Below are 55,003 nucleotides of genomic sequence, written 5' to 3' on the forward strand. Positions count from 1 at the left end.
GTGAGCCGGCTGGCTCGCAAAGAGGGTGGGTCAATATTCGATGGAAATCGCGGGTCAGGATTCCATGGAAATCAACAAAGAAGCCATCATCCTGTTCCCCAGCCTGGGCACGCCGTTGCTGCTGGCCCCTGGCCAGGTCAAGGCCAGCATCTTCATCGCCGCACCTTCGAGCATGCGTGGCAAGGCCAAGGCAGCCGTCCCGACCGGCGAGGCCGTCGAGATGTACAGGCTGGTCGACCAGCATCTGCGGGTGGTCGACCTCGCAAGCAAACAGGAGGCTGAGCAAGCCGACGGATCGACACAAACCGGCACCCTTTTCGAGGATGGCACGGCATGTGCTGCCGCCAAGCCTTGCATCAAGGCCTGGCTCGTCGGCTCTTTCGGACCTGGGGCACTCGTCAGCGATCGGCACGGCCGCCCCTTCGCCACCATCGCCCCCGCAGCGGCCCGGATCTACACCAAGGTGCAGGACGTCTACGAGATCGAGATCGATTTGTCGGCCCCGCCCTTCGCCGATCTGCAGAAGCCCGGTGCCATGAAAAGCCTTGCCTGGATGACCCGGCTGAGCACCGAAGACAGGAAGCTCGAAGCCTTCAAGGGCGTCAAGTACGCCGAGGCCCAAGACCTTGCCATCACACGCTTCCTGCAACAGCAGGCCGCACGCGATCCCTGGCACTTCGACAAGCTCCACGAATTCGCCATGCCGCCACCCGATGTCCCGTTCAGCTGGAGCAAGCCCGGCCAGAAACCCGAGCTGGACACCCTCCTCAAGAGCTGGCACCCCGTCAAGCGCATGACCAAGCCGCGCCTCAAGCTGGGGCATCTCTCCGACGTTCATATCAACGTGCGTCAGAACGCCATGGGCCGCAGCGATGCCAAAGTGCTCGAGGAGGCCGACGCGGCTTGGAACCGGCCCGTCGGCAGCAAAGTCTGCAACAGCTTCGAGGCTCTCAAGAAGCTGTTCGAGACGATGGCCACGGGCAGCGACCAGGTCGATGCCGTGCTGCTCACGGGAGACCTGATCGACTACAACCGCAACTTCAATCCCATGGCGGAACCCGGCGGCCCGGGCAGGATTGGTGAGCAGTGGAAAGCCTTCAACCTGCTGGGCAACGTTTTCGACAAGGAAAAAGGCCGCCACCTCTATCCGAGGGGCCTGGACGACATGATGGTCTTCAGCCTGGTGCACGAGATGTACCGCAATCCCAAGTACCAGTTGCCCATCATCATGACCAGCGGCAACCACGAGGCTTACCAGGTGCCCTACGGCATCAGCGCACGCGTGGAGGCTGGCGACCAGCACAACTGGGCGTTCATGCTCGGCGTGCTCGAGACCACGACGCCTAACAGCCGCGATGCACGCAAACGCATGGAAGAGAACGCCCGCACGTCCTGGCCCGACGGCAAAGTCCCGGCCGAGGCGTGGCGGGCGCAGCGAGCCCTCGCGCAGCCCGATGCCGTGGAGCGCCATCGCGCCCAGTTCGAGGCCGCCAGTGCGTGGACGCGCGGCAAAGCCAATGAAGGCATGAGCCGCGACCACAACATGACCATCTACGAGGCGTGCCTCGCCTATGGTCCCACCTACGGCCATGCATTGACGGGCTACAACTTCGACGGCGGCCAGTTCGACTGGTTCTATGCGTTGTTCACGCCGCTCGCGGACGTGGTGTATGCCTACGGCGCGGACAGCACCGACAAGCCGGGCGCCAAAGCCGGACAGGTGATTGCCGCGCTGGGCTGGGGCATCGACGAGAACTTCAAGAACTTGCTGGGCGTTGCAGAGGCGGGGGTAGACCGCCAAGGGTCGGGAATACTTCCACGTGCCACCGAGTCCTTCAGCCATGACCAGCTGAAGCTTCTGACACAGGCCCGAAACTACAAGGCCGCGAGCAAGAGCACCCTCACCGTTGCCACGCACTTCACCATCGTGAGCTTCGACGAGCCCGAGCCCTACAGCAACGTGGCCAAGAAGAAGGAGCGGGTCTTCTTCCACCCACTCGACGGCGCCACCGGCATTTGGGGCATGAAGGCTGCGCTGAACCACGTCAACGTGGGCACCTGCGAAAAAAACCAGGCCACCTACCTGGCCCAATACGTTCAGCCGATGGATCAGGCAAAGACCAGCCCCAGCCGCCCCAAGGTGGATTGGCATCTGTCGGGCCATAGCCATCGCTCGGGCGTCTACAAGCTCGGTTGGGACTCCCGTGACATCTATGCGTCGGATGGCTGGCGCGTCGAGGTGCGAGAAGCCAAGGACCCGGGCATCCACAACACGCAAACAGTCAAGCCGAACACCGTGACGGCGCTGATCGTCTCCAGTTGCGGTGGGCCCATCGGCTACCAAAACCTGGACGGCGAACTCAGCGCCTGGACCGGCCGCCCGCCCGCAGGGACCACGCTCGATCCCGTGACGGGTGAAATCCGGCAGGTGATGACTGACAGGTGTCATGTCAAAGGCGATTTCCAGGGCAAGGGCTTCAATGAAAAGCCCCGGCTGGCAGTGGCACTCGACTACCTCCACGCGATGAGTGGCTTGCCCAAGAAAGGCAACATCCGTGTGCCATTGCGCTTCAAGCCTGGGTACTTCGGCAAGAGCGGTCAGCTGGAACTGGTCTTGAGCGAGCAAGTGCGCAAGCTGGGGTGTGTGACAGAAGTGAAGTTGTGGGTGTTCGAGAAGAACAATCCAAAGCGTCCCGATGGTTCGCGCGGCGAAACCAAGACCTGGCATCCCATCGCGCCCACCTTGAACGGCACCACACTGAGCTTCAAGGATGAAGACACGGCAATGCTGTTGTCGATGATGAGCTCCAAGACTGTGAGTTCCAACGGTGCCCTGGCAATGGCGTGGAGTCCCCGATCAGTGGTCGAGAACTACCCCAACACCGAGTACGTGACGCTCCGTCAGCGACTGGTTCAGGCCTTCTGTGAAGTGACGTTGAAAGAACCCAGCCTGACCGACGCAGGCGAAAACTGGGGCAAAGACGTGCTCCATGCAGACCCGTGGGTGTTTCCTCTGGACATCGCACTCATCGACGGCAATGTGAACATGGGCGGGTTCAGCCTGGACAAGTCGGACCCGGCGCGTCCGAAGAACGCGGTGTGGCATTTCGGACGACCGATGGGAGAGCGTGGGGAAGTGCCGGATTGGGAATTCCTGTCTAACAACTTTGGAAGCAAGGGGTACATCCCTGCCACCAGTGCCATCAGGCTCAATCGTCGATGACCGACTGTCCGACCCGTCGAACCACCCTTTGCACATTGGCGCTTTTCGCCGCTTCCGCCTTGACCGGATGCAACATGACCTCCAAACGAAACATCAGAACCTTCGGTAGGATCTTTGCCCAACTCAAGGACCCGGCACTTCGCACCGGGGAGAAGGGCGATTCTCTGCTTGTCGTCGACGGCGCTGAGTTCAGCGGCGAGAGGTTTGAAGGGATGGATTGGCACAACGTCCTCTTCAAGAACTGCGATTTCGTCGGCGCCTATGAGATCAACCCAAAGACAACAACTAGTGTCCGCTACGAGGACTGCCGATTTTCCGGAATCCTGAGCTACGGCGTGACAACGAACGTGCATTTTCTGCGCTGCGCCTGGGTCGGGAACTCCGTGATGTTTGCAGAGAAGGGAAGCAAGTCCACGGTTTTTGAGGAATGCGATTTCGTAGGAACAACAGCAAACCGCAATCATCAGGGCGCCGTGGGATCAGACGGCGAAGCGGAATTCGTGCGATGCAGATCGAAATGGTTCGCATGGACCGGGAACGAAAAACTCTCGATCACGGACTGCACGTGCGAAGACGTCACCATACTGACCGACAGCATCGGCAACAGCGGCGAAGACTTCCTGTATGCCACCACTCGTATCGAAGGCTCCAAGCTTCGCGGCACTTTGAATCTGGTGGCGGCCAATCTTCGATCTCTCACCATCCGCGATACCGTCATCGATTTTCTCGACTTGTCCAGCTCCACCGTCAAGGACGACCTTCTGATAGAGCGAGTGCGCGGCGGCAGCGTTGACGCCATCATCAAAGGCGCCAAACGCCTCACCGTGCGAGATAGCCAGTTCACGCCTCCCGCATCAGGCGAAAAGTTCGCTTTCAGCCTCGCCAGCAACGACGCCCAGGAGGTGCTGATCGAGAACACCTCCATCCTTGGCGACAACATCCTCGTGGACATTGGCGGCGGCCCACATACCGAGTCGCTTTTTTTTCGAAAGAGCAAGTTCACCCGGCTTGACCTGCAGTACACCCATGCGGCGCATCTGCTTCTGGAGGAATTCGAAGCGAACTCCGTGCGCTTGAACGATGCCCGCATCGGCAAGCTGGAACTGAGCTCGGCCGTCTTTGCCTTGACCCTGGACCTGTCCAACGCCCAGGTCCACGAATTCAAAAAAACCGGTGGCACCGACCTGAAGAAGCTGAGCGGTCTCAAGCTCGACGGCTCCAACATCAAGCTGCCGCAATGAACCGCCCCCACGCCAAAAGAATAGGCATGTGCAAGCTCGACGGCTGCCACATTGAACCGACATGACTACCTGCTTTGCAGATCCATTTTTCCTTCTTCTATGTGGCATCCCATGGCTTCTTCTTGGGTTGCTAGTGGGTGGCATCGTGCTCGGGTTCAAGATGGCACGAGACAAGGCAGGATTTGCGAGCTTCGCAGGCGCTCTGATCTTTATCATCTGCCTGCTTTGCGCCTCTTTTCTTCTGTGGGGCACCCTCCTGATCTTCAGCAAGGACCTGTCGCTCGGCAGCAACTGGATGGGCACTCGATAGCCGGTGCTCTTGGCCGCGCCCACGGCAGGGTCTCCCCACTGTGAACCGCAAAACGCCCAAATTGCCTTCGCAGCACGCCGCGCGTACCCTTGGTCATTTGCCGCACGCATCTTCACCATGACGCGCATTGCCGAACGCCTCCACGCCCTGGGCCTCGTCCTTCCTCCCCCCGTGACGCCACCTCCCGGCGTCATCCTCCCCTTCCAGTTCGTCCGCCTCGTCGGCCGGCGCGCCATCGTCTCGGGCCATGGTCCGCTGGATGCCGATGGCCGCATCGCTGCGCCGCTGGGCAAGCTCGGCGCAGAGCTGACAGTCGACCAAGGCTACGCCGCTGCGCGCCTCACCGGCATCGCGATGCTCGGCAGCCTGCAGCGCGCGCTCGGCGACCTGGACCGCATCACCGCATGGACGCGCGTGTTCGGCATGGTGGCCTCGGCGCCCGGCTTTCAACAGCAGCCGGCGGTCATCAACGGGTTTTCCGATCTGATCCTCGAGCTCTTCGGTCCCGAGGTCGGCGCCCATGCGCGCAGCGCCGTGGGCATGGCGGAGCTGCCTTTCGGCATCCCGGTGGAGATCGAGGGCGAGGTCGAGTTCGACGCGTGAGCGACAACGCTGCATCCTGGCACCTGCGCCGCGCCACCGCCGACGACGTGGCGGCCGATGACGCGCGACTACGCGCAGGCCATCGCGCACCTGCAGGTGTGGGTGGCCGAGCGCAAGGGTTCGCAGGTCGGCGCGGCGCTGTTGCTCGACGTGACCGACGAAGGCTTCCTCATCGACGTGATCGCGGTGCACCCCGACCACCAGGGCAGCGGCGCGGGCCGCGCGCTGCTTGAAATGGCCGAGCGCGAGGCACTGCGCCAGGGCCACGCATCGATCTACCTGTTCACGAACGAGAAGATGACCGAGAACCTCGCGCTCTACCAGCGCATCGGCTATGTCGAGTTCCGGCGCGAATCCCTCGACGGGCGCACACGCGTCTATCTGCGCAAGCCACTGACACGCGCGTGAACTGTCAGGCGTCGTCCCCGAAGGTCACGCTCACGCGCAGGCCCGTAGGCTCCGCGGCGTCGAGCCGCAACTCGGCGCCCAGCAGCTCGGCATAGCGCGCCACGATCGACAGCCCCAGCCCTGCGCCCTGCCCCAGCTTCTGGCCCGCGGGCCCTTGCGCCCAGCGTTGCATGAGGTCGCGCTGCGCCTCGAGCGGAATGCCGGGTCCGTCGTCGATCACGCTCAGCGTGCGGCCCGCGAGTTCGACGGTGATCGTGCGTCCGCCGTAGCGCAACGCGTTGTCGATCAGGTTGTCGAGGATGCCCTCCACCAGCGCTTCGTTCGCAAGCACCGTCACGCCGTCGTCGAGGCCGCGCGCACCCAGGTCGACGCCACGCGCATCGGCGCGCGCGAGATGGCGCAGCACGGTCTGCTCGGCCAGCATGTCGAGCGACACGGGCGTGCGCTGCAGGTCGGTGCGCGCCTCGTCGGCCAATGCCAGCGCCAGCAGCTGGTCGATCAGGTGGCTCGCACGCGCCTGCCGTTCGGACACGCGCGTGAGCTGTTCGCGCCACACCTCGGTGTCGTGCTGCGCGAGCCCGTACTCGGCCAAGGCGCGAATGCCGGCGAGGGGTGTGCGCAGTTCGTGCGCCACGTTGCCCACGAACTCGCGTTGCGCGCGCACGCTGTGGCGCAGCCGGTCGAACAGCGCGTTGACGGCATCGCCCAGGCGCTGCAACTCTTTCGAGGTCTGCGCCACGGTCACCGGCGAGAGGTCGCGCACGTCGCGCGTGTCGAGTGCACGCTGCAGCTCGCCGAGCGGTCGCAGGTCGCGTCGGATGCCATGCCAGAGCCACACCGCCAGCAGCACCAGCAGCAGCACCTGCGGCGCCATGGCATAGAACAGCAGCCGCTGCACCAGTGCGGCGCGGCTCAGCGTGGTCTGGGCCACGATCACGCGGTAGGGCATGTGCAGGCCGGGCTCGGCGTCGTGGTCGAGCACCACAGCGCGCAGCACATTGCCGTCGTAGTCGATGTCGGAAAAACGGTAGCGCGAACCTTCGTCGGGCAACGGCGCCTTCAGGTCGCCCCTGCCCGAGATGAGCGTGCCGTCGAGCCGCTGCACCGAGAAGTAGACCTTGTCGGTCTGATCGAACAGCACGGTCGCCACCTCGCGCGGCGTGAGCAGCAGCTCGATGCCGCGCTCGCCGGCCTGCACGTTGGCCGACAGCGCATAGGCGTCGTCGAGCATGCCGCGGTCGAAGGCCTGCTCGGAGAAGTAGTTGGCGATGACCAGCGCGATCACCGCACCGGCCATCCAGGTGAGCGCCAGCGGCACCAGCACGTTGCGCAGCACGCGCCGCGTGAGCGAAGGTGCAGTGCGCGTGACCGGTGGGGTGGTGGCCTCGCTCACGGGTCGCTTCTCACACCTCGGCTTCGAGCAGGTAGCCGATGCCGCGCAGCGTGCGGATGCCCGCGCCCGAGCCGAGCAGCTTCTTGCGCAGGCGCGAGATGAAGGCCTCGAGCGCGTTGTCGCCCAGCGATTCGTCAAAACCCGAGAGCTTGTCCGACAACGCCCGCTTGCTCACCGTGCGCCCCGGCGGGCTCATGAGTTCCCACAGCACCTCGAACTCGCGCGCCGGCAGGTCCAGCGGTGCGTTCGCGACCGCGAAGCGCCGCGCCTTGCGGTCGAGCTTGAGCTGGCCGAGCACCACGATGTCCTCGGTGCCCTTGGCGCGCCGCACCAGGGCGCGCAGCCGCGCCTCCACCTCGGCGAGGTCGAAGGGCTTGCCCAGGTAGTCGTCGGCGCCGGCGTCGAGCCCGGCGATGCGTTCTTCGGTGCGCCCGCGCGCCGTGAGCACGAGCACCGGCGTGCGGTCGCCGCGCGCACGCGCCTGTCGCAAGGCCGTGAGGCCGCTCGCCAGGCCGCTGGTGGGGCTGGCGGTGGCGGGCAGGTTGAGGTCGAGCAGCACGGCATCGAAGGGCTGCACGCGCCACAGGTGGTCGGCATCCTCGACGTTGGTCGACACGTCGACCCGGTGGCCCGCGTCGGCGAGGCTGCGCAGCATCACGTCGCGCAGCACGGTGTCATCTTCCACAAGCAGGATTCGCATGGTGAGTGAATGAGTGGTGGGTGATTTGTGGGTCTGCCCTGGCGATGGACGCGTCAGCGGCCGGTCAGTCGCTCACCGCGATAAACGCGACATGAGCATACGACACACCTTCCGATGAGTGCACGCGATCCCTCCGATCCCTTGAGCCTGGTGTCCCCCGCCGTGCAGCGCACCGCGGTGGTTCTGCTGCATGGTTTATGCAGCACGCCTGACGAGCTGCTGACCGTGCAATCGACCCTTCAGCGCCACGGGTATGCGGTGCAGCCGCTCTGCATCGCCGGCTACTCGTTCGACGCCGCCGCGCCGCTGCAGCAGGCCGTGCCCTTCGAGCGCTGGCTCGACACCCTCGAGGCGCACGTGAAGTCGCTGCGCCGCACGCACGACCGCGTGATGCTGGTCGGCATCTCCGCCGGCGCCTCGCTGGCCCTGGGCGGCGCCATCCGCTGCGGGCGCGAGGTGGACGCGCTGGTGCTCATGTCGACCACGCTGCGCTTCGACGGCTGGGCCGTGCCGCGCACGCGCTTCCTGCTGCCGCTGGCTTTCTACACGCCACTGGGCCGCTTCTGGCAGTACCGCGAGCGCCCGCCCTACGGCGTGAAGAACGAGCGCGTGCGCACCTGGATCGAGCGCGAGCTGCGGCATCGCCAGGTCTCGCGCGCCGGCAGCGCGGTGATCGGCGTGAGCCATCTGCGCGAGCACGACCGGCTGATCCGCCACGTGCGGCGACGCCTGAACGACGTGCAGTGCGAGCAGGTGCTGGCGCTGCATGCGCGCGAGGACGAGGTGGCCAGCCTGTCCAACCTCGACCTGCTGGTGCGCGGGCTGCGCTGCGCCTCGCTGCGCACCGTGGTGTTGAACAACAGCTACCACATGATCAGCATCGACAACGACCGCCAGCAGGTCGTGCGCGAGACCCTCGCCTTCGCCGAGACCGTGGCCCACGGCCCGGTGCCCGAACCCGTGTTCCGCGTCCGCGGACTTGCTCTTCACGCCTGAAAGAAAGGAACCCCCTCATGTCTTCCTCTCCCACCTTCAACAGCATCGCCACCATCCTCGAGACCGACTTCCGCGTCGCGCGCACGGCCATCTCGCCGGCCACCGCGCTGTCGGACCTCGGTCTCGATTCGCTGGCGCTCATGGAGTTCGTCTTCGCGGTGGAAGACGCCTTCCACCTGCGCATTCCCGAAGACCGGCTCGACCCGCGCGAAGCCGGCATCACGCTGCAGCGGCTGTGCGAAGTGATCGACGCCGAGGGCGAGGCCGCCGCCGCACGCGCCGAACCCATGGCAGCGGCCGCATGAGCAGCGGCGCCGCCCATGCCGTGCTCGCGGCCACCGCCACGGCCCACACCGCCGCCGCACCCGTGCACGTGAGCGGGCTCGGTTTCATCACGCCGCTCGGACGCAGCATCGAAGCCTTCGACGATGCACTGTTCGCCGGCCGCTCCGCGGTGCGCGCGCAGACCCTCGAGATCCCCGGCATGGACCCGATGGCGATCGCCGCCGCCACCTGCGACTTCGACGCCAGCGGCGTGCGCAGCGCCTCGCGCCTGCCGCTGGACCGTGGCACCGCGATGGCCTTGGCCGCCGCACAAGATGCCGCGGCCGATGCCGGGCTCGATCTCGACGCCATCGACCGCGACCGCCTCGGCGTCTTCTGGGGCAGCGGCCTGGCCGGCGCCGGCACTTTCGACGCCACCACGCGCGCGCTCTACGGCGAGCAGCGCCGCATGCGCCCCACCACCGTGCTCACCGTGATGCCCAACGCGGCGGTCGCCGAACTGGCGCTGCACTTCGGCGCGCGCGGCGCGGCGCTGGCCTATGCCTGCGCCTGCGCTTCATCGGCCGTGGCCATCGGCGAGGCCATGCGCGCCATCCGCGGCGGCTGGATCGACATCGCCATCGTCGGCGGCCACGACGCCATGCTCACGCCCGGCGTGATGGCCAGCTGGCACGCGATGCGCGTCATGGCGCCGCCGCCGGCCGATGCACCCGCCACCGCCTGCCGTCCGTTCTCGGGCGACCGCGCGGGCTTCGCCATCGGCGAGGGCGCGGCCGCGCTGGTGCTCGAATCGGAGGCCCATGCGCGCGCCCGTGGCGCCGGCGCCCAGCCCTTCGTGCTCAGCGGCTACGCCAGCAACTGCGACGGCACGCACATCACCCACCCCGACCCGGCCGGCCAGGTGCGCGCGATGCGCGTGGCGCTGCGCGACGCCGGGCTCGTGCCCTCGGACATCGGCCACATCAACGCCCACGGCACGGCGACGAGCGCGGGCGATGCCGCCGAGGCCGCATCGATCGGCGAGCTGTTCGGCAACGCCGCACCGGTCAGCGCGACCAAGGCGATCCATGGCCACGTGCTCGGCGGCGGCGGCGCCATCGAGCTCGTGGCCGCGCTGCGCGCATTGGCACGTGAGGCCTTGCCGCCCATTGCCCATCTGCAGACGCCGGATGCGGCGTTCGCCAACGTGGACTTCGTGCGCGGCGCGGCACGCGAGGCGCGCGGGCTGCGCCATGTGCTGTCGAATTCTTTCGCCTTCGGCGGCACCAACGCGGTGATCGTGGCGAGCCGGCGCTTCCCGGAGGGTTGAACTTCGGGGAGGAAAAAAGCGGGGCGGTTGTCAGCACCGCCTTGCCATGGCTATGCTCGGCCGCATCCATCCTTGCGGACCTCATAGAAGAAGCGCGACATGCCCCTGCACCGCCTCGCCACATCCTCGGACTTCGACGCCGTCTTCGATCTCTACATGCACGAGCGGGTCGTGCCCTACCTGGGCTACGACCCGATGCCGCGCGACGACTTTCGCCCGATCTTCCAGGGCCTGCTCGACAGCGGTGATTTCTTCATCTTCGAAGTCGATGGTCAGCTCGCCGGCTTCTACCGCGTCACGCGCTACCCGGGCCGTGCGCAGCATGTGGCGAGCCTGGGCACGCTCGCGGTCGATCCCACATTGCATGGCCGTGGCATCGCGCAGACCATGGTGACCGACGTGCTCGCGCGGCTGAAGGCCGAAGGCGTTCGCCGCGTCGAGCTGATGGCCGAGAGCGACAACGCCACGGCCCTTCGTTTCTATGCCCGGCTGGGCTTCGTGCAGGAAGGCACGCTGCGCCAGTTCTACCGCCGGGCCGGTGAGGCGGACTTCGTCGACGAGCACCTGATGGCGCTGCTGTTCGACTGATCCGCTGTCGGATCAATGTTGTTGGTGCTTCGGCTTCCAGCGCCGCAGCAACAGCGCATTCGCCATCACGCTCACGCTCGACAGCGCCATCGCCGCGCCGGCCACCACCGGGCTCAGCAAACCGAAGGCCGCGAGCGGGATGCCGGCCACGTTGTAGGCGAAGGCCCAGAACAGGTTCTGCCGGATCTTCGCCACCGTGCGGCCTGAGAGCTCGAGCGCTTCGGCCACGAGCGCGAGGTCGCCGCGCATCAGCGTGATGCCGGCCGCTTCCATCGCCACGTCGGTGCCGCCGCCCGACGGCGCCATCGCGATGCCCACATCGGCCGCGGCGAGCGCGGGCGCGTCGTTCGCACCGTCGCCGACCATCGCGACCACATGGCCGTTCTTGCGCAGCGCGCTCACCTGTTCGGCCTTGTCGGCCGGCAGCACGTCCGCACGCACGTCCTCGGCCGGAATGCCCAGGCGCGCGGCCATCGCCTGCGCCGCGCGCAGGTTGTCACCCGAGATCATCACCACGCGCAGGCCACGACCGCGCAGCGTACGGATCGCTTCGGCGGCCTGCGGCTTCGGTTCGTCGGCGAAGGCCAGCAGCGCCTGCACATGCGCGGAGCCGGCGTCGTCGAAGCGCAGCAGCGCAGACACCGTGGCGCCCTGCGACTGCAGGCGTTCGATGTCGGCCTCGGCCGGCATCGCGTCGAGTTCGCGGCACCAGCGCAGGCTGGCGATGGCCCAGGTTGCGCCGTTCACCTCACCGCGCACGCCGCGACCCGGCATCGCCTGCATCGCACCGAGCGGCGGCGCCTGTACGCCGCGTTCGGCAGCGGCAGACAACACGGCGCGTGCGAGCGGATGTTCACTGCCGCCTTGCAGGCTGGCGGCCGTGGCGAGCAGGTCGTTCTCCTTCGCCAGTGCACCCGCCGAGGGCAGCAGCGCCGTGAGCACCGGACGGCCCACCGTCAGCGTGCCGGTCTTGTCGAAAGCCACGGTGTCGACGCGGTGTGCAATTTCCAAAGCCCGTGCGTCCTTGATGAGGATGCCGTGCTTCGCGGCCACGCCCGTGCCCGCCATCACCGCCACCGGCGTCGCGAGGCCCAGCGCACAGGGACAGGCAATGACCAGCACCGCCACCGCATGGATCAGCGCGGTCTCGACGCCGGCACCCGCGACCATCCAGCCCGCGAACGTGACGAGCGCGATCAGCAACACGACCGGCACGAACACCGCCGCCACCTGGTCGACCATGCGCTGGATCGGCGCCTTCGCGGCCTGCGCGTCCTCGACCAACCGGATGATGCGTGCCAGCACGCTCTCGGCGCCGACCGCGCGCACCTCGATCACCATGCGGCCGTCGCCGTTCACCGCGCCGCCGGTCAAGTTGTCGCCGGGGTTCTTGGCCACGGGCAGCGGTTCGCCGGTGAGCATCGATTCGTCCACCTCGGACTGCCCTTCGAGCACGCGCGCATCGGCCGGCACACGCTCGCCGGGACGCACGGCGAGCCGGTCGCCGACCATCACGTCGGCCAGCGGCACGTCGCTTTCCTTGCCGCGTGCGTTGATCAGGTGCGCCACTTCGGGCCGCAGCTGCTGCAGCGCGCGGATCGCCGAGGTGGCCTGGCGCTTGGCGCGCGCCTCGAGCCACTTGCCCAGCAGCACCAGCGTGATCACCACCGCCGAGGCTTCGAAGTACAGGTGCGGCACCATGCCGTGCCCGGCATGCTCGCCGGTGGCGGCACGCCACCACAGCCACAGCGACAGGCCGAAGGCCGCGCTGGTGCCCAGCGCCACCAGCAGGTCCATGTTGCCGGTGCGGGCCTTGGCTGCATGCCAGCCCGCGCGGTAGAAACGCGCGCCGAGCCAGAACTGCACCGGCGTCGCGAGCAGCAGCTGCACCCAGGGCGGCAGCATCCAGCTCTGGCCGATCAGGTCGCCGAGCATCGGCGCCATCAGCGGGATCGACAGCGCCAGGCCGACGGCCACGGGCATGAAGCCGTGCCAGGGCGACATCGCGGCCGCTTCGTCCTGTGCGGTGCTTTCGGCACGCGGTTCGTAACCGGCGGCGCGCACGGCACGGCGCAGCAGCAAGGCCATGTCCTCGCCGCCGGTGGCCACGATGCGGGCCGACTCAGTGGCGAGGTTGACGCTCACGTTCTGCACGCCGGGCACGTTCTTGAGCGCGCGCTCCACGCGCATCACGCACGAGGCGCAGGTCATGCCGCCGACCGAGAGGTCCAGCGTGGCGGCGGCCGCGGAAGGTTGAGGCTGAATGTGTTCCATGGTCCCGAGGCTAAAGCCTGACACCATGGCAAGGTCAAGCGCGGTGGCTTCAAAGCCCTTGGCTGGACGTTGACATCGTGAGAGGGTTGAAACTGGCGTTGTCCCCGATTCGGGTGTTCAATCCTTCCACCCTTCATTCATTCCGACAAGGAGCAACGACGATGAGCCAGAAATTCCAGGTCTCCGGCATGAGCTGCAACCACTGCGTGGAGGCGGTGCAGGACGCGGTACAGACGGTCGACCCGCACGCGCAGGTCACGGTCGATCTCGAAACCGGTCATGTGGACGTGTTGAGCCAGCAGCCGCGCCAGGACATCGTGGTCGCGATCGAGAACGCCGGCTACACCGTTCAATGATGACGGCGACCTCCGCCCACGGCCGCCAGGTCGCCATCGGCGAGGCCGCGCGGCTGTCGGGCGTGTCGGCGCGCATGGTGCGCCACTACGAAGGCCTGGGCCTGCTGCCCGCGGTGGCCCGCACCGAGAGCGGCTACCGTCAGTACAACGACGCCGACATCCACACGCTGCGCTTCATCAAGCGCTCGCGCGACCTGGGGTTCTCGATGGAAGAAATCGCCGAACTGGTCGGCCTGTGGCACAACCGCCGCCGCGCCAGTTCGAGCGTGAAGCGCATCGCGCAAAAGCACCTGGGTGAACTGGAGCAGCGCATCGCCGACATGCAGTCGATGCGCAGCACGCTCGCGCACCTCGTGCATTGCTGCCATGGCGATGCGCGGCCTGACTGCCCCATCCTCGACGACCTGAGCCAGGTCTAGCCGGCGCTCCCTTCGTGGAACACCGAGGAACCGGCTTTGCCGGGCCTCAGGTGTTGCCCCCGGTAGGGGGTTGGAGAAGCGACACGAAGTGCGCGAAGCCTGGGGGCGAGCCTGTGATCAGGCGTTTTTAACCAGCGAGAGGACCTGGCTCGTGTCCAGCGTGCGCGCCCGTTCCTGGATCGCCGGCAGGTACTGCGTCTGCAGGCCCTGCCCTTCCTTCACCACGCTGGAGAACGCGTCCTTCAGCATCTGCGTGGACAGCGTGCGGCCGCCCGCGTAGTAGCGCTTGGCCACGTGGCCCAGGGCGTAGGTCGACGCGAAGCTCATGCCCGAGCTCACGGCCTGCTTGCCGAGACCGCCCAGCAAACCGCCGCCGACCTTGCCCAGCAGGCCGCCGAGCAGCTTGCGCCCGGCCTGCTCCAGGTACTGCGAGGTCAGGCCCACGCCCACGGTGGCCAGGAAATCCTTGATGTGGCCGGTGTCCAACTGGTAGCCGTGCGCCTGCCCGATGCGGTAGACCAGCTTCATCTGCAGCGGAATGATCGCCATGGTCGACAGCGTCTCGGGCAGCAGCTCGAGCGCGCCGTTGAGGATGGCGGCGTTGAGGATCGCGCGGTCGAGCTCGGTGCTGTCGGGCGCCTGCGGCGCCGCAGGGGCTGCGGCCGTCACCGCGACCGCCGCCGGCACCGCGGCGGCAATGTCTTCCGCCCGCTGCGAAAACTGCGCCGCCGAGGCGTCCAGGCCGAGCGAGCTGCGCACGTCCATCAGGAAGAGCCGCTCCGGCTCCGACTGCACGCCGTCGGCGTCGCACATGCACACCGCCATCTCGTACGCCAGCTGGCGCGACTCGGCGCTTTTCAGCTCGCCGGCCACCGAGGCCAGCGACACCCGCTTCATCAGCACGTCCTGGTAGATCGTCGGCAGGTTCACGCCGTCGGCCTGCGACAGGCCCTCGGCGATGCGCTTGATCTCGGCGCGCTCGCGTTCGTGCTTTTCGCCGTCGACGAAGGCCGCCAGCAGGCTCAGGGTGACGATCGCTTTTGTTTCAGAAGGTGTCATGTTCGAGTTTTTTCGTCATGTGAAGGAGTGGATTGGGTCAGCGTGGGGCACGAAGGTTCCGCTTCGCGTTCTCCCCACAAAACTGGGGCAACTCTGTGGATAACCCCGGCACTGCTCTGTAGGGGCGTTGCAAGTTGTTGATTTTAAAAGGAAATCCACAACCTGCTCAATTAACAGGCAATGAATTTCTCGACCCGAAAACCGCCTTTCGCAGAATTCCGGAAGGCTGTCAAAGGACAACTCTGGGGAGAGTTTTTGCACAAGCCATCGGTTATCCACAGGGCCGGCGGGTTACCCCATGTTGTCCAAGTTGCGGGTACACCACGGAAGCGCGGGTGCGCACAGTGACGCGGGCATGACAAGTCGTTGTCACGTCAAGGAAAAAGCGACCTTTCCACAGACGGGTGCGACCCTTATCTACTACTACTAATTTGAATAAGAAGAATAAGAAGACAGGAAGAGGAAAAGCCGCGCTCGAAAAAAAAGGCCGCGAAAGGCCGCGCCGGTCGCCGGCGCCTCGGGCGAAAAACCGGGCACGGGTCGTCCGTGGCCCTCGCTAACATCGCCGGATGAGCTTCAAACCCCGGATCCTGATTGCCGAAGACGAATCGGGCATCGCCGACACGCTCCAGTACGTTTTGAGCAGCGACGGTTTCCAGCCGATCTGGTGCGCCACGGCCGAAGAAGCCATCGCGCAGTTCGCGCAGGAGCGCCCCGCGCTGGCTATCCTGGACATCGGATTGCCCGACCTGAACGGCTTCGAGCTCTTCAAACGCCTCCAGGCGCTGAACCAGTCGATGGGCGGCCCGGAGGTACCGATGGTGTTTTTGACGGCCCGCAGCGACGAAATAGACCGCGTGGTGGGCCTCGAACTGGGTGCGGACGACTACATTGCCAAGCCGTTTTCACCCCGTGAGCTGGTCGCCCGCGTGCGCACCATCTTGCGGCGCAGCGCCAGAAACGGCCCAGGAAGCCCGCCAGCGGCCGCAGCGCCGATTCATGGGGTACCCCATCAAAACGCGCCGGGGCCGCCTTCAGCGGCGCCACAGACCCCCGCAACCCCCTTTGCGCTCGACAGCGAGCGCATGCAGATCCGGTATTACGGACGGCTGCTGGAACTCTCGCGCTACGAATACGGGCTGCTGAAACTCATGGTCCAGCGCCCGGGGCGCGTGTTCACGCGCGACGAACTGCTGCAACTCGTCTGGGACGACGCCAGCGACAGCTTCGACCGCACGGTCGACGCGCACATCAAGACGCTGCGCGCCAAGCTCAAGACCATCGCGCCGGAGGTGGAGCCGATCCGCACGCTGCGCGGCACCGGCTACGCGCTGCACGAAGATCTGCCTGCCAGCAGGGAATGACGCGCCGGACCCGGATCTTCATCGGCATCCTGCTGATTTACACAGCAGGCATCGCCTTCCTGCTGTACCGCGTCGTCTCCGACATCGACCCGCGCTACCGCGAGTCGGCCGAGGAATCGCTGGTCGAAACCTCGCAGCTCATGGCCAGCCTGGTCGAGCAGGACGTGATCGCCGGCGCCATCAACACGGCGCGGCTTGAGCCGCTCTTTCGCAGCGTCTACACGCGCGAGTTCTCGGCCCAGATCTACAACCTGCACAAGAGCCGGGTCGAGCTGCGCGTGTACGTCACCGACCGCACCGGCCGCGTGATGTTCGATTCGCTCGGTCGCCACCTGGGCAACGACTACTCGCAGTGGAGCGACGTGAAGCGCACGCTTGGCGGCCTGTACGGCGCGCGCACTTCGCGCGATGTCGACGGCGACCCGCGCACCTCGGTGATGTACGTCGGCGCACCGATCCGCTGGAACGACGAGATCGTTGGCGTCGTCAGCGTCGGCAAGCCGGTGCAGAGCTTCGGCCAGTTCGTCGAGGACGCGCGCGTGCGCACCATCTGGGTCGGCGTGGGTTCAGCGCTGGCGCTGCTGCTGCTCACCGTGATCGTCTCGGTCTGGCTGGTGCGGCCCTTCGGCCTGATCCGCGACTACTGGACCTGGGTGCGCGCGCAGCGCAGCCTGAGCCTGTCGCGCATGGCGCGGCGCGCAGTCGATGCGGTGCGCACCGGCTTCGGCGAAATGCGCGACGCGCTCACCGGGCGCAACTACGTGGCCGACTACGTGCAGACCTTCACGCACGAAGTGAAGAGCCCGCTCTCGGCCATCCGCGGCGCGGCCGAGCTGCTGCAGGAACCGCAGATGCCGCACGACCAGCGCGAACGGTTCCTGAAGAACATCGAACGCGAAACCCAGCGCATCCAGGAAATCGTCGACCGCATGATGGAGCTCACCGCGCTCGAGACGCGGCGCACGCTCGACCGCACCGAACCCGTGGCGCTGGGGCCGCTCATCGAAGACATCGCCGCCAGCGCGCAACCCGCTGCGTCGCGACGCAACATCCGGTTGATCGTGAATATTCGAGAGCCTGCGCGTGTCGAGGGCGATCCGTTCCTGCTGCGCCGCGCGATCAGCAACCTGCTCGACAACGCCCTCGACTTTTCACCGCCCGACAGCGAGGTGCTGCTGACGCTGGAAACCACCTCGCGCCTGGCGCGCATCAACGTGCGCGACCATGGCCCGGGCATTCCGGACTACGCGCAGGAAAAAGTCTTCGAGAAGTTCTATTCGCTCGCCCGGCCGCACAGCCAGAAGAAGAGCACGGGGCTGGGGCTGGCGTTCGTGAAGGAGATCGCGACGCTGCACCGGGGCCGCATCGACCTGGGCAACGCAACGCGCGGCGGCGCCGTGGCGACGCTCACGCTGCCGCTGCTTTCAACCCATCATTGACCCACGAGCGCGCGATACGCCTCGCGCGTCTTGGGGCTCACGGCGTCGAGCAGTTGCTCGTACGAAGTCTGGTGCCGCGCCAGCATGCGCGCCGAGGCCACGGCCTTCGATTTGCAGAACCAGTGGCAGGTGTGCTGCATCAGGAACAGCTCGGCCGACATCGTGAAGGCCTTCGATTTAGGCGAGCGGCCCGTCGCATTTTTTGCCACGCCCGCGATGCCGCGCGCATGAATGCGCAGTGCTTCGCGCAGGTCGAAGCTGGCGGAAGGGAACAGCGTGGTGGCGAACGGCAAGGCCACCGGCAGGCGGCTCACGCGCGTGTCGGCTTCGGGTTCGCGCGCCAGCTCGGCGGCGAAGGTCTCGAACTGGGCGGCGAGTTTTTCCTCGGTGGCGTCGAGCAGGTGCCAGATCTGCTGGCGGCGCTCGGCGTCGTCTTCGCCGAGGCAGCGCAGGTAGCCCTGGGTCAGGCTCTCCATCAGCTTCTCGATCTGGTAGCGGCCCAGATGGCGACCGAGCAGCGCGATGCGCTGGCGCTGTTCCTTGGACTTGAGGATGTAGAAGCCGGCGGCGATCAGGGCCACCAGGGTGAGGATTTCCATGGATGCGAGAAAAGGGGAGAAAAGAGAAGAGACAAAAAAGAAGCGGGGGCCGCGGCACCGAGTGTAGGCACCGCGCGTCCCCCGCGTCTTTGGGTGATCTCGCCGCTGGCTAGCGGAAAAAGTCCAGGATGCGGTTGCGTTCTTCAGGCGGCGGCGGGGCGCCCACCGGCGCGCCCGTCAGCACTTCCACCGGCTGGATCGGCTGCTCGGCGCTTTCCAGGCCCAGGCTCGCCACGTTGTGGCCCGGCGTGAAGTCGTCGAAGTACCACTCGCCGTCGATGCTCACCACGCCGGGCGGTTCGGCCGGCAGGGTCACGGGCACGCCGCGCAGCGCCGACTGCATGTAGCCGATCCAGATCGGCAGGCTCAGGCTGCCGCCGGTCTCGCCGCGCACGCCGAGCTGGCGCGGCGTGTCGTAGCCGACCCAGGCGATGCCCACGCGCGTGGGCTGGAAGCCCGCGAACCAGGTGTCGAAGGAGTCGTTGGTGGTGCCGGTCTTGCCGTACAGGTCGTCGCGCTTGAGCGCCTGGTAGGCCTTGAAGCCGGAGCCGCCCTTGACCACGCTCTGCAGCAGCGATTCCATGATGAAGGCGTTGCGCGCGGGAATGGCGCGGCGGCTTTCGTCGAGCACCGGGGGCTCGGTTTCCATCAGCACCTTGTCCTTGAGGTCGGTCACGCGGGTCACGAGGTACGGGTTCACGCGGTAGCCGCCGTTGGCGAACACCGAATAGCCCACGGCCATCTGCATCGGCGTGACCGAGCCGGCGCCCAGGCCCATCGGCAGGTTGGCCGGGTGCTTGTCCTTGTCGAAGCCGAACTTGGTGACCCAGTCTTGCGCGTAGGGCGCGCCGATCGACTGCAGCACGCGCAGCGTGACCAGGTTCTTCGACTTCATGAGCGCATTGCGCAGCGGCATCGGGCCTTCGAAGCCGCCGTCGAAGTTCTTCGGGTCCCAGGGCTGGCCGCCGTTGGCGGCGGCATCGAACACCAGCGGCGCGTCGTTCACCACGGTGGCGGGCGTGAAGCCCTTTTCGAGCGCGGCCGAATAGATGAAGGGCTTGAAGCTCGAGCCCGGCTGGCGCCAGGCCTGCGAGACGTGGTTGAACTTGTTCTTGCCGAAGTCGAAACCGCCGACCAGCGCCGTGATGGCGCCCGTGCGCGGGTCCATGCCGATGAAGGCGCCCTCCACTTCGGGCAGCTGCGTGATTTCCCAGGTGTTCTTCGGCGTCTTCGCGACGCGGATCACGGCGCCGCGGCGGATCTTGATGTTGGGCGGCGCCTTCGCGGCCAGGCCGGACTGCGCGGGCTTGAGGCCCTCGCCCGAGATCTCGAAGGCTTCGCCGTTGGCGCGCACCGCGGTCACTTCTTTCGCGCTGGCTTCCAGCACCACGGCCGAGATCACGTCGCCGTTGTCGGGGTGCTCGGCCAGGGCTTCGTCGACCGCCTCGTCGATCTCCTTCTGGCCGCTGGCCGGCAGGTCGACGAACTTCTCGGGGCCGCGGTACACCTGACGGCGCTCGTAATCCATGATGCCCTTGCGCAGCGACTTGTACGCCGCGGCCTGGTCGGCCGCCACCAGCGAGGTGTAGACCTTCATGCCGCTGGTGTAGATGCTGTCGCCGTACTGCGCGTACATCATCTGGCGCACCGTCTCGGCCACGTACTCGGCGTGCAGGCGGTTCGGGTCGGCGGCGTCGCGCAGGTGCAGCTCTTCCTTCTTGGCTTCGGCCGCCTGTTCGGCGGTGATGAAGCCGGTCTCGTGCATGCGGTCGATCACGTAGAGCTGGCGCGCCCGGGCGCGGCGCGGGTTGGCCACCGGGTTGTTGGCGCCGGGCGCCTTCGGCAGGCCGGCCAGCATCGCGGCCTCGGCGATGGTCACCTGCTGCAGCGGCTTGCCGAAGTAGGCCTCGGAGGCGGCGGCGAAACCGTAGGCGCGGTTGCCCAGGTAGATCTGGTTCAGGTAGATCTCCAGGATCTGGTCCTTGCTCAGCTGCTGCTCGAGCCGGAAGGCCAGCACGATTTCCGAGGCCTTGCGGCTGAGCGTGCGCTCCGAGCTCAGGTAGACGTTGCGCGCCACCTGCATCGTGATGGTCGAGGCGCCCTGCTTGCGCCCGCCCTTGAAGCTGGCCACGGCCGCGCGCGCGAAGCCCTTGTAGTCCACGCCGCCGTGGTCGTAGAAGCGCGCGTCTTCCACGGCCAGCACGGCATCTTTCATGACCTTCGGAATGTTCGCGAAGGGCGTGAGGTTGCGGCGCTCCTCGCCGAACTCGCCGATCAGCGAACCCTCGGCCGTGTACACCCGCAGCGGCAGCTTGGGCCGGTAGTCGGCCAGCTCGGAAATGTCGGGCAGCTTCGGGTAGATGGCGACCACCCCCACGATGGCGGCGCCCAGCAGCGCGACGGCGCCGGCACCGGCCGCGATGGCGCTCCAGCCGGCGATGCGTTTCCACGGGAGCTGGCGCAGCGCACCGGCGGGTTGGGAAGGGCGAGGTTCTTGGGACATGGGATGGGGGCTAGCGAAGAGGTTGGAGCCGTGGCGCGCGCGGGCGTTCCGTCACCCGGGGATCGAGCGCGCCGCGCCGCACGCCTTCCAGCGCGCAGTGCATGGCATCGAAATACTTGTCGTGGTCGTAGGCGATGAGCAGCAGGTCCACCCCGGCGTCGAGTGCGCCCAGCGTGGCGTTGCAAAGACCTCGGTTGTAGGCCCCGCCCATCGTGAGGTCGTCGGTGACGAGCAGGCCCTGAAAGCCCCATTCGCCTCGAATCACCTGCCGCACGATTTTGCGTGAGAAAGAGACCGGCGCGTCCGCGTCGAGTTCCCGAAGGATGACATGGCCCAGCATGATCGCGGCATCCGAATGTTTCGACACGTCTTGAAACGGCTTCCAGTCGTGCGCGGCCAGCCGGGCCACGGGCGTGCGCAGTTCGGCACCCATGTGGTGCGTATCCTCGGTCACGCCGGCCAGGCCGGGAAAGTGCTTGAGCGTGCCGCGCACGCCAGCCGATTCAAGGCCCTGCTCGTAAGCGAGCGCCACCTGCGCGGTGACGTCGGGGTCGCTGGAAATGGCGCGTTCCTCGATGCGGGTGTGCAGGTCCCAGCGGCCCGGGGCGCGGCCGGGGCGCAGGTCGACCACCGGGCTGAAGTTCAGCGTGATGCCCAGCGCGGCGAGCGCCCCGCCCTGCTGCGCGCCGTAGGCGCGGGCACGTTGCAACAGTTCGTGTGCGAGCACGTCGGCCTCCAGCAGGCTGGCGAGTGCCGGCTGGCGGGGCACCATCGGCGACAGGCGCGAGACGCCGCCGCCCTCCTGGTCGGTCGCGACCACCAGCGGCGGCAGGCCGGCCGCGAGCCGCAGCGCCTGCAGGCTGGCGATTTCCGCGCGCAGGGTGTCGGCGCTGCGGCCCTTCACGTTGCGGCCGGTGACGAAGATGCCGCCGATCAGGCCCCGGCGGGCCAGCTCGCGCAGGTCGTTCGCGTCGTCGTAGCCGACGATGAAGCGCGCGCCCAGTGCCTGCGCCACCGGGCCCGAGGCCGCATTCACTTCCAGCCGGTGCTGGCGCGAGGCCAGTTCGTGGCCCAGCGCCGTCAACATCGCGCCCACCGTCAGGGCCAGCGCCACGACACGGCGCGCACCGCGCGCGCTGCGCCAGGCGATCGCGGCGGCGGCGCACAGCGCGGCGAGGAGCAGCGGCAGCTCTTCCTCGCGCAGGAAGCGCAGGTGCGGGTCCTTCAGGTGCCAGGCCCAGGCGCACAGCACGGCCAGCAGCAGCCAGCCGAGCACGCCGGGGATGGCGCGCAGCAGTCTCATGCGTCCACCGTGGCCACCGTGGCCACCGGGGTGGCCGGGGCGGGTTCGCTGCGGCGCGACAGCGCATACCAGTCGACCTTGCGCGTCACGAGCATCAGCGCGGCCAGCATGCCGAAGATCAGCAGCGCGCCCAGCAGCAGCGAGTTGCTTTCCGAGGCCAGCAGGCCGTAGAGCGCGCCGTACAGCAGCGCCACGAAGGCGGCGAACGACAGGCCGCGGCGCCAGCCTTCGAGCACCGCGCTGAAGTACACGGCCAGCAGCGCCACGCTGGCACCGGCCGCGCCCGCGTAGGCCATCCAGAAGGCGAACTTCTCCGACAGCGCGAGCAGCAGCAAGAAGAACAGCGCGATCGACAGGCCCACCAGCCCGTACTGCACCGGGTGCAGGCGCAGCTTGCGGAACAGCTCGAACATGAAGGCCGCCATCAGCACCAGGCCGATGAAGAGCGCGCCGTACTTGCCGGCCCGCGTGCTCATCGAATACACGTTGACGGGCTGCGCGAGCGACACGTCGAAGGTCTGCAGCGGGCCCGAGGCATGGCGCGACATGGACGCCGAGGGCGCGGTGCGCACGACGGCCGCCGCGGCGTTCTGCGCGGCATCGCCTTCGCCGCCCCACAGGCCGGCGCGCACCTGCTCGCGCGCCGTGGTCACGAGCGAGGACACGCGCCAGTGCGCGTCGAAGCCCTGCGGCGTCACCTCGCGCTGCGTGGCCAGGAAGCGCCCGCCGAAGCTGGGGTGCGCCCACGGCGAACGCAGGTGCGCGGTGGTTTCTTCGGCGATCGGCACCATCGAGAGCGTGTCCTGGCCCACCAGCGAGAGCTTCATGTCGAAGGCCAGCGGCTTGCCCGTCTGCCAGGCGGCGAGCGCGGCGCCCGTGAGCGGCGCGTGGATGCCGTCGGCGTACGTGGCGTTGTCGGGCAGGCCGGGCACGCGCTGGCGAAAGCGCAGCGCCTCGCCGTTGACGGTGAGCGCGGGCGAGCCGTCGAGGCCGCGCAGGTCGCTCACGTGGAAGGCGACGAACGGCGGGCGGAACTCGATCGACGAGCCGCTTTCGCTGTGCGGCACGGCCTGCGGGTCGAAGCCCGCGAAGCCGCCGCCGAGCGCGGCCGTGAGCGTGTAGAACGGAATGCGGAAGATGCCGCGGTAGCGCTCCTGCGGCGCCATGTCGCCCTCGATGTGCAGCTTGTCGGGGAACACGGCGTGCACCATCTCCTTGCTCTGCGGGGCCTGCCCGATCACCTTGCCCTGCGCGTCGCGCAGCGGCTCCATCCAGCGCTCCACGTACGGCACCAGCAGCAGCGGGCCGACCATGGCCTGCGGCCCGGCATAAGACTCGGCGAGCTCGCGCGCGGCCTCCTGCTGGCTCTCGCCGCGGGCGCGGTTCAGGTCGTCGATGCGCGCCAGCGGAATGCACAGCACCAGCAGCAGGAAGAACAGGCCGGCCACCTTGACCAGCACCGAAGCCTGCAGGGCCTTCAACAGTTGAAGCATGGGTTTCTCCCCTCTTTTCCGGGTTTTTTCGTGATGAGGCGCCGATGCTCTCCGCCCGATCCGAAGGCCGTATGAAGCCGCCGCGCCGCGCACTTCACACAGACTTCACACAGCGGCGCCTGCGGGGGTTGCGACTTCAACGCGCCTTCCAACTGCCTTCTCGCACGCTCACGACAGTGAGGGCCGTGCAAGTTCGCACGCAGAAGGACACCCGCCATGGACACCCCCACCACCCCACGCCCCGGCCGTTGGCTCTGGCTCGCCACCGTGAGCCTGGCCACCGTGGGTTTCATCGCCATGGGCGCCCGCCCGGTCCACGCGCAGGAAGCGCCCGCCGGTCCGCGCCTGAAGACCGAGAGCCCGTATTTCTTCGTCAAGAGCGACGACCCCTCGGTCGATCGCCTGCCGCTGAAGGGCACCGAGGTCTCGGTCAAGATTTCGGGCGTGATCGCCGACGTCACGGTCACGCAGACCTACCGCAACGAAGGCCAGCGCGCCATCGAGGCGAAGTACGTGTTCCCCGGTTCCACCAAGGCGGCCGTGAGCGGCCTCAACGTGCGCCTGGCCGACCGCCTGATCACGGCGCAGATCCGCGAGAAGCAGCAGGCGAAGATCGAATACGACGTCGCCAAGAAGGAAGGCAAGACCGCCGCGCTGCTCGAGCAGCACCTGCCCAACGTGTTCCAGATGAACGTCGCCAACATCCTGCCGGGCGACGACGTGAAGGTGGAGCTGCGCTACACCGAGCTGCTGGTGCCGCAGTCGGGCAACTACCAGTTCGTGTTCCCGACCGTGGTCGGCCCGCGCTACAACTCGCCGCAGTCGGAGAACGCCAAGGCCCCATGGCCGGCGCAGCCCACGCTGCGCGCCGGCGTGGCACCGAGCACGAGCTTCAAGCTCACGGCAAGCATCGACACGCCGATGGGCCTGAAGGAAATCCGCTCCGCCACGCACGCCATCGACGTGAAGAAACGCGACGAAGACCAGCACGCCGACATCACGCTCGGTGCCGACGGCCGCCCCGCCGACAACCGCGACTTCGTGCTCGACTACCGCCTGGCGGGCGAGAAGATCGAATCGGGCCTCATGCTCTACAAGGGCCAGGGAGAGAACGCAGAAAACTTCTTCCTCGCCATGGTCGAGCCGCCCAAGGCCGTGACCGCCAGCGCCATCTCGCCGCGCGACTACATCTTCGTGGTCGACATCTCGGGCTCGATGCACGGCTTTCCGCTGGACACCGCCAAGACCGTGCTCGAACGCCTGATCGGCGGCCTGCGCCCCAGCGACACCTTCAACGTGCTGCTGTTCTCGGGCAGCAACAAGATGCTGTCGCCGCAGTCGGTGCCGGCCACGCGCGCCAACATCGAACAGGCGCTCTCCACCATCAAGAACTACAGCGGCAGCGGCAGCACCGAGCTGATTCCGGCGCTCAAGCGCGTGTACGCCGAGCCCAAGGCCGCGAACGTGTCGCGCACCGTGGTGGTGGTGACCGACGGCTACGTGACGGTCGAGCGCGAAGCCTTCGAGCTGGTGCGCAACAACCTCTCCAAGGCCAACGTGTTCGCCTTCGGCATCGGCTCGTCGGTGAACCGCAGCCTCATGGAAGGCATTGCGCGCGCCGGCATGGGCGAGCCCTTCATCATCACCGACCCGGTGCAGGCACCCGAGCAGGCCGCGCGCTTTCGCCGCATGGTGGAGTCGCCCGTGCTGACGAACGTGAAGGCCACCTTCGGCGGCCTGGACGTGTACGACGTGGAGCCGCAGGCGCTGCCCGACGTGCTGGGCGAGCGCCCGGTGATCGTGTTCGGCAAGTGGCGCCCGGATTCGAATGGACAGCCCAAGGGCCGCGTGATCATCGAAGGCCAGGCCGCCACCGGCCCCTACCGCGAGGAGGTGCGCATCACGCCGCAGACGCGCCAGGACACCGCCGCGCTGCGCACGCTGTGGGCACGCCACCGCATCCAGAGCCTGAGCGACCAGGAAGCGCTCGAAGGCAGCGCCGCCTTCAAGGACCGCATCACCGAGCTGGGCCTGAAGTACAGCCTGCTCACGCAGTACACCAGCTTCATCGCGGTGGACAAGGTGGTGCGCAACGTCGCGCCGCAGAACAGCGTGGACGTGAACCAGCCGCTGCCGATGCCGCAGGGCGTGAGCGACCTGGCCCTGGGCGCCGAGGTGCCGAGCACGCCGGAGCCTGAAACGCTGGGCGCGATCGCCGTCGTGCTGTCGATGCTGGCCATGCTGCGCCGCCGTGCGCGCCGCAACGACCCGCGCCGCTTCACCGCCTGAACAGGACGTACGACCATGTCGCTGGCAACCCTGGCCCACCACCATCCGCGCGTCGTGGACTGGGCCATCCGCATCGACCGCACGCCGGCCTTCGGCTGGCTCGCGCTGCAGTGCGCCGCGCTCGCGCCCACCTGGGTCTGGATGGCGCGCCGCCTGCAGGACGGTTCCGACGATCCGCTGGGGCTCGTGGCGCTGGTCGCCCTGGCCGCGCTCGCCTGGCAGTGCCGGCGCGAGCTGCGCGCCTCGCCGCGCCTGGGCTGGCTGGCGCTGGCCGGCGTGGGCACCGTGCTCGCCACGCTGCTGCGCACGGGGCTCGGTGGCCTGCCCGCGCTGCCGCCGCTGGCCTCGGGGCTGGTGGCGGTGCTGTCGCTCGCGGCCGGGTTGCTGGCCTTTTTGCCGCGCGGCGTGGCGGCGCTGCCGGTGGCGGGGCTGTCGGTGCTGGCGCTGCCGCTGCTGTCGTCGCTGCAGTTCTACGCCGGTTACCCGCTGCGCGTGGTGACGGCCGAGGCCAGCCGCTGGCTGCTCGCACCGGGCTTTGAGGTGGCGCGCGAAGGCGCGACGCTGATGGTCGACGGGCGCCTGGTGATCGTCGACGCGCCTTGCTCGGGCGTGCAGATGGTGTGGCTGGGCTACTTCACGGCCTGCGCGGTCGCGCTGTGGGCGCGGCGCGGCGACCACGCCTTCCTGCGCCGCCTGCCGGCCGTCGGCCTGCTGGTGCTGGCCGGCAACATCGTGCGCAACAGCGTGCTGATCGCTTTTGAAGGCGCCGGCCATGCGCTCGCGCCGTGGGCGCACAACGCGCTGGGGCTGGTGCTGCTGGCCGTGGTGTGCGGCGCCATCGCGCGCCTGATGGTGCCGGCGCGCGTCGCACCGCGCATCGAACTCGACCGCCCGCTGCCGGGCCTGATCACCGCCGAAGGAGGCCGCCGTGTCGATACCGTTCGTTGAGCGCTGGTTCGCCAACCATTTCATCAACCGCGTGGGCCACAAGAGCGCCTTCGCGCTGGCGATGCTGCTGTGCGTGCTCTGGTCGGCCGCCGCGGCGCTGCGCGCGCCCGCCGAAGAGGCCGACGCCGTGGGTTCCCACGAATGGCCGAGCCAGTGGGACGGCGTGCCGCTGCGCCCGCTGGCGCTGAGCGAGGTCGAGCAGCGCTTTGCCGATCGCTTCCCGGGCGCCATCGGCCGCATGACCGACGGCCACCAGACGCTGGTGATGCGCGCCGTGAACCGGCCCACGCGCATGCTGCATCCGGCCGCCGACTGCTATCGCGCGCTGGGCTACCGCATCGAGCAGGCGCGGCTGGAACGCGACGCGCAGGCGCGGATGTGGCGCTGTTTTGTGGCGCAACGGCACGGTACGGCAAATTTCCGCGTCTGCGAGCGCATCGTCGACGCCCAAGGCACGGCTTTCACCGACACTTCGGCTTGGTACTGGGCGGCGGCCAGCGGCCAGTCGCACGGTCCGTGGCAAGCTGTCACCGTGGCAAGACCGATGTGATGAGAACGTGTTTGTGAAGAAGACCCTGCGATTCGTGCTTTTCGGGCTGCTGGCCCTCGTCCTGACCGCCCTGGTGGCCATCTTCCTGATCGCCAAGATCGCCCTTGCGCCGGCGGCGGGCGAATGGAGCACCACGGTGAAGGCCGGCCCGCTCTCGTTCGAGATTGGCGTGCCCACCGCGGTGCGCCTGGCGACCTCGTCCTGGTTCGCGCCGCGGCTGAACGGCCACGCGCTCGACACCCGCTTCGGCACCGTGCATTTCACCTGGGACGAGAAAACCGGCCAGCAGCAGATGCGCTGCGCGCCGTGCAGCGCCGACGTGCCTGCGCTCGGCACGCAGCCCATCAAGGTCGAGCGGCTGGTGGCCACCGTGCGGCGCGACGGCAACACGCTGGCCGGCACCTTCGAGGCCACGCCCCAGGCGGCCGACAGCAACGCCCTGCTGCAGGGCACCTGGACCGGCCGCCTCGCGCCGAAGAACCTGCAGCTGGACGTCCGCGTGCAGGACGCGCCCATCGCCCGCTGGTATGCCGTGCTGGTGCCGGCGCTGCCCGAGCTGCAGCGTGCCCGCATCGGCGGCACGCTGGCGCTGCAGGCGCAGCTGCTGCTGCCCGACGCCACCTTCGCGGTGCAGCCGGCCATCGGCCAGTTCACGGTCGAAGGGCTGGGCACCGAGGCCATGCTGGGCGCGCGCACCAGCTGCGGCCCGTCGGGCAAGCTGGCCAACGACAGCTGGCTCGCGCGCGCCGTCATCGCGGCGGAAGACCAGCGCTTCTTCAGCCACGCCGGCTACGACCTGACCGAAATCCTGGCCTCGATCGACCACAACCAGAAGCCCGGCCAGACCCGGCGCGGGGGCAGCACGCTCACGCAGCAGCTGGCGAAGCTGCTGGTCACCGGCAGCGACCGCACGGCCGAGCGCAAGCTGCGCGAGCTGCTGTACGCGGTCGAGATGGAGCAGACGCTGGGCAAGGCCCGCATCCTGCAGCTGTACCTGGACAACGCCCCGTGGGGCGGCAACCTCTGCGGCGGCGAGGCTGCGGCGCGACGCTACTTCAAGCGCAGCGCGCGCACGCTCGAACCGGCGCAGGCGGTCTGGCTCGCGGCCATGCTGCACAAGCCGCAGGCCGTGCTGGAGCAATGGCGGCGCGACGGCCAGATCGATCCCGACCGCACCAAGTGGGTGGCCGAGAGCGTGCGCGGCATCAGCCGCAACCAGCGTGAGGCGCTGCTCAAGAGCGTGGCTGCGGCGAAGTACGCGCCGCCGGAAGCCGTGCAATGAGCATTGCCCCGCACGACATCGAAGCCATCGAGCGCGCCACCGTCGCGGCGGTGGCGCCCGAGGCCTGCGAGGAACTCGACGGCTGGCTGCTGCCCTTCGACCGCGGCACCGTCAAGCGCGCCCGCTCGGCCGTGCCGCTGCACCGCGACCCGGTCGAGCCCGCCACGCTCGACCGCATCGAAGACCGCTGCGACAGCCGCCAGGTCGCGCCCGCGCTGCGGCTGGCCGACGCCGCCTGCTTCGACACGCTGCGCGCCGAACTCGCGCGCCGGCACTACATGGCCGACAGCCCGACCTGCGTGCAGACCGGCTCGGCGCGGCGCATGCGCGACCTCGTCGCGGCGGACGCGCGGCTGGCCGACGTCGACGCGTCGCCCGATCCGGACTGGGCCGCGCTGTTCCTGGGCGAAGGCTTCGACCCGGTCGACGGCGTGCACCGCGTGCGTTCGCTGTCGCGCGCCACGGGCTCGCTCTTTGCCAGCGTGCGCGAAAACGGCGCCACCGTGGCGGCCGGCGCCATGGCCTTCGGCCACGGCTGGGCCAGCGTGCACGGCATGCGCACCGAACAGTCGCAGCGCGGGCGCGGCCTGGCCGGGCGCGTGCTCGCCGGCCTGGCGCAGGCGGCGCTGGCGCGCGGCGTCGAACGGGTGTTCCTGCAGGTCGACGCGCAGAACCAGCCGGCGCTGGCGCTGTACCGCCGCGCGGGCTTCGAGACGCGCTGGCAGTACTGCTATTGGCAGCGCCAGCAGTGGCCGCGCTGAGCTGAACGGCTCCGGGCGGCGGGCACCCCCACCGGTGGCGCGGTCGGGGCTTTGGTGCCACCATGGGCGGCATGACGAACGTCCACGCCCACCACCACCCCACCGATCCCGTCGCCACCCCGCGCGGCATCGACCACATCGTGGCCGGTGTTTCCACCAGTGACGGCGACGGCGTCAAACTCACCCGCGTGCTGCAGCAGCCGCTGCAGAAGCGGCTCGACCCCTACCTGATGCTCGATGCCTTCGGCAGCGACAACCCGGGCGACTACATCGGCGGCTTTCCGAACCACCCGCACCGGGGCTTCGAGACGGTCACCTACATGATCGCCGGGCGCATGCGCCACCGCGACAGCGCGGGCCACGAAGGCCTGCTCGAGAACGGCGGCGTGCAGTGGATGACGGCCGGCCGCGGCCTCGTGCACAGCGAGCTGCCCGAGCAGGAAGAAGGCCTGATGGAAGGCTTTCAACTCTGGCTCAACCTGCCCGCCAAGGACAAGATGCGCGAGCCCTGGTACCGCGACATCCGCAGCAGCGAGATCCCCGAGTTCACCACCGCCAGCGGCGCGCATGTGCGCGTGATCGCCGGCACCAGCCACGGCGTCGTGGGCGCGGAGCAGCGCGCGCACACCCAACCGCTGTACCTGGACATCACGCTGCCGCCCGGCGCCGAGTTCGCGCAGCCGCTGCCGCCTGACCACAACGCGCTGGTCTACGTGTTCCGCGAATCGCTGTGGATCGCGGGCAGCGAGGTGCCGACGCGGCGCATGGCCATCCTGGCGAACGACCCCGGCAGCGACGGCACGGTGCTGCGCGCCGGCGCCAGCAACCACAGCCCGGCGCGCGCGCTGCTCATCGCGGGCCGGCCGCTGAACGAGCCCATCGCGCAGTACGGGCCCTTCGTGATGAACACGCCCGAGCAGATCAAGCAGGCGGTGCACGACTTCCAGAACGGCAAGCTCGGCTGAGCCTGTAGTCGCCCGCCTACCGAAAGACGGCGCGACGTTCGGTTCGCGCCGGCCGGTGCGCGGCCTAGATTGCGGTCATGCCTCCCACGATACGCAAGGGACAGGCGCCGCCGATGCTGCAGCGCGCCGAGTTCCACGACCGCTTCATGCAGAGCTTCCACGACCCGGCGTTCCGGGCCGAGACCGAGGCGCTGCGGCGTCTGGAAGACATCGCCTGGCAAGCCTACGACGAAGGCCGCAAGGCGCCCGTGACGCGCCGCGCCGGGCCCGGCTATGCCGACCCCGACTACGAGCTGTCGGTCGACTGGCTCGACGCCCGCGCGCGCATCGACGCGGCGCAGGACGCCTGGGGCCGGCCCGAGACGCGCTCGCGCGTGCTGCTGGTCAACGGCTCGCCGCGCAACGACGGCACCTGCCCCGGCGAAATCTCCAAGACCTGGCGCCTCACGCAGTGCGCGCGCGAGGTGCTCGAAGGCGGCGGCATCGAGGTCGACGTGCTCGACCTGAGCCGGCTCACCTCGGACTACGGCCGCCACATCCACCCGTGCAAGGGCTGCGTCTCGACCGCGATGCCGCTGTGCCACTGGCCCTGCAGCTGCTACCCCAACCACGCGCTGCGCCAGACCGGCGACTGGATGAACGAGATCTACGAACGCTGGGTGGCCGCCCACGGCGTGATCGTGCTCACGCCCACGCACTGGTACCAGGCCGCGAGCCCGCTGAAGCTCATGATCGACCGCCTCGTGTGCGCCGACGGCGGCAACCCCGACCCCACCAGCACGCACGGCAAGAAGCCCGACGAGGCCAAGGCACTGGAGCTCGAAGGCTGGGGCTACCCCAAGCACCTGGAAGGCCGCGTCTACGGCGTGGTGGTGCATGGCGACGTGGCCGGCCCCGAGGGCCTGCGCCGCAACCTCACGGACTGGCTCGACTGGATGGGCCTGGTCGACGCCGGCGCGCAGGCGCGGCTGGACCGCTACATCGGCTACTACGCGCCCTATGCCACCAGCCACGAGGCGCTGGACGCCGATGCCGACGTGCAGGAAGAGGTGCGCAATGTCGCGCGCGCCGTGGTGCTCGCGGTGGCGGCGCTGCGCGCCGGCAAGCTGCAGGTGCCCGACCGCGGGTTGAAGGCGCCCCGGCCCAAATAAGTCACGCTGCGGGCGGCAGCACCGCGCTGCGGTTCATGCTTCTTTACGCACGCTCACGTTCGGCTCACGGACGCGTTACAGAGGCGCTCCACACTTCGTCTCACCCGCTGCCCTTTGGTGGCGGACTTCTTCGAAAGGAAGCGACTCTCATGATCTCTCTTCGCCAACGCATCGTCTGGGCCAGCCTGCTGGGTTCGGCCGCCCTCGCCTCTTCGGGTGCCTTCGCTCAGGCGCCGGCCGCCACCGCGCCGTCGACCGCTGCACCCACGGCCGCCACGGCCCCCGCCGATGCCACCGCCGCACCCAAGGCGCAGCACAAGCGCATGGACCCGGCCCAGCGCATGGAGCGCATGAAGGAGCACCGTGCCAAGCGCCTGGCCGCGCTGAAGGACAAGCTCAAGCTCACCAGCGCCCAGGAAGGCGCGTGGAGCAGCTTCACCGAGGCCAGCCAGCCGCCGGCCGGTGCTGCCCGCCCGCAGCGCATGGACCGCGCCGAGTTCGCCAAGCTGACCACGCCGCAGCGCCTGGAGCACATGCAGGCCCGCCAGGCCGAGCGCAGCGCCCGGTTCGCCAAGCGCGCCGAAGCGACCAAGACCTTCTACGCCGCGCTGACGCCCGAGCAGCAGAAGACCTTCGATGCCGAGACCGCGAAGTTCGCGGGCCACGGCCATCGCTTCCATCGCGGTGGGCATGAAGGCCACCACGGTGCAGCCCCGGCCAAGAGCTGACGACCAGGCGGCCGGCTGAAGGGAGCCGGCCTCCAGGACAGGGCAGGAAAAAAGCCCGCGATGCGCAAAGCATCGCGGGCTTTTTCGTGGGCGCGCGGTGTTACTGCGGCGTGCCCGTCTTCTCGGTCGGGTTGGTCGGCACCGCCGGACGCTCGCCCGGCTGGCCGAAGCGCGGCTTCACGTGCTGCGTCTCGGCGCGCACCTCGGCGCGCGAGCGCTCGCCGGTGGGCGACGGCATCGCGTTGGGCTGGTGGTTCACGGTGGTGCTGGCCTCGCCCTTGGGCACCACGCTGTTGGCGTTGTTGCGGTTCTGTGCGCGGGCCTCGGCCTTCACGGCTTCGCGCGAGACGGGCATCGAACTGTCGCCCGCCATCGGTTCGACAGGTGCCGGCTTCTGGGCCTGGGCGAGGCCCGCGCCCAGCAGGGCGGCGAGCAGCGCGGTGGGGATCGTCAGGCGTTGCAGGGTGGTCATCATGGAAAGCTCCTTTGCAGATGGAAAAAGGCACAAAGCACGAGCGCGTTGGCATCGGCTTTGAAACCACCGTAGGAGCCTCGTTTCGGGCGCTGTGTGGGCGTGCGGCAGGCCTGCCTGTAGGAGCCCGCCGCCCTTGCGTGAAAGGCACGCGAAGAAGGTGGCGCGTTCCTACAGTCGGCGCGGGCGCGGCCACGTACAACGGGAACACCGATGTCCTCCCCCATCACTTCCCCGCTGCCCGAGGCCGCTGTCGCCGCCGCACCGGCCTCGCTCAAGGTCATGACCGTGAACACCCACAAGGGCTTCACGGCGCTCAATCGCCGCTTCATCCTTCCGGAGCTGCGCGACGCGGTGCGCACGGTGGGCGCCGACGTGGTGTTCCTGCAGGAGGTGATGGGTACGCACGCGCGCCATTCGCGCACGGTGAACAACTGGCCGGAGGCGCCGCACTACGAATTCCTGGCCGACACCATGTGGCCGCAGTTCGCCTACGGGCGCAACGCGGTGTATCCGAAGGGGCACCACGGCAACGCCGTGTTGTCGAAGTTTCCGATCGTGCATTTCCGCAACCACGACGTGTCGGTGAGCGGCCCCGAGAAGCGTGGCCTGCTGCACTGCGTGCTGCGCCTGCCCGGGCGCACGGTCGACGTGCATGCGATCTGCGCGCACCTCGGGCTGGCCGAGGCGCACCGCCAGCAGCAGCTGGAGCTGCTGTGCCACATCGTGCGCGACGAGGTGCCGGCCGACGCGCCGCTGATCGTGGCGGGCGACTTCAACGACTGGCGCGCTCGCGCGCACGACGTGCTGGCCGAAGGCGCGTCGCTGCGCGAGGTGTTCGTGCATGCCCACGGCCGCGCCGCGCGCACCTTTCCGGCGCGCCTGCCGCTGCTGCCGCTGGACCGCATCTACGTGCGCAACGCGGGCGCGCACGCGCCCGTGGTGCTGCCGCGCCGGCCCTGGTCGCATCTGTCGGACCACGCCCCGCTGGTGGCGGACATCGACCTGTGAGCAGCGAGGCCCCCATGCGCGACACCCCCGAGCGCGCCGGCCACTGGACCGGCGGCAACCGCATCGACCTGCTGGAGAACGGCGAGGAATTCTTTCCGCGCGTGTTCGAAGCGATCGGCGCGGCGCGGCGCGAAGTGATCATCGAGACCTTCATCCTGTTCGAGGACAAGGTGGGCCTGGCGCTGCATGCGGCCATGCGCGCGGCGGCGCAGCGCGGCGTGAAGGTCGACCTGATGATCGACGGCTTCGGCTCGCCCGATCTCTCGCACGCGTACCTCGAGAGCCTGGCCACGGCCGGCGTCAAGGTGCGCGTGTTCGACCCGGGCCAGCGCTTCCTGGGCCAGCGGCTCAACGTGTTCCGCCGCATGCACCGCAAGATCGTGGTGGTCGACGGCGAGCGCGCCTTCGTGGGCGGCATCAACTACTCCGAGGACCACCTGCTCGACTTCGGTCCCAAGGCCAAGCAGGACTACGCGGTCGAGCTGGCCGGGCCGATCGTGGCCGAGATCCATCAGTTCGTGCTGCGCGCGATTGCAGTCGGCGGCAAGGGCGTGGGCTGGTTCCGGCGAAGGCTGAAGCAGGCACCGCCCGCGTCGCAGCTGCAGGCCGCGGCGGGCGAGGCCGACGCGATCTTCGTCACGCGCGACAACCGCCGCCACACCAACGACATCGAGCGCCACTACCGCGCCGCGATCCGCGCTGCGCGCGAGCGCATCGTGATCGCCAACGCGTACTTTTTTCCGGGCTACCGGCTCATCAAGGAGCTGCGGCGCGCGGCGCGCCGGGGCGTCGACGTGCGGCTCATCCTGCAGGGCGAGCCCGACATGCCGATCGTGAAGACGGCCGCCGGCATGCTGTACCACCACCTGCTGCACGCGGGCGTGCGCATCTACGAGTACTGCGACCGCCCGCTGCACGGCAAGGTCGCGCTCATGGACGACCGCTGGAGCACCGTGGGCTCGAGCAACCTCGACCCGCTGAGCCTGTCGCTCAACCTGGAGGCCAACGTGGTCGTGCGCGACACCGCGTTCAACAAGGTGCTGTGGGAGCGCATGGACCATCTCATGCAGCACAGCTGCAAGCAGATCGGCACGCACGACCTGGCCAGCGAATGGAGCGGCTGGCGGCTGGTGCGCAGCTTCTTCGTCTTCCACTTCTTGCGCTGGTACCCGTCGTGGCTGAACCGCCTGCCGCGCCACGCACCGCGCCTGACGCCGGCCGAGGCGACCGATCTCATGGCGCAGCAGAAGAAGCGCGGCGACGAGGGCACGACGCGCACGGAGACGGCATGAGCGCATCCCTGGCCCTCACGCACCGGCCCTGGTGGCCGTGGGCGCGGCGCGTGGCGATCTGGGCCTTCTTCGGCGCCATCGCCTGGCTGCTGCTGAAACAGGCGCGCACCATCGACTGGGCCGAGGTGTTCGCCGCACTGCGCGCATTGCCGGGCACCACGCTGCTCGCGGCCGGCGCGCTGGCCGCCGCCAGCTTCGGGCTCTACAGCACCTACGACCTGCTCGGGCGCCATCTCACGAAGCACCGGCTCGGCGCGGGCACCGTGGTCGGCGTGACCTTCATCAGCTACGCCTTCAACCTCAACTTCGGCTCGCTGGTGGGCGGCGTGGCCTTTCGCTACCGGCTGTACTCGCGCCTGGGGCTGGGCAACGAGACCATCACGCGCGTGCTGGGCTTCAGCATGCTGACCAACTGGCTCGGCTACCTCGTGGTGGCCGGCGCGGCCTTCTGCTTCTGGCCGATGGCGCTGCCGCCCGACTGGAAGATCGACGGCGGCGGCCTGCGCATGCTCGGCGCGGTGCTGCTCATGGTGTCGCTGGCCTACCTGGCGCTGTGTGCGTTCTCCGATGGCCACGTCTGGCGCGTGCGCGGCCATGCGCTGCGAACGCCGAGCTTGCCGATGGCCTTGCTGCAGCTGGCGATGTCGTGCGTCAACTGGTCGCTCATCGGCGGCGTGATCTGGGTGCTGCTGCAGGGCGAGGTCGGGTATCCGCAGGTGCTCGCGGTGCTGCTGGTCGCCGCCGTGGCGGGCGTGGTCACGCACGTGCCGGCGGGGCTCGGCGTGTTGGAGGCCGTGTTCGTCGCGCTGCTGGCGCACGAGGTGCCCAGCACCCGGCTGCTGGGGGCGCTGCTGGCCTACCGCGCGCAGTATTACCTGCTGCCGCTGGCCGTGGCGCTCGTCGCCTACCTCGTCACCGAGGCGCGCGCACGGCGCTTGCGTGCGGATGCCGGCAACAACCACAACAAACGTTAAATATTGCCCGCAGAAAGCAATCGATCGGTGAAATGACGGTCAGGAAATGTTGCACTGCAACAATTTTCACTTTGCAGGCCTATAGTGGCCCTCTGTTCCCCTACGTGCCCTCTTCCCATGTCGTCCTTCAGTACCACCGCCCGCGTGGCCAGCCCGCTGATGCAATGGGTCGACCTGGCCCTCAAGACCCACGAGACCCTGCTGTCGTCCGGCACGGTGATCCGCATGCGCACCGAGCGCATCGCCAAAGCCGGGCTCACGCCCAGCGCGGCCGATCTCGCGGAGTTCCAGTTGATGGGCCACGAAAAGCTCGCCGCGGCGAGTGAATCGGGCCTGGCGATGGCCCGGCAGTGGCACAGCAGCCAGGCCTCGCTGGCCCAGCGCGCATGGCAGCAATGGCTGCAGGGCGCCACGGCGCTCTTCTCGCTGGCCGGCAGTTTCACGCCGGCGCAGGCGGCCACGCATGGCGACGCGCTCGTGCAGGCCACGGCGCGCGGTGCCAGCACGGCGGGTCAGCTCACGGGTGTGGCGGTGCGCATTGCGCGCGAAGGCCTGAAGCCGATCCACGCGGCCGCCACGTCGAACGCGCGGCGACTGCTGGCCGAACTGCAGGCCTGACGCCGCTGCGTTTCAGGGTTGCGCCGGGACCAGCGTCACCAGCGTGATTTCCGACGGCGCGCCGAAACGCTTCGGCGGCCCCCAGTAGCCGGTGCCCCGGCTCACGTAGATCCACATGTCGTGCAGCTTGTGCAGGCCGGCCGTGAACGGCTGCTGCATCGGCACGAACAGGTTCCACGGGAAGAACTGGCCGCCGTGCGTGTGGCCCGACAGCTGCAGCTGGTAGCCGGCCGCGGCCGCCACCGGCGCGCTGCGCGGCTGGTGCGCCAGCAGCACGCGCGTGTGCACCAGCGGCGGCGCGTCGTACAGCGCCAGGTGCGGGTCGCTCGCGTGCGCGGCGTCGAAATGGCCGGCGGTGAAATCGGTCACGCCGGCCAGCACCAGCGCGCTCTCGAACAGCTCTTCGTCGGTCTGCGCGCCGCGCACGTTGCGCGTCTGCAGCACCACGTGCTCGTTCAGCAGCACCTTCAGGCCGAGGCGGCGCAGCTCGTCGATCCAGGCGTGCGCGCCCGCGTAGTACTCGTGGTTGCCCGTGACCACGAAAGTGCCGTGGCGCGCGCGCAGCCCTGCCAGTGGCGCGATGTGCTCGCGCAGCTCGGGCACGCTGCCGTCGACCAGGTCACCGGTGATCGCGATGGCGTCGGCGCCGAGCCGGTTCACCGCGTCGACGATGCGCTGGATGTAGCCGTTGCGGATCGTCGGGCCCACGTGGATGTCGCTGAGCTGGGCGATCGTGAAGCCGGCCAGCGCCGCGGGCAGGCCGCGAATCGGCACGTCGACCTGCTTCACGCCGGCCGTGCGGCGCGCGTTGACGAAGCCGATCAGCGACACGCCCGTGGCCAGCGCCAGCACCGCCAGCGCGCTCCAGGGCCCGACCTTGTCCCAGGGCACCTGCAGGCCGCCGAGCGCGTTCGCCAGCCAAGCCAGCAGCAGGCCGAGGTCGCGCACCAGCGTGAGCACGAACAGCGAGGAGAACCAGCCCATGCTGATCAGGCCGATCCAGTGCAGCGTTTCGCCCGCGGGCTTCGCCTTGCGGCCGGCCTTCTGGCTGCGCGACACGAACGGCAGCGGCATCGTGACCGCCGACACCGCCAGCAGCACGAGCGCCAGCGGCCACGCAGGCGTGAGCGACGCCAGCGCAGGCAACAGGCGCAGCGCGATGTAGACGTGCAGCAGCGCGGTCAGGACGCTCAGGGGACGGATCGGCATGAGGACTGGGGGGACGCGGGCATTGCCCGGGACACGTCATCTGCAAGGCGCATGCCGCGCATTCAAGGCGTCGAAAGCTGCCTGGGTCGCTATTTTTTCTATAGCGCAGGGCAACCGGATAGCGGGCGTTGGAGCGTCGCGGGCGCGCCCGTTCGGCACCGCCCGCGGCGCGATGCCGCCTCGCTTACCGCACCGTGCGCGTGCCGGCCGACGCCATGTCGGTGCCCGCCGGCCATTCGAAGAGCGCCTTGGCCGGCGCGCCGGGCGACACCAGCAGCGTTTGCTTCAGCGTCTGGCCGCCGATGCGAGCCTCCACTTCATAGCGGCCCGGCTCGAGCCGCGCCACCATGAACGGTCCGCCGGAGACCACGTTGTCGAGCAGCGCGGTGCCGTGGCTGTCGCGCACCGTCACATGCACGCCGGCCGCGAAATCAGCGCGGCGGCCGTCCTTGATCGCGAATTCGAAGCTCGCGGGCCAGCGCGGCGACACGGTTTCCATCAGCTGCGCCTCGTCCTGGCCGATGCCGCCGCTCATGTACTCGACGCCGTGCGCCATGTGGATGGGCGGGTTCATCGCGGCCTGGGCCGGCTGCGCCGAGAGCGCGCCGCCGAGCAGCACCAGCAAGGCGGCGCCGGCCGCCGCAGCCACGGGCCGGGCGTGCGAGAACAGAAACAGGGGATTGGTGGTGAGAGACATCGGAGCCTTCCTTTCCGGGCGGTGGTGGCGACACGCCACGCAGGAAGGCACTGTGCCGGGCACGACTTAAGGAAGACTTAACTGCGCGCGGGCCGCTGCGGCCCGCGTCGGGTCAGCGCGCGGCGGTTTGTGCCAGCGCCTGGGGCAGCGGTGGCGCGACCGAGGCCATGTCGAAGTTCGACGGCCAGACGAACGAGGCGCGCGCCGGAATGCCGGCGATCACGACCAGCTGCTGCGTGAGCGTGAGCCCGCCCAGCGTCACGTCGACGTCGTAGGCGCCCGGTTCGAGCCGTGCGAGCATGTAAGGCGCCTGGGTCTGCACTTGCATCACCGTCTGGCCTGTGTACTTCTGGCGCACCTGGATCGAGGCCTTGGCCGGGAAGCCGGCCTGTTGCGCGCCCTTGCCGTCGTTCACGCGCAAGTCGATGGCGGCGGCCCAGCGCGGCGCCACCATTTCCATGAAGGCGGCTTCGCCCTTGGCGGCACCGCCGCACATGTATTCGATGCCCTGCGCGACCTGGATCGGCGGGTTCGAGAACGCATGGGCCGGCGACACGGCCACGAGGAAGGCCGCGGCGACCGATGCGGCGCCCAGAACCAGTGCAGCCACGGGCTGTTGGAAACGCTTGGGGTTCATTGCTCTGTGTGTCCTCGATCTTGCGTGACAGGAAATCCGTCAGGAATTTTGCTTAGCAAGAGTCGGGCTAGATATAGCGTTTACGAGGAAGCTTCTGCGTTGCGCAGGTGAATGCTATTGTTTTCATAGCTGGTGACGCCCGTGTGACGGGCGTCAGTTCCACTTTTCGGGTGTCTTTCATCGGAAACCCTGAGACGGGGCTCGCGGGCGCGCCGCGCACGAGCGCTTTTCGGTCCGTCGCCGGCCACACGGCCTGTGCTGAATTGGCAACAAAAGACGGAATTGGTGCGCAATTGACTGGGCATTCCCTAGCTATTGGCGGGCGCGCAAAGAAATTAGGCTCGGCGCTTCCTTTCAAAGCGCGCAAACCAAATGCTTCATTCAAATCGCCGATTCGTTTTTTTGCTGATGGCTTTGGGACTGGCCGCCCAGGCAAGCGCAGAGCAGCCGGTGCCGATCCGCATCGGCGTCATCGGCCCTTTCACCGGGCCGTCGGCCGATTTCGGCCTGCCCATGCTCAACGGCGTGAAGATGGCCGTCGACGAAATCAATGCCGTGGGCGGGTATCTGGGCCGCTCGCTCGAACTGGTGATCAAGGACGACCAAGCCAATCCGGACACCGGCCGTTCGCAATCCCAGGCCCTCGTCAATGAAAAAGTGGTCGCCACCATCGGCTTCTGCAACACCGGCGTGGCGATGAATTCATTGGCGGTTTTCAATGACGCGAAATTGCCGTTGATCGTGCCCTGCGCCACCGGCTCGCCATTGACGTCGACCTATCCGCCGGCCACGAGCTATGTGTTTCGCACCTCGCCCAAGGACAGCATCCAGGCCCCTTTCGTGGTCGACGACCTGCTGGCGCGCGGCTGGAAACGGGTCGCCGTGTTGCACGACAGCACCGGCTACGGCGAGGCGGGCGCCAAGGATGTCGAGAAGGCGCTGGCGGCCAAGCACCTCAAGCCCGTCTACGTGGGCCGCTTTCCGCTCGGCGTGAAAGACCTGACGAAGGAGCTGTCGGAGGCCAAGGCGGCCGGCGCGGACGTCATCTTCAGCTACACCGTGGGCCCCGAAAACGCCGTCATCGCACGCAGCCGGCAGGCCATCGGCTGGAAGGTGCCGCAGGTCGGCGCCTGGACGCTGTCCTTCCCATCCTTCATCGAGGGCGCCCGCGAAGCGTCCGAAGGCGCGCTGATGGCGCAGAGCTTCATCGCCGAGCCAAGCAACGAACGCCGCTCGTCGTTTCTCTCCAACTACGCGCGCAAATTCAACACCAAGCGCATCCCGGTGCCGATGGCCGCCGCGCAGGCCTACGACGCCACCTACCTGCTGGCCCACGCGATGTTCAACGTGCCCAGCGGCAAGCTCGAAGGCCCGTTCATCAAGGCCGCGCTCGAGCAGCCCAAGCGGCCCTACTACGGCGTGGTCACGACCTACGACAAGTCGTTTTCGGAAAACGACAAGGACGCGCTGTCGCCCAACATGCTGGTGATGGGCGTGGTGCGCAACGGGCAGATCAGCTTCGCGTACCCGGAGGATGCGAAGCGCAACCTGTTCGTTCAGCGCAAGCAGTAAGAGGAGCCAAAAAAGTGCCGGTGTCAAGTCTTTCGTGTAAATCACGAAGGGCTTGAAACCGTATGTGGGGCAGTAGGTTAGCTCTTTTCGGGGCCGCTTTGCAGCACTGCGGCTTCGTGGGCTAGGAGCCACATAAGAGCGTCGGGAGGGGAAGCCGCATCGCACTGTGTCGTGCTTGATTGCCGAGGAACGGCGGGCCTGCCGCATCATCATAGCCCAAGAGGCTTGGCGGCATCCAGAACGAAGAACGCGCAGCCTTGGGGCTGCGCGTTCGATGGATGCGGCGGGCGATGTACGACACCATCATGCCGGCTTCGATGGCGCGCTCCGCGTGGCCGTGCCCTTCCTGAATCCCCTGTCTCCCGCCATGAAGGCTTCCAGCATGTGCGGGATCAGCGTCATGGCATCTACCGCCTCGCCATACGCCTGCGCGTGCAGCGCGGCGTAGCGATCGAGGTCGGCTTTCAGGCTGGCCGGACAGGCGAAGGTCAGCTTGACGCTTTCGGTCTTGGGCAGCGGCCCGAGCCGCAGCTTCTTGGTCGTGCTCATTGCGAAGCCCCCCGGTTGAAGAACAGCGGCTGGTACGGCCGCAGCACAAGATCCCGGTTGACGATGATCCGCACCGGCAGGCCGGGCCGGCTGGTCAGCGTGGGTTGGATGTTCATGTTGCGCCGGGTCATCTCCTGGCCGACCTGATTGATGCTGTCCTGTGCGCTGTCGCGTCCGGCGATGACGATGCGGTTGCCGTCCTGGCGGTTCTCCGGCGCGGCCAGCTCGGCGCCAACGCCCAGCAGCGTCGTCAGCACAGCACCGGCGACGATGCGATCCCAATGCCAGTCCACGTCGTCTTCCAGGCCGGCGTAGCCGGCCGGGTCGGTGCCCACGAGGTTGTCGAGCGTCAGCGAGGACGTATCGGGCAGGATGATCCGGTTCCACACCACCTGCACGCGGCTCTGCCCGTAGCTGACCTGGCTGTTGTAGCGCCCGAGGATGCGCGATCCCTGCGGGATCAGCAGGAACTTGCCCGTGGCCGTGTCATAGACCGGCTCTGTCACCGTGGCGATCACGTCGCCCGGCAAGTCCGACTTGATACCTGTCACCAGCGCGCCGGCGATCACCGTGCTCGCCATCACCTGATAAGGCGATGCCGGCAGCGCCAGGTTGCCGGAATTGCGGGTTTCCGTAGAGCCGCCTTTCAGGAATGCCTCTTTCTGGTCTTGCCGGTTCTGCACGGCGGTCGGATCGGCTGGCTGTGCAGCCACAGAGGCCGGCCCGGCAGCGAGTGGGTCGAAGGCCGCGAGCGCGCTGGCAGCGCCAGGCACCCCCGGCGCCGCCTGCGCCACCGTGGCGGCGGCCTGGCCTTGGCCGCCCGAGCGGAAGAACACCGACGAAGCCGCCGCCGCATCAGCTTCCTTGCGCAAGGCATCCTCGGGATCGTGACCCGGAGGCGTATAGGCCGGTGTCACCGGCTGCTGCGAGTTCACGATGGCCGGGCCAAGATCGCCCGGTAGTGGCGGCCCCAGTTCGGGTGCGGCGGGCGGCAAGGCCGGCAGCTTCGAGTAATCGGTTGGCAGCGCGTCCAGCCCTTCGGACTTCGACACGCGATCGACGTTGTAAAGCTCGGCCTGCTCGCTGGCTCCGCGCCGCTGCGGCTGCAATGACCAGATCGTGGCCCCGAACACGGCGACCGACAGGCCGCCGGCAAGGATGGCCAGCGTGCGCCGATTCAGGCGCGTGACCGGGCGCGGCTGGGCGCGCAGCGCCACCGCCTCGGGCGCTACCTTGCCCGCCTGCGGCGTGGCAAGGTCAGGGGCGTCGTCTTGGCTCATGGTCAGTTCCTCCGCGCAACGCCGTCCGTGCGCTCGATTCGCACCACGTCGCCCTTGTCACTGCCCAGGCGCAGTTCGGCCGCGCCGAACAGCCGATCCACGATGTAGTACGGCGAGCGGAAGCGGTAGTTCACCAGTTGTCCATCGCCCTGCGCGCCGATGACGAACAGCGGTGGCAGCTCGCCTTGCGCGATGCCCGGCGGAAACTGGATATAGACCTTCTCGCCGTCATCGAAGGCGCGCAGCGGCTTCCACGGCGGATTGCTGCCGCTGATCGCGTAGCGGAACCGCAGCTTCTCCAGCGACAGTCCGGTATCGACCGGGGCGGCGGCACTGGCCGCCTGCGCCTGGCGCTGCAATGCCAGCATCCGGTCGCGCGGGTACTCCCATGACGCCGACGCCATCCACGTCTTTTCCGTCGAGGTCAGCTCAAGCAAATAGGTGCGGCGGCTGGTAGTGATGACGAGGTTGGTCTTGAGGCTCGAGCGAATCGGCTTGACCAGCACGTTCACGCGCAACTCGGCGCCGCTGCCGCTGGACGTGTCACCCACGATCCAGCGCACGGTATCGCCGGCGGCTACCGTCACCAGTTCTTCGCCCGGCTGGAGCGAAATCACGGTCACGCGACCCACGGCGGCATAGACCTGATACAGCGCGCCATCGGTGAAGGGCCAGACTTGAATCGCGTTGACGTAGCCCTCGCGCGTGGGTGCGACGCGGGCCTCGGCATTGGCGCGCGAGACGCGCACCTTCTCGTCGGCCGGTTCCGGCGTGGGTTTGGCGTCTTCTGCTTCGGGCGCTGGCTTCAACTGCGCCGGCATCGGCAACACCTCGGGTACGGCCACCACCTCCACCGGCGCGGGCGGCTCGGGCAGCGGCTGAGCCTGCACCGGCTCATCGAGCGAAATCACCGGCGGCGGTTTGCCCTGCGTGGCGCAGCCCGCCAGGGCCGCAAGCATCAGCACGGAAACGTAAATACGGAAAGACAGGTTCATGGCTTGGCTCCTTCGGAAGAATCCAGTTCTCGGCTCCACGACAAGCCGTTGACGTAGATGCCCAGGGGGTTCTTGCGCAGGCGTTCTTCGGTGCGCGGCGGCTGGAGCACGATGGACACCACGGCCGTCCACCGCTCTAGGCCAGCCGCGGCGCCGTTGACGTAGCGGCGTTCCGTCCAGCGCACGTTGAAAGACGTGTCGCTGGCGCGCACGACGCTGGCGATCTGCACTGTCACCGACTCCCTGCCGATGCGTGCGAATGGGTCGTTGACCCGCGCGTAGTCGTTGAGCACGGCTGCGCCCTTGTCGGTCGTATAGTCGTAGGCGTCCAGCCAGTTTTGGCGGACGACGATGGGGTCGATGGACAGCGAGCGCACCAGCGTCACGAAGCGCGCAATGTGGTGCGCGGTCTGCGCATCGTTGGGCCGGTAAGGCGTGGCGGCTTCGCCGACGGCGCGCACCTGGCCCGCGCTGTCCACCTCCACCACGTAGGGCGTCACGATGGACTGCGCCGAGCGCCACACCAGGCCGCCAGCCATCAGCAGCGCGAGTGTCAGGCAACCGAAGGCCATCAGCCGCCAGTTCTTCGCCTGCACGCGCGGCGAGCCGATACGCTCGTCCCATACCTGGCCGGCAGCTTGGTACGGCGTGGCAGGCTGCGGCGTGTCGGCATAGCGCACCTGCGGTTTCTTGAATCGCATTGTCAGTTCTCCTTATGAATCGGAATCGCGCAGGCTCGGCCCCTGGCCGGAGCCGCCGCCGTCGCCGCCGCGCAGCGCATGGGCGGTGGTGGTCGCGGCATGGGTGAGTTGCTGGCGGCGATGCAGCCGCTTGGCCCAAGCGGGCTGTGTATTGGCTGCGCCGGACGTGGCCTCGCCTGCGGCGGCCTGGCCGGATGCTCCGGCTGCCGAGTCGCCGTCAGCCGCCTGGCCGTTCCAACCAGAGCGGAAGGGAGCTGCCATGCGTTGCCCAGCAGCGGAAGCACGGGATGCGATGCCGCGCCCGGCGGACTGCGCGCCGGTCTTGGCGACGTTGCCCAAGCCGGCCATCGCGCCCTTCGCGCCACCGCCTGCGGCGGCGGAACCGGCCTGAAACGCCGAGCGTGCGCTGCTGGCCGTCGAGGCGGCAGCACGCGCGCCGCTGCCAGCGAGCTTGGCGGCGGCAGGCGCCATGCGCGCCCCGGCCATGACGGCGCCGCCTACGCCCGTCGCGGCAGCGCCGACGGCAACGGCCGTGCCGGCGGCGCCGACAGCGGCCCCGGCCATCGCGCCCGCGCCGAGTTGCGGCGCACCGGACACCAGGCCCGTGGCGATACCGGGGCCGAAGATCCCGAGCGCCAGCAAGGTGAGCGAGGCCAGCATGATGACCAGCGCATGGTCGATGGAAGGCTCGGCGGGATGGACTTGGAACTCCGCGAACACGCCCGAACCGATGCCGACGATGACAGCCAGCACCAAGACCTTGACGCCAGACGACACCACGTTGCCAAGCACCTTTTCCGCCAAGAAGCTCGTCTTATTCCAGAGCGCGAAAGGCACCAGCACGAAGCCTGCGAGCGTGGTCAGCTTGAACTCGATCAACGTGATGAATAGCTGGATCGCCAGCACGAAGAAGCTCAAGACCACAATCAGCCAGGCGAGGAACATCACCGTGATGGCGTCAAGATTGACGAACACCTCGGGGAAGCCGGCCATCTCGCCGACTTGCTCCAGAATCGGCGCTCCTGCGTCGATGCCGGTTTTCGCCAGCCGGCCCGGCTGCAAGAAGTTCTCCATCGTGATGGCCGAGCCGGTGGCGGTGATGCCCAGCCCGGCGAAGGAGCGGAACACGATGCCGGCCAGCCAGTTGAAGTTGCCGATGATGTAGGCGAAGGCACCGACGTAGAGCACCTTGCGCAGCAGCTTGGCGATGACGTCCTCGCCCTGGCCGGTGGCGTGGCTCATCGCCCAATACAGTCCGGCGATCGTCATGTCGATGACGATCAGCGTTGCGGTGAGGAAGGCCACTTCGCCCTGCAACAGCCCGAAACCCGAGTCGATGTAGGCGGCGAAGATACTGAGGAAGCGGTCGATGATGGTCACGTCATTCATGGCGCGTCCTCTTGATCGGATGCGGCCGGCGATTCGCTGCCGTCGTCCGATTCGGCCGGTGCATCGAAACTTGGCGGGATCGGCGGCAGGTCGGCCAGCGTCTGGTACTCATCCGGCCCGGCCTGGCCGGAGAAGAAGCGCCGCCGGAAGGCTTCGGCGGCGGCGCGGCAAGCGTCCTCGCCCGTGGCCTGCCGGTCGGCCGCGCATTGCGCGCGCAATGCCTTGAGCCGCACGGGATCGGCGGTCAGGGCATCGGCAAGGTTGTCGGTCGGCTGCTCGCTGCAAGCGGCCAGCAGCGCCACAAGCAGCGAAACCGACAGGGCGAGGACGCATCGCATGGCGGCCTCCGTCAGTTGCCGTAGAAGTCCACGCGCTGCGGCGTGTACGGCGTGCCTTCACCCAGGAAGCGCCGCCGCACCTCGCGGGCGCGTTCGGTGGCCGCCGCCTGCCGCGCCAGCTCCAGCGAGGCGGCCCGGTCTTGCGTGATCTGGAGCCGCTGCGACTGGATCGACTGCTTGGCCTGCAAAGCCAGCAACTGGTTCATGGCCTGCATCGCCTGCAACGCGCCTTCGGCCGACTGGCTCTTGCCCACGAGGTCGGCCAGCACGCTTTCGTCTTCGCCCAGGTTCTGCGATACCTGCGCTTGCATCTGCATGGTGGTCTGCAAGCCGTGGAGCGTGTTCCTCCAACGCTCCTGCGCGTCGCGGTACATCTGGTCGCCGCTGACGGTGGCGGCGTACTGCTCGGGATACAGGCGCGCGAACTCCCGATCCAGATTCGTCACGTCGTAGGCCAGGCCGCGCGCCTGGGCGATTAGCCGCTCGGTCGTCGCCAAATTGGCGCGCAACTGGTTCACCACGCTGGACGGCAGGCTGGCGAGGTTGCGCGCCTGGTTCATCAACATCTGCGCTTCGTTCTGAAGCTGCTGGATCTGGTTGTTGATCTGTTGCAACGTGCGGATCGCGGTCAGCGTGTTCTGCACGAGGTTCGTGGGATCGACCACGACCCATTGCGCATGGGCGGTGGCGGTGCAAAGCATGGCCGCGATGGCGGCGGCGATAAGGCGCTTATTCATGGCAGGTTCTCCAGAGGTTGGTCAGCGAGGGAACCCGGCGCGAGGCCGGGGAACGAGGGCAGCAGGTCGGCCGCCCAATCGAGGCCGCGATGGCGCAGCCAGGCGCCCGCGAAGCCGGGCACGCCGGCGTCCAGCAGCACGCGGTCTATGTCGCGCTGGTCTTGCGGCGTGGAAGCGCCCGCAAACGCCAGAGCCGCCGGCCCCAGGTCGAGTTCGAACAGGCGGTTGCCGAGGCGGGATTGGTAGTAGTAGTCGCGCTTGGGCTGCGCGGTGGCGACGATCTCGATCTGCCGCCTGTTGAGGCCGAAGCCCTCGTAGATCGTGCGAATCTGCGGCTCGGTGGCCTGCGGGTTGGGCAAGAAAATCCGACTCGCGCAGCTCTCGATGATCGCGGGCGCGATGCTCGAATCCTTGATGTCGGCGAGGCTCTGCGTGGCGAAGATGACGCTGACGTTCTTCTTGCGCAGTGTCTTGAGCCACTGGCGGATACGCGCGGCAAACACCGGGTCATCGAGGAACAGCCACGCTTCATCAAGGATCAGCAGCGTGGGCGCCCCGTCGAAGCGTTCATCGAAACGCGCAAAGAGGTAATGCAGCACGGCCATGACGGCGGCCTTGCTGTGCATCAGCTCCTCCATCTCGAAGCACTGCACGTCGGCCATGCCCAGCCGGTCGTGGTCGGCGTCCAGCAGCTTGCCGTGGGCGCCACCCAGCACATAGGGCGACAGCGCTTGTCGCAGCGTGTTCGATTGCAGCAGCACGGAAAGTCCCGTCATCGTGCGCTGCTCCACCGGCGCACCGGCGAGACTTCCCAGCGCCGACCAGATAGCCGCCTTCTCGTCGGGGCCGATCGCCACGCCTTCGTGCAGCAAGCGGCCTTCGATCCATTCGGCGGCCCAGGTGCGGTAGCCCTCACGGTCGATGCGCGCGAGTGGCTGGAAGGCGATTTCGCCATCCGTGCCCAGGTCGTAGTGTTCGCCGCCCAGGCCGAGGATGGCGGCCCGCATGGAGCGGCCCATGTCGAAGGCGAAGATGCGCGAGCCGCGATAGCGGCGAAATTGCATCGCCAGCGTGGCGAGCAAGACCGACTTGCCCATGCCGGTCGGCCCCGCGACCAGCGTATGGCCCACGTCGCCGATGTGCGTCACCAGCCGGAACGGCGTGGCGCCGTCGGTGCGTGTCACGATCAGCGGGGGGCCGTCGAGGTGTTCGTTCTTCTCCGGCCCGGCCCATACCGCCGACACCGGCATCATGTGCGCCAGATTCAGCGTCGAGACGATGGGCTGGCGCACGTTGGCGTAAGCATTGCCGGGGAGCGAGGACAGCCAGGCATCCACGGCATTGAGCGTTTCAGGGATGGTGACGAAGCCCCGACCCTGGATGACGCGCTCCACCATGCGCAGCTTCTCGTCTGCGACGGCGGCGTCCTCGTCCATGACGGTGACGGTCGCCGTCAGATAGCCGAAGGCGACTTGATCGCTGCCCAACTCCTGCAAGGCGGCGTCGGCATCGGCGGCCTTGTTGTTGGCGTCGGTATCGACCAGCGGGCTTTCCTGCTGGAAGATCGTTTCGCGCAGCAGCGCGATGACGTTCTTGCGCTTGGCGAACCACTGGCGGCGCAGGCGGGAAAGTTCTTTTTCCGCCTCGGCTTTGTCGAGGCAGAGAAAGCGCGTGCTCCAGCGGTACGCAAAACCGAGGCGGTTGAGGTCGTCCAGAATCCCCGGCCAGGTCGAGGTCGGGAAGCCCCGCACCGACACCAGCCGCAGGTGCTGGTCGCCCAGCATGGGCGCCAGGCCGCCGACCAGCGCGGAATCGGTCAGCAGCGCGTCGATGTGGAACGGCACTTCGGGCACGCCCACGCGATAGCGCCGCGTCGAGATGGTCGCGTGCAGGTAGGTCAGCGTCTGCGCGTCATCGAGCCAGTCAATTTCCGGCATCACGCCGTCGAGCAGGTCAAAGACGCGATCCGTCTCCGCGACGAAGGCTTGCAGCCGCTCGCGCCAGTCCACGCCATTCGTCGGCGTGTTCTCGTAGAGCATCTTGGCTGCACGGGCGCGGGATTCTTCCGGCGGCAGGTAAAGCAGCGTCAGGTGATAGCCGCTCTCGAAGTGATTGCCCGATTCCTCGAAGGCGGCCCGGCGTTCTTCCTCCACCACCCACGAAAGCGGCTCGGGAAACTCCGAGTGCGGATAATCGGCCGCAGGCCGGCGCTCGGCTTCGATGAATAGCGCCCAGCCCGATCCCATGCGGCGCAGCGCGTTGTTCAACCGCGCTGACGTGGCGATCAGCTCGCCTTGCGTCGCGCTGTCGAGGTCAGGCCCGCGAAACCGGGCCGTGCGCTGGAAACTGCCGTCCTTGTTCAAGACGACGCCCGGCGCGACCAGTCCGGCCCAGGGCAGCCAGTCGGCAAGCAAGGCCGGGCGCTGGCGGTATTCGGCGAGGTTCAGCATCGCGGCGTCCTCCCCTCACACGTCCAGCAGCGAGCGGTGCTTGATGTGCCGGGCGAAGACCTGCATGAACTGCGGATCGACGCGCGCACCCCACACCGCCAGCGAATGGCCGACGATCCAGAGCACCACGCCGGGAATCCACAGTTGCAGGCCCAGCCCGACGGCGGCGGCCAGCGTGCCGTTGGCGATCGCCACGGTGCGCGGCGCACCGCCAAGCAGAATCGGCTCGGTCAGCGAGCGATGCAGCGGCACCTCGAAGCCGTCCGCGAAGGTGTCCGGGGCACTCATACGACGGCCCCGCCGGAGAAGCTGAAGAACGACAGGAAGAAGCTCGAAGCCGCGAAGGCGATGGACAGGCCGAAGACGATCTGGATCAGCTTGCGGAATCCGCCGGAGGTGTCGCCGAAGGCCAGCGCAAGGCCGGTGGCGATGATGATGATGACCGCGACGATGCGCGCCACCGGCCCCTGGATGGATTCGAGGATGGATTGCAGCGGGCCTTCCCACGGCATCGAGGAACCGGCGGCCTGCGCGGTTCCGGCCAGGAACAACAGCAGCGCGGCCAGCAGCAGCCCTTGCGCCGCAGGGCGGGCCAGGCAGCGCAGCCGCGCAAGACGCAAAGCCGGATTTGCAGAAAAACGGAAAGCAGGAACGATCATCTGCGTCATGGCAGTTCTCCAAGTGAGTCAGGCGATGGGGAAGTCGCCGCAGCGGGGGCGGCATCGGGACGTGGCGGCAGCTCGGGAAACGGCGTTTCCAGCGCGTCCGCCAATTGGTAGCCCACGCCGTCGAAGCCGACGACGCGGGCGATGTTCTCGATGCGGCGCTTGCGCCCGCGTCCGGCGATGTGAATCACTACGTTGACCGCCTCGGCGATCAGCGCACGGGGAGGGTTCACCGCCACTTCGAGAATCAGTTGCTCCAGGCGCAGCAGCGCGCCGAGCGCGGAGCCGGCATGGATCGTGGCGATACCGCCCGGATGGCCTGTGCCCCACACCTTGATCAGATCCAGTGCCTCGGCGCCGCGCACTTCGCCAACGACGACGCGATCAGGCCGCAGGCGCATGGACGAGCGCACCAGTTCGGTCATCGACACCACGCCTGCGCGGGTGCGCAGCGGAACGTGGTCGCGGGCTGCGCATTGCAGTTCCACCGTGTCTTCGAGCACCAGCACGCGGTCGCCGGTGGCGGCGATTTCGGCGAGCAACGCATTGGCGAGCGTGGTCTTGCCGCTGCTGGTGGCGCCGGCGATCAGCACGTTCTGCCGCTCGCGCACGGCGCGAACGAGAAAGCCCGCTTGCGCGCTGGTCATCATCCCGTCGATGACGTACCGCTCCAGCGGAATCACGCCGATGGCGCGCTTGCGCAGCGCGAAGGCCGGCCCCGGCGCTGCCGGTGGCAAGATGCCCTCGAAGCGTTCGCCCGTTTCGGGCAACTCGGCGGACAGCAGCGGCTGGCCGCGATGGACTTCTGCGCCGACGTGGGCCGCGACCAGGCGGATGATTCGCTCGCCGTCCGCCTCGGGCAGTTCCACGCCCATCGGCGCGCGCCCACTGGAAAGCCGATCCACCCAAAGGGTGCGATCGGGATTCAGCATCACCTCCACCACGTCCGGGTCTTCGAGCGCAGCGGCGATCAGCGGCCCCATCGCCGTGCGCAGCATCTGGATGCGGCGGTCGAGCGACGTGGCGCTCATGGACTGTGGAACGGCGCTCATGACGCACGCTCCTGCGCTTGCGCGGCTGCCGCCGCGTCTTCCATCCGCATTGGGTCGGGATGCAGTTCCTCCACCACGTCGCGCACCAGGCTGCGCCCGCGCAGCAGGTGCCGACCCAACTGTTCAACGAACTGCTCGAAGCGAGCTTTGCCCTGGGCGCGGGCGGCCTCTTGGTGCGCCTCGGGGACTGGCGCGCTGACCGTGAGGTAGTAGCGAATGAACAGCGCCAGCGTTTCGATCTGGATGTTCTGGTCGCGCTCCATACGCTCGGCCTGGCGCGACAGGCGATCCAGCCGCTTGGCGATAGCCGCTTCGCGCTGGTCGGCGGCATCGGGCGACAGCCACGATGCGAGCGCCGCCGCGACGATGGACGACTTGGACACGCCTTTCTTGGCGGCCAGCTCGTCCAGGCGCTTGGCGTGCTCCGGCTGGATAAAGAGATTCAGGCGATATTGGCTCATAGCTCGATTCCGTCGTTGGGGTCGAGGGAAGCCAGCCGGGCCGTGCGCTGCATGGCTGGATCGAACTGGCGAGGAAGGGGAAGCGGCAGGTCGTCGTCGTCATCGAGCAGCCCAAGGTCGGCCGCAGGCGCGGCAAGCTCGGGGTCGTAGGCGACGGTTTCGGAGAGTTCGGGCTGACGGCGTGGGCCACCGTCATCGGCGGAACCCAGGCCATCAGCGGATGCCGCGGCGGGTGCGGTGGGCACGGCGGGAATCGCCAACCCGCTCCAGTCGTCGGGCCGCAATGGCGGCGCGTCGGCGTACTGCCCATCCGCCAGCGCGGGCGGTGGCAGCACGCGACGCTTGAAATTGGCGTCCGCGTAGTAGCGCAGCTTCTTGGCCTTGATCGGTGCCACGCTGGACACCATCACCACGGCCTCGTCAGGTGGAAGCTGCATGACTTCGCCCGGCGTCAGCAGCGGGCGCGCGGTTTCCTGGCGCGACACCATCAGGTGGTCTAGCCACGGCGCGAGCCGGTGGCCGGCATAGTTGCGCTGCGCGCGCAGCTCGGTGGCCGTGCCCAGCGTCTCGGAAATCCGCTTGGCGGTGCGCTCGTCGTTCGTGGCGAACGTCACGCGCACATGGCAGTTGTCGAGGATGGAGTGGTTTTGCCCATACGCCTTGTCGATCTGGTTGAGCGACTGCGCGATGAGGAAGCTGCGGATGCCGTAGCCCGCCATGAAGGCCAGCGCCGTCTCGAAGAAGTCCAGGCGCCCCAGCGCCGGGAACTCGTCGAGCATCAACAGCAGCTTGTGGCGGCGCGCGATGCCATCGGAACCGTCGAGCGATTCGGTGAGCCGCCGCCCGATCTGGTTGAGGATCAGGCGAATGAGGGGCTTCGTCCGCGAAATGTCCGAAGGCGGCACCACCAGATACAGCGACACCGGATGTTCCGCAGCGATCAGGTCGGCGATGCGCCAGTCGCAGCGCGAGGTGACTTCGGCCACCGTGGGATCGCGGTAAAGGCCGAGGAACGACATGGCCGTGGACAGCACGCCCGAGCGTTCGTTGTCGCTCTTGTTGAGGACTTCACGCGCCGCCGATGCGACGACCGGATGCGGCCCGTCGCCGAGGTGCGGCGTGGTCATCATCCGGTGCAAGGTCAGCTCGAACGGGCTGGCCGGATCGGAGAGAAAGTTGGCGACGCCGCGCAGCGTCTTGTCCTCGCCGGCGTAGAGCACATGCAGGATGGCCCCGACCAGCAGCGCGTGCGAGGTCTTTTCCCAATGGTTTCGCTTCTCCAACGCGCCTTCGGGATCGACCAGAATGTCCGCGATGTTCTGCACGTCGCGCACTTCATGCGCGCCACGCCGCACCTCCAGCAGCGGGTTGTATGCCGCCGACTTCGCATCGGTCGGGTTGAACAGAAGGCAATGGCTGAATCGGCTGCGCCAGCCGGCGGTGATCTGCCAGTTCTCGCCCTTGATGTCATGGATGACGGCCGAGGCCGGCCAGGACAGCAGCGTCGGCACCACCAGGCCGACACCTTTGCCCGAGCGCGTGGGCGCGAAGGTCAGGACGTGTTCCGGGCCTTCGTGACGCAGGTACTGGCGATCGTGCTGGCCGAGGAACACGCCGGCCGGCTGTGTGAGGCCGGCCTTGCGAATGTCATCCGCGTTCGCCCAGCGGGCCGAGCCGTAGGTCGTGACCAGGCGCGATTGCCGCGAGCGCCAGATCGACATGCCAATCGCCACCAGCACGGCAACAAGACCGCTGCCGCCCGCGATGGCGCCGCCGGTGTCGAACACGCGCGGCGCGTAGGCGTCGAAGAAGAACCACCACTCGAACAGCCGCCACGGGTGATAGACCGGCGTGCCGAAGAAATCAAACCAGGGCGAGCCAAGGCGTAGTTGGTAGCCAAGGGCCGCTGCTGTCCATTGTGTGGCGCCCCACACGCCGGCGATCACGATGCCGAATACCACGGCGATCTGACCGAACAGCACGTTCGTCCCTTGCATGACCTGGCCTCCGATTTCTCCTGAGCTGATTCCTCATGGAAAGAGCGGCACAAAGGCGTGCCGCAGGCGTCAGGATCGGTGCCGGGTCAGTGCCGGTCAAAGACCGTTTTCAGAAGAAAGGTCGAGCAAAAAGACAGAATGAGTGCGACGGCGAACCAAAGAAAAACGCCGCAAGCGCGAGCGCATTGCGGCGTGTCGAAAAAAAAGTGAAGGCGAATCGGCGAGCGGCCAACAATCAGAACTTTGGCGACTCTTTCGGCGGTGTATAGGGCGTTTCGCCGTCGCCATAGAATCGCTTGCGCGTGGCTTCGGCCACCCGGTTGCACAGCATGTCGCCCAGCTTGGGGCGATCGGTCTTGCACTGTTGGCGCAGTCCTTTAAGCTGGTCAGGGTTGGCCGCCAGCTCTTCCACCGTCGGAATATTCGTCTCCGAATCGGCGGCCTTCTGAGGTGCCTCGGATTGGCCGCAAGCAGACAAGGCGGTCACGAGCAAGAACGGAATGATTTTCTTCATGGCATCAATTCCTCCGGTGGATCAGAACTGCGGCCTCGGATGGGCCTGGGAGTCTCCGGCGTTTCAATTGTCTGTACCCGTTCGATGAACCGTGCAAGTTCGTCGGACGGATCACCGTCAAGACGAAGCAAGTAAGTCGTCAGCGGAGGTACACGCGACGCAAGTGGCCGCGCTACCACTCCCGGTTCACGGCTGGCGGAAATATGCGCAGCGCCCGCCAGCCCGAGCGCGAAGCCGGCTGATACCAGCGCCATCATCAGATCGCATGTGGCAACTCGCTCTGCGATCAACGGTTCCATGTCAGCACGACGCAGCACTCGTTCCACGTGTTTGGCATGGCCTTCACACACTTGCGGATCGCACAAAACCAGCGGATAGCGCAGCAGTTCGTCCAAGGGGATACGCTTGTGGGCCAGTAGAGGATGGCGAGCGGGGACCGCCACCATTAGCGCATCACTCCAAGCTGGCAACGCGACGATGCCATCGCCCACCTCGTCGGACTGAGCAAACCCCACGTCGTATAGATCATCGTGCAACCCTTTAATCTGCTGCGACAGCGGCACCTCGAAGAAGCGGATTTCGACCTCGGGTTCTTCCTGACGACATAACGCCAACAAGGTCGGCAAGCGCGACGGTGTAATGCCATCCGACAAGGCCACTCGCAATTGTCCATGAAAGCCATTAGCTGCCGCTTTCACGCTATCACGCGCTTGTTCCAAGGCGGCAAACACGCGACGCACATGCTCCAAGAACAATGTTCCGGCATGGGTTAGCCGCGTACTGCGCGTGGTACGGGCAAACAGCGCCACACCGAGTTCTTCCTCCAGTTCCTTGATGGCCCGCGACAGCGGCGA

The 55,003-nt window shown here is 67.8% G+C and carries 53 protein-coding genes (1 of these 53 cut by a window edge); 26 read left to right on the forward strand and 27 right to left on the reverse strand.

What is annotated here, in order from left to right:
• The first annotated feature begins 64 nt into the window (after positions 1 to 64).
• The 5 genes from AC07Y4_RS05275 (at position 65) to AC07Y4_RS05295 (ending at position 5,785) form a co-directional block, all read left to right on the forward strand.
• A complete protein-coding gene (locus AC07Y4_RS05275) occupies positions 65 to 3,223 on the forward strand; it encodes a metallophosphoesterase (RefSeq protein ID WP_495274293.1) in 3,159 nt (1,052 codons plus the stop codon).
• A gap of 74 nt (positions 3,224 to 3,297) precedes the next feature.
• Positions 3,298 to 4,464, forward strand: coding sequence for a hypothetical protein (locus AC07Y4_RS05280; protein WP_487847729.1), 1,167 nt, complete (start codon positions 3,298 to 3,300; stop codon positions 4,462 to 4,464).
• A gap of 61 nt (positions 4,465 to 4,525) precedes the next feature.
• Positions 4,526 to 4,774, forward strand: a complete 249-nt coding sequence (locus AC07Y4_RS05285) for a hypothetical protein (protein WP_487847728.1) — start codon at positions 4,526 to 4,528, stop codon at positions 4,772 to 4,774.
• 117 nt (positions 4,775 to 4,891) lie between these two features.
• The gene (locus tag AC07Y4_RS05290; RefSeq protein ID WP_487847727.1) at positions 4,892 to 5,377 is read left to right on the forward strand and encodes a RidA family protein; all 486 of its coding nucleotides are present in this window, start codon (positions 4,892 to 4,894) and stop codon (positions 5,375 to 5,377) included.
• 57 nt (positions 5,378 to 5,434) lie between these two features.
• The gene (locus AC07Y4_RS05295; protein ID WP_487847726.1) at positions 5,435 to 5,785 is read left to right on the forward strand and encodes a GNAT family N-acetyltransferase; all 351 of its coding nucleotides are present in this window, start codon (positions 5,435 to 5,437) and stop codon (positions 5,783 to 5,785) included.
• Positions 5,786 to 5,789: 4 nt separating this feature from the next.
• Here the strand turns inward: AC07Y4_RS05295 and AC07Y4_RS05300 are convergent, their stop codons facing one another.
• Both AC07Y4_RS05300 and AC07Y4_RS05305 read right to left on the reverse strand, forming a co-directional pair.
• On the reverse strand, positions 5,790 to 7,178 hold the full coding sequence (locus tag AC07Y4_RS05300; protein ID WP_159274242.1) for a sensor histidine kinase: 1,389 nt from the start codon (positions 7,176 to 7,178) through the stop codon (positions 5,790 to 5,792).
• Positions 7,179 to 7,188: 10 nt separating this feature from the next.
• Positions 7,189 to 7,878: a response regulator transcription factor gene (locus tag AC07Y4_RS05305; protein WP_056574813.1), complete on the reverse strand. Its 690-nt coding sequence runs from the start codon at positions 7,876 to 7,878 to the stop codon at positions 7,189 to 7,191.
• Positions 7,879 to 8,028: 150 nt separating this feature from the next.
• Between AC07Y4_RS05305 and AC07Y4_RS05310 the strand changes: the two genes are divergently transcribed.
• The 4 genes from AC07Y4_RS05310 to AC07Y4_RS05325 all read left to right on the forward strand — a co-directional run bounded on the left by AC07Y4_RS05310 (position 8,029) and on the right by AC07Y4_RS05325 (position 11,056).
• Positions 8,029 to 8,874: an alpha/beta hydrolase gene (locus tag AC07Y4_RS05310; RefSeq protein ID WP_487847762.1), complete on the forward strand. Its 846-nt coding sequence runs from the start codon at positions 8,029 to 8,031 to the stop codon at positions 8,872 to 8,874.
• A 17-nt stretch (positions 8,875 to 8,891) separates the two neighbouring features.
• Positions 8,892 to 9,179, forward strand: a complete 288-nt coding sequence (locus AC07Y4_RS05315; RefSeq protein ID WP_095948423.1) for a phosphopantetheine-binding protein — start codon at positions 8,892 to 8,894, stop codon at positions 9,177 to 9,179.
• Positions 9,176 to 10,468 carry a beta-ketoacyl-[acyl-carrier-protein] synthase family protein gene (locus AC07Y4_RS05320; protein WP_487847725.1) on the forward strand — a complete coding sequence of 431 codons (1,293 nt, stop codon included), beginning with the start codon at positions 9,176 to 9,178 and terminating at the stop codon, positions 10,466 to 10,468. The genes AC07Y4_RS05315 and AC07Y4_RS05320 overlap by 4 nt, the downstream gene beginning before the upstream one ends.
• Before the next feature lie 99 nt (positions 10,469 to 10,567).
• Positions 10,568 to 11,056: a GNAT family N-acetyltransferase gene (locus AC07Y4_RS05325; RefSeq protein WP_487847724.1), complete on the forward strand. Its 489-nt coding sequence runs from the start codon at positions 10,568 to 10,570 to the stop codon at positions 11,054 to 11,056.
• A 12-nt stretch (positions 11,057 to 11,068) separates the two neighbouring features.
• Here the strand turns inward: AC07Y4_RS05325 and AC07Y4_RS05330 are convergent, their stop codons facing one another.
• Entirely contained in the window at positions 11,069 to 13,330 is a 2,262-nt protein-coding gene (locus AC07Y4_RS05330; protein WP_487847723.1) for a heavy metal translocating P-type ATPase, read from the reverse strand.
• 161 nt (positions 13,331 to 13,491) lie between these two features.
• On the opposite strand from AC07Y4_RS05330, the gene AC07Y4_RS05335 reads away from it, so the two are divergent.
• Together AC07Y4_RS05335 and cueR are read left to right on the forward strand one after the other, a co-directional pair.
• The gene (locus tag AC07Y4_RS05335) at positions 13,492 to 13,686 is read left to right on the forward strand and encodes a heavy-metal-associated domain-containing protein (protein ID WP_062473802.1); all 195 of its coding nucleotides are present in this window, start codon (positions 13,492 to 13,494) and stop codon (positions 13,684 to 13,686) included.
• Positions 13,686 to 14,105 (forward strand): Cu(I)-responsive transcriptional regulator, encoded by a 420-nt coding sequence (gene cueR / locus AC07Y4_RS05340; protein WP_062473804.1) that lies wholly within the window; start codon positions 13,686 to 13,688, stop codon positions 14,103 to 14,105. Before AC07Y4_RS05335 ends, cueR begins: the two co-directional genes overlap by 1 nt.
• 117 nt (positions 14,106 to 14,222) lie before the next feature.
• Here cueR and AC07Y4_RS05345 read toward each other — a convergent pair whose 3' ends face one another.
• Positions 14,223 to 15,164 (reverse strand): YcjF family protein, encoded by a 942-nt coding sequence (locus tag AC07Y4_RS05345; RefSeq protein WP_487847722.1) that lies wholly within the window; start codon positions 15,162 to 15,164, stop codon positions 14,223 to 14,225.
• A gap of 569 nt (positions 15,165 to 15,733) precedes the next feature.
• Here AC07Y4_RS05345 and creB point away from each other — a divergent pair.
• Both creB and creC read left to right on the forward strand, forming a co-directional pair.
• A complete protein-coding gene (gene creB / locus AC07Y4_RS05350; protein ID WP_495274294.1) occupies positions 15,734 to 16,528 on the forward strand; it encodes a two-component system response regulator CreB in 795 nt (264 codons plus the stop codon).
• The gene (gene creC / locus AC07Y4_RS05355; protein WP_062473809.1) at positions 16,525 to 17,967 is read left to right on the forward strand and encodes a two-component system sensor histidine kinase CreC; all 1,443 of its coding nucleotides are present in this window, start codon (positions 16,525 to 16,527) and stop codon (positions 17,965 to 17,967) included. The genes creB and creC overlap by 4 nt, the downstream gene beginning before the upstream one ends.
• On the opposite strand, the gene AC07Y4_RS05360 is transcribed toward creC, so the two are convergent.
• The 4 genes from AC07Y4_RS05360 to creD form a co-directional block, all read right to left on the reverse strand.
• Complete coding sequence (locus AC07Y4_RS05360; RefSeq protein ID WP_495274295.1) at positions 17,961 to 18,566, reverse strand: hypothetical protein; 606 nt, start codon at positions 18,564 to 18,566, stop codon at positions 17,961 to 17,963. The genes creC and AC07Y4_RS05360 overlap by 7 nt on opposite strands.
• Positions 18,567 to 18,675: 109 nt before the next feature.
• Positions 18,676 to 21,069, reverse strand: coding sequence for a penicillin-binding protein 1A (locus tag AC07Y4_RS05365; protein ID WP_062473814.1), 2,394 nt, complete (start codon positions 21,067 to 21,069; stop codon positions 18,676 to 18,678).
• A gap of 10 nt (positions 21,070 to 21,079) precedes the next feature.
• A complete protein-coding gene (locus AC07Y4_RS05370) occupies positions 21,080 to 22,372 on the reverse strand; it encodes a glycoside hydrolase family 3 N-terminal domain-containing protein (protein WP_487847720.1) in 1,293 nt (430 codons plus the stop codon).
• Positions 22,369 to 23,865 carry a cell envelope integrity protein CreD gene (gene creD, locus AC07Y4_RS05375; protein ID WP_487847719.1) on the reverse strand — a complete coding sequence of 499 codons (1,497 nt, stop codon included), beginning with the start codon at positions 23,863 to 23,865 and terminating at the stop codon, positions 22,369 to 22,371. Before creD ends, AC07Y4_RS05370 begins: the two co-directional genes overlap by 4 nt.
• Positions 23,866 to 24,081: 216 nt before the next feature.
• Here creD and AC07Y4_RS05380 point away from each other — a divergent pair, with 216 nt between their 5' ends.
• From AC07Y4_RS05380 to AC07Y4_RS05415, 8 genes are all read left to right on the forward strand, one after another.
• Positions 24,082 to 26,154, forward strand: a complete 2,073-nt coding sequence (locus AC07Y4_RS05380) for a VIT and vWA domain-containing protein (RefSeq protein WP_487847718.1) — start codon at positions 24,082 to 24,084, stop codon at positions 26,152 to 26,154.
• A 15-nt stretch (positions 26,155 to 26,169) separates the two neighbouring features.
• Complete coding sequence (xrtQ, locus tag AC07Y4_RS05385) at positions 26,170 to 27,102, forward strand: exosortase Q (RefSeq protein ID WP_487847717.1); 933 nt, start codon at positions 26,170 to 26,172, stop codon at positions 27,100 to 27,102.
• Complete coding sequence (locus tag AC07Y4_RS05390; protein WP_307582464.1) at positions 27,083 to 27,652, forward strand: hypothetical protein; 570 nt, start codon at positions 27,083 to 27,085, stop codon at positions 27,650 to 27,652. The genes xrtQ and AC07Y4_RS05390 overlap by 20 nt, the downstream gene beginning before the upstream one ends.
• A 34-nt stretch (positions 27,653 to 27,686) precedes the next feature.
• Positions 27,687 to 28,934: a biosynthetic peptidoglycan transglycosylase gene (locus AC07Y4_RS05395; protein ID WP_495274296.1), complete on the forward strand. Its 1,248-nt coding sequence runs from the start codon at positions 27,687 to 27,689 to the stop codon at positions 28,932 to 28,934.
• Positions 28,931 to 29,695 carry a GNAT family N-acetyltransferase gene (locus AC07Y4_RS05400; protein WP_487847715.1) on the forward strand — a complete coding sequence of 255 codons (765 nt, stop codon included), beginning with the start codon at positions 28,931 to 28,933 and terminating at the stop codon, positions 29,693 to 29,695. Before AC07Y4_RS05395 ends, AC07Y4_RS05400 begins: the two co-directional genes overlap by 4 nt.
• A gap of 71 nt (positions 29,696 to 29,766) precedes the next feature.
• On the forward strand, positions 29,767 to 30,660 hold the full coding sequence (locus AC07Y4_RS05405; RefSeq protein ID WP_139702965.1) for a pirin family protein: 894 nt from the start codon (positions 29,767 to 29,769) through the stop codon (positions 30,658 to 30,660).
• A 77-nt stretch (positions 30,661 to 30,737) separates the two neighbouring features.
• Entirely contained in the window at positions 30,738 to 31,811 is a 1,074-nt protein-coding gene (locus AC07Y4_RS05410) for a flavodoxin family protein (protein ID WP_095948407.1), read from the forward strand.
• Between the two features lie 149 nt (positions 31,812 to 31,960).
• On the forward strand, positions 31,961 to 32,539 hold the full coding sequence (locus AC07Y4_RS05415) for a Spy/CpxP family protein refolding chaperone (protein ID WP_095743018.1): 579 nt from the start codon (positions 31,961 to 31,963) through the stop codon (positions 32,537 to 32,539).
• Positions 32,540 to 32,639: 100 nt separating this feature from the next.
• Here AC07Y4_RS05415 and AC07Y4_RS05420 read toward each other — a convergent pair whose 3' ends face one another.
• Entirely contained in the window at positions 32,640 to 33,011 is a 372-nt protein-coding gene (locus AC07Y4_RS05420; RefSeq protein ID WP_062480447.1) for a hypothetical protein, read from the reverse strand.
• Positions 33,012 to 33,224: 213 nt separating this feature from the next.
• Here AC07Y4_RS05420 and AC07Y4_RS05425 point away from each other — a divergent pair, with 213 nt between their 5' ends.
• The 4 genes from AC07Y4_RS05425 (at position 33,225) to AC07Y4_RS05440 (ending at position 36,906) form a co-directional block, all read left to right on the forward strand.
• Positions 33,225 to 34,022, forward strand: coding sequence for an endonuclease/exonuclease/phosphatase family protein (locus tag AC07Y4_RS05425; RefSeq protein ID WP_062480435.1), 798 nt, complete (start codon positions 33,225 to 33,227; stop codon positions 34,020 to 34,022).
• A 14-nt stretch (positions 34,023 to 34,036) separates the two neighbouring features.
• Positions 34,037 to 35,314, forward strand: coding sequence for a cardiolipin synthase ClsB (gene clsB / locus AC07Y4_RS05430; protein ID WP_487847714.1), 1,278 nt, complete (start codon positions 34,037 to 34,039; stop codon positions 35,312 to 35,314).
• Positions 35,311 to 36,288 (forward strand): lysylphosphatidylglycerol synthase domain-containing protein, encoded by a 978-nt coding sequence (locus AC07Y4_RS05435; protein WP_487847713.1) that lies wholly within the window; start codon positions 35,311 to 35,313, stop codon positions 36,286 to 36,288. The genes clsB and AC07Y4_RS05435 overlap by 4 nt, the downstream gene beginning before the upstream one ends.
• A 117-nt stretch (positions 36,289 to 36,405) precedes the next feature.
• Complete coding sequence (locus tag AC07Y4_RS05440; RefSeq protein ID WP_307695328.1) at positions 36,406 to 36,906, forward strand: polyhydroxyalkanoate granule-associated phasin; 501 nt, start codon at positions 36,406 to 36,408, stop codon at positions 36,904 to 36,906.
• Positions 36,907 to 36,918: 12 nt separating this feature from the next.
• On the opposite strand, the gene AC07Y4_RS05445 is transcribed toward AC07Y4_RS05440, so the two are convergent.
• The 3 genes from AC07Y4_RS05445 to AC07Y4_RS05455 form a co-directional block, all read right to left on the reverse strand.
• Entirely contained in the window at positions 36,919 to 38,115 is a 1,197-nt protein-coding gene (locus AC07Y4_RS05445) for a metallophosphoesterase (protein WP_487847712.1), read from the reverse strand.
• Between the two features lie 184 nt (positions 38,116 to 38,299).
• Positions 38,300 to 38,812 carry a hypothetical protein gene (locus AC07Y4_RS05450; protein ID WP_139702960.1) on the reverse strand — a complete coding sequence of 171 codons (513 nt, stop codon included), beginning with the start codon at positions 38,810 to 38,812 and terminating at the stop codon, positions 38,300 to 38,302.
• Between the two features lie 112 nt (positions 38,813 to 38,924).
• Positions 38,925 to 39,449, reverse strand: a complete 525-nt coding sequence (locus AC07Y4_RS05455; RefSeq protein ID WP_369645724.1) for a hypothetical protein — start codon at positions 39,447 to 39,449, stop codon at positions 38,925 to 38,927.
• Between the two features lie 408 nt (positions 39,450 to 39,857).
• On the opposite strand from AC07Y4_RS05455, the gene AC07Y4_RS05460 reads away from it, so the two are divergent.
• Positions 39,858 to 41,021: an ABC transporter substrate-binding protein gene (locus AC07Y4_RS05460; protein WP_487847711.1), complete on the forward strand. Its 1,164-nt coding sequence runs from the start codon at positions 39,858 to 39,860 to the stop codon at positions 41,019 to 41,021.
• 303 nt (positions 41,022 to 41,324) lie between these two features.
• Here AC07Y4_RS05460 and AC07Y4_RS05465 read toward each other — a convergent pair whose 3' ends face one another.
• The 15 genes from AC07Y4_RS05465 to AC07Y4_RS05535 all read right to left on the reverse strand — a co-directional run.
• Positions 41,325 to 41,570 (reverse strand): DUF2274 domain-containing protein, encoded by a 246-nt coding sequence (locus AC07Y4_RS05465; RefSeq protein ID WP_028240142.1) that lies wholly within the window; start codon positions 41,568 to 41,570, stop codon positions 41,325 to 41,327.
• Complete coding sequence (locus AC07Y4_RS05470; protein ID WP_028240143.1) at positions 41,567 to 42,850, reverse strand: TraB/TrbI/VirB10 family type IV secretion system protein; 1,284 nt, start codon at positions 42,848 to 42,850, stop codon at positions 41,567 to 41,569. Before AC07Y4_RS05470 ends, AC07Y4_RS05465 begins: the two co-directional genes overlap by 4 nt.
• A 2-nt stretch (positions 42,851 to 42,852) precedes the next feature.
• Complete coding sequence (gene trbG, locus AC07Y4_RS05475; RefSeq protein WP_028240144.1) at positions 42,853 to 43,845, reverse strand: P-type conjugative transfer protein TrbG; 993 nt, start codon at positions 43,843 to 43,845, stop codon at positions 42,853 to 42,855.
• Entirely contained in the window at positions 43,842 to 44,546 is a 705-nt protein-coding gene (gene trbF / locus AC07Y4_RS05480) for a conjugal transfer protein TrbF (protein WP_028240145.1), read from the reverse strand. Before trbF ends, trbG begins: the two co-directional genes overlap by 4 nt.
• Positions 44,547 to 44,558: 12 nt before the next feature.
• A complete protein-coding gene (trbL, locus tag AC07Y4_RS05485; protein ID WP_028240146.1) occupies positions 44,559 to 45,935 on the reverse strand; it encodes a P-type conjugative transfer protein TrbL in 1,377 nt (458 codons plus the stop codon).
• Positions 45,932 to 46,273, reverse strand: a complete 342-nt coding sequence (locus AC07Y4_RS05490) for a hypothetical protein (protein WP_028240147.1) — start codon at positions 46,271 to 46,273, stop codon at positions 45,932 to 45,934. The genes trbL and AC07Y4_RS05490 overlap by 4 nt, the downstream gene beginning before the upstream one ends.
• A gap of 11 nt (positions 46,274 to 46,284) precedes the next feature.
• The gene (gene trbJ, locus AC07Y4_RS05495; protein WP_028240148.1) at positions 46,285 to 47,010 is read right to left on the reverse strand and encodes a P-type conjugative transfer protein TrbJ; all 726 of its coding nucleotides are present in this window, start codon (positions 47,008 to 47,010) and stop codon (positions 46,285 to 46,287) included.
• Positions 47,007 to 49,460: a conjugal transfer protein TrbE gene (gene trbE, locus AC07Y4_RS05500; RefSeq protein ID WP_102905524.1), complete on the reverse strand. Its 2,454-nt coding sequence runs from the start codon at positions 49,458 to 49,460 to the stop codon at positions 47,007 to 47,009. The genes trbJ and trbE overlap by 4 nt, the downstream gene beginning before the upstream one ends.
• Positions 49,461 to 49,475: 15 nt before the next feature.
• Positions 49,476 to 49,748 carry a VirB3 family type IV secretion system protein gene (locus AC07Y4_RS05505; protein ID WP_068681373.1) on the reverse strand — a complete coding sequence of 91 codons (273 nt, stop codon included), beginning with the start codon at positions 49,746 to 49,748 and terminating at the stop codon, positions 49,476 to 49,478.
• The gene (locus AC07Y4_RS05510; RefSeq protein WP_005304529.1) at positions 49,745 to 50,128 is read right to left on the reverse strand and encodes a TrbC/VirB2 family type IV secretion system protein; all 384 of its coding nucleotides are present in this window, start codon (positions 50,126 to 50,128) and stop codon (positions 49,745 to 49,747) included. The genes AC07Y4_RS05505 and AC07Y4_RS05510 overlap by 4 nt, the downstream gene beginning before the upstream one ends.
• Positions 50,125 to 51,177 carry a P-type conjugative transfer ATPase TrbB gene (gene trbB / locus AC07Y4_RS05515; protein ID WP_005304532.1) on the reverse strand — a complete coding sequence of 351 codons (1,053 nt, stop codon included), beginning with the start codon at positions 51,175 to 51,177 and terminating at the stop codon, positions 50,125 to 50,127. Before trbB ends, AC07Y4_RS05510 begins: the two co-directional genes overlap by 4 nt.
• On the reverse strand, positions 51,174 to 51,638 hold the full coding sequence (locus AC07Y4_RS05520) for a ribbon-helix-helix protein, CopG family (RefSeq protein WP_005304534.1): 465 nt from the start codon (positions 51,636 to 51,638) through the stop codon (positions 51,174 to 51,176). The genes trbB and AC07Y4_RS05520 overlap by 4 nt, the downstream gene beginning before the upstream one ends.
• Positions 51,635 to 53,635: a conjugal transfer protein TraG gene (locus tag AC07Y4_RS05525; RefSeq protein WP_043373736.1), complete on the reverse strand. Its 2,001-nt coding sequence runs from the start codon at positions 53,633 to 53,635 to the stop codon at positions 51,635 to 51,637. The genes AC07Y4_RS05520 and AC07Y4_RS05525 overlap by 4 nt, the downstream gene beginning before the upstream one ends.
• Before the next feature lie 235 nt (positions 53,636 to 53,870).
• Positions 53,871 to 54,149, reverse strand: a complete 279-nt coding sequence (locus AC07Y4_RS05530; RefSeq protein WP_005304541.1) for an EexN family lipoprotein — start codon at positions 54,147 to 54,149, stop codon at positions 53,871 to 53,873.
• Positions 54,146 to 55,003 carry the 3' portion of a LysR family transcriptional regulator gene (locus tag AC07Y4_RS05535; protein WP_005304543.1) on the reverse strand. 87 nt of this gene lie beyond the right edge of the window, so 858 of the gene's 945 nt are visible here — the last part of the coding sequence; its start codon lies off the right edge, out of view; it ends in the stop codon at positions 54,146 to 54,148. Before AC07Y4_RS05535 ends, AC07Y4_RS05530 begins: the two co-directional genes overlap by 4 nt.

This window comes from Variovorax sp. GW460-12-1-14-LB1, from assembly GCF_059423605.1.

What these genes read in the sequence shown, in the direction of transcription:
- AC07Y4_RS05275 (WP_495274293.1), top strand. Translation starts at nt 65, where the DNA reads ATGGAAATCAACAAAGAAGCCATCATCCTGTTCCCCAGCCTGGGCACG.
- AC07Y4_RS05280 (WP_487847729.1), top strand. Translation starts at nt 3,298, where the DNA reads ATGACCTCCAAACGAAACATCAGAACCTTCGGTAGGATCTTTGCCCAA.
- AC07Y4_RS05285 (WP_487847728.1), top strand. Translation starts at nt 4,526, where the DNA reads ATGACTACCTGCTTTGCAGATCCATTTTTCCTTCTTCTATGTGGCATC.
- AC07Y4_RS05290 (WP_487847727.1), top strand. Translation starts at nt 4,892, where the DNA reads ATGACGCGCATTGCCGAACGCCTCCACGCCCTGGGCCTCGTCCTTCCT.
- AC07Y4_RS05295 (WP_487847726.1), top strand. Translation starts at nt 5,435, where the DNA reads ATGACGCGCGACTACGCGCAGGCCATCGCGCACCTGCAGGTGTGGGTG.
- AC07Y4_RS05305 (WP_056574813.1), bottom strand. Translation starts at nt 7,878, where the DNA reads ATGCGAATCCTGCTTGTGGAAGATGACACCGTGCTGCGCGACGTGATG.
- AC07Y4_RS05315 (WP_095948423.1), top strand. Translation starts at nt 8,892, where the DNA reads ATGTCTTCCTCTCCCACCTTCAACAGCATCGCCACCATCCTCGAGACC.
- AC07Y4_RS05320 (WP_487847725.1), top strand. Translation starts at nt 9,176, where the DNA reads ATGAGCAGCGGCGCCGCCCATGCCGTGCTCGCGGCCACCGCCACGGCC.
- AC07Y4_RS05325 (WP_487847724.1), top strand. Translation starts at nt 10,568, where the DNA reads ATGCCCCTGCACCGCCTCGCCACATCCTCGGACTTCGACGCCGTCTTC.
- AC07Y4_RS05330 (WP_487847723.1), bottom strand. Translation starts at nt 13,330, where the DNA reads ATGGAACACATTCAGCCTCAACCTTCCGCGGCCGCCGCCACGCTGGAC.
- AC07Y4_RS05335 (WP_062473802.1), top strand. Translation starts at nt 13,492, where the DNA reads ATGAGCCAGAAATTCCAGGTCTCCGGCATGAGCTGCAACCACTGCGTG.
- cueR (WP_062473804.1), top strand. Translation starts at nt 13,686, where the DNA reads ATGACGGCGACCTCCGCCCACGGCCGCCAGGTCGCCATCGGCGAGGCC.
- AC07Y4_RS05345 (WP_487847722.1), bottom strand. Translation starts at nt 15,164, where the DNA reads ATGACACCTTCTGAAACAAAAGCGATCGTCACCCTGAGCCTGCTGGCG.
- creB (WP_495274294.1), top strand. Translation starts at nt 15,734, where the DNA reads ATGAGCTTCAAACCCCGGATCCTGATTGCCGAAGACGAATCGGGCATC.
- creC (WP_062473809.1), top strand. Translation starts at nt 16,525, where the DNA reads ATGACGCGCCGGACCCGGATCTTCATCGGCATCCTGCTGATTTACACA.
- AC07Y4_RS05360 (WP_495274295.1), bottom strand. Translation starts at nt 18,566, where the DNA reads ATGGAAATCCTCACCCTGGTGGCCCTGATCGCCGCCGGCTTCTACATC.
- AC07Y4_RS05365 (WP_062473814.1), bottom strand. Translation starts at nt 21,069, where the DNA reads ATGTCCCAAGAACCTCGCCCTTCCCAACCCGCCGGTGCGCTGCGCCAG.
- AC07Y4_RS05370 (WP_487847720.1), bottom strand. Translation starts at nt 22,372, where the DNA reads ATGAGACTGCTGCGCGCCATCCCCGGCGTGCTCGGCTGGCTGCTGCTG.
- creD (WP_487847719.1), bottom strand. Translation starts at nt 23,865, where the DNA reads ATGCTTCAACTGTTGAAGGCCCTGCAGGCTTCGGTGCTGGTCAAGGTG.
- AC07Y4_RS05380 (WP_487847718.1), top strand. Translation starts at nt 24,082, where the DNA reads ATGGACACCCCCACCACCCCACGCCCCGGCCGTTGGCTCTGGCTCGCC.
- xrtQ (WP_487847717.1), top strand. Translation starts at nt 26,170, where the DNA reads ATGTCGCTGGCAACCCTGGCCCACCACCATCCGCGCGTCGTGGACTGG.
- AC07Y4_RS05400 (WP_487847715.1), top strand. Translation starts at nt 28,931, where the DNA reads ATGAGCATTGCCCCGCACGACATCGAAGCCATCGAGCGCGCCACCGTC.
- AC07Y4_RS05405 (WP_139702965.1), top strand. Translation starts at nt 29,767, where the DNA reads ATGACGAACGTCCACGCCCACCACCACCCCACCGATCCCGTCGCCACC.
- AC07Y4_RS05410 (WP_095948407.1), top strand. Translation starts at nt 30,738, where the DNA reads ATGCCTCCCACGATACGCAAGGGACAGGCGCCGCCGATGCTGCAGCGC.
- AC07Y4_RS05415 (WP_095743018.1), top strand. Translation starts at nt 31,961, where the DNA reads ATGATCTCTCTTCGCCAACGCATCGTCTGGGCCAGCCTGCTGGGTTCG.
- AC07Y4_RS05420 (WP_062480447.1), bottom strand. Translation starts at nt 33,011, where the DNA reads ATGACCACCCTGCAACGCCTGACGATCCCCACCGCGCTGCTCGCCGCC.
- AC07Y4_RS05425 (WP_062480435.1), top strand. Translation starts at nt 33,225, where the DNA reads ATGTCCTCCCCCATCACTTCCCCGCTGCCCGAGGCCGCTGTCGCCGCC.
- clsB (WP_487847714.1), top strand. Translation starts at nt 34,037, where the DNA reads ATGCGCGACACCCCCGAGCGCGCCGGCCACTGGACCGGCGGCAACCGC.
- AC07Y4_RS05435 (WP_487847713.1), top strand. Translation starts at nt 35,311, where the DNA reads ATGAGCGCATCCCTGGCCCTCACGCACCGGCCCTGGTGGCCGTGGGCG.
- AC07Y4_RS05440 (WP_307695328.1), top strand. Translation starts at nt 36,406, where the DNA reads ATGTCGTCCTTCAGTACCACCGCCCGCGTGGCCAGCCCGCTGATGCAA.
- AC07Y4_RS05445 (WP_487847712.1), bottom strand. Translation starts at nt 38,115, where the DNA reads ATGCCGATCCGTCCCCTGAGCGTCCTGACCGCGCTGCTGCACGTCTAC.
- AC07Y4_RS05450 (WP_139702960.1), bottom strand. Translation starts at nt 38,812, where the DNA reads ATGTCTCTCACCACCAATCCCCTGTTTCTGTTCTCGCACGCCCGGCCC.
- AC07Y4_RS05455 (WP_369645724.1), bottom strand. Translation starts at nt 39,449, where the DNA reads ATGAACCCCAAGCGTTTCCAACAGCCCGTGGCTGCACTGGTTCTGGGC.
- AC07Y4_RS05460 (WP_487847711.1), top strand. Translation starts at nt 39,858, where the DNA reads ATGGCTTTGGGACTGGCCGCCCAGGCAAGCGCAGAGCAGCCGGTGCCG.
- AC07Y4_RS05465 (WP_028240142.1), bottom strand. Translation starts at nt 41,570, where the DNA reads ATGAGCACGACCAAGAAGCTGCGGCTCGGGCCGCTGCCCAAGACCGAA.
- AC07Y4_RS05470 (WP_028240143.1), bottom strand. Translation starts at nt 42,850, where the DNA reads ATGAGCCAAGACGACGCCCCTGACCTTGCCACGCCGCAGGCGGGCAAG.
- trbG (WP_028240144.1), bottom strand. Translation starts at nt 43,845, where the DNA reads ATGAACCTGTCTTTCCGTATTTACGTTTCCGTGCTGATGCTTGCGGCC.
- trbF (WP_028240145.1), bottom strand. Translation starts at nt 44,546, where the DNA reads ATGCGATTCAAGAAACCGCAGGTGCGCTATGCCGACACGCCGCAGCCT.
- trbL (WP_028240146.1), bottom strand. Translation starts at nt 45,935, where the DNA reads ATGAATGACGTGACCATCATCGACCGCTTCCTCAGTATCTTCGCCGCC.
- AC07Y4_RS05490 (WP_028240147.1), bottom strand. Translation starts at nt 46,273, where the DNA reads ATGCGATGCGTCCTCGCCCTGTCGGTTTCGCTGCTTGTGGCGCTGCTG.
- trbJ (WP_028240148.1), bottom strand. Translation starts at nt 47,010, where the DNA reads ATGAATAAGCGCCTTATCGCCGCCGCCATCGCGGCCATGCTTTGCACC.
- trbE (WP_102905524.1), bottom strand. Translation starts at nt 49,460, where the DNA reads ATGCTGAACCTCGCCGAATACCGCCAGCGCCCGGCCTTGCTTGCCGAC.
- AC07Y4_RS05505 (WP_068681373.1), bottom strand. Translation starts at nt 49,748, where the DNA reads ATGAGTGCCCCGGACACCTTCGCGGACGGCTTCGAGGTGCCGCTGCAT.
- AC07Y4_RS05510 (WP_005304529.1), bottom strand. Translation starts at nt 50,128, where the DNA reads ATGACGCAGATGATCGTTCCTGCTTTCCGTTTTTCTGCAAATCCGGCT.
- trbB (WP_005304532.1), bottom strand. Translation starts at nt 51,177, where the DNA reads ATGAGCGCCGTTCCACAGTCCATGAGCGCCACGTCGCTCGACCGCCGC.
- AC07Y4_RS05520 (WP_005304534.1), bottom strand. Translation starts at nt 51,638, where the DNA reads ATGAGCCAATATCGCCTGAATCTCTTTATCCAGCCGGAGCACGCCAAG.
- AC07Y4_RS05525 (WP_043373736.1), bottom strand. Translation starts at nt 53,635, where the DNA reads ATGCAAGGGACGAACGTGCTGTTCGGTCAGATCGCCGTGGTATTCGGC.
- AC07Y4_RS05530 (WP_005304541.1), bottom strand. Translation starts at nt 54,149, where the DNA reads ATGAAGAAAATCATTCCGTTCTTGCTCGTGACCGCCTTGTCTGCTTGC.